The organism is Steroidobacter agaridevorans, from assembly GCF_009932555.1.
Classification (GTDB): domain Bacteria; phylum Pseudomonadota; class Gammaproteobacteria; order Steroidobacterales; family Steroidobacteraceae; genus Steroidobacter; species Steroidobacter agaridevorans.
The window spans coordinates 130,573-188,243 of sequence record NZ_BLJO01000001.1 but is presented as its reverse complement, the minus strand read 5'-3'; the positions used below and the strand labels follow the sequence as shown (position 1 = coordinate 188,243).

At 60.6% G+C, this 57,671-nt stretch carries 51 protein-coding genes (1 of these 51 running past the window's edge); 30 read left to right on the top strand and 21 right to left on the bottom strand.

All coding sequences use genetic code 11. The features are described from left to right. From GYH35_RS00845 to GYH35_RS35330, 3 genes are all read left to right on the top strand, one after another. Window positions 1–791 carry the 3' end of a LysM peptidoglycan-binding domain-containing protein gene (locus GYH35_RS00845; RefSeq protein WP_161814046.1) on the top strand. 1,840 nt of this gene lie to the left of the window's left edge, so only the last 791 of its 2,631 coding nucleotides appear in the window; the start codon falls outside the window, past its left edge; the stop codon is at window positions 789–791. A 334-nt stretch (window positions 792–1,125) separates the two neighbouring features. Further along, window positions 1,126–4,158 (top strand): apiosidase-like domain-containing protein, encoded by a 3,033-nt coding sequence (locus tag GYH35_RS00840; protein WP_161827418.1) that lies wholly within the window; start codon window positions 1,126–1,128, stop codon window positions 4,156–4,158. A gap of 133 nt (window positions 4,159–4,291) precedes the next feature. After that, window positions 4,292–4,711 (top strand): tyrosine-type recombinase/integrase, encoded by a 420-nt coding sequence (locus GYH35_RS35330; protein WP_161827417.1) that lies wholly within the window; start codon window positions 4,292–4,294, stop codon window positions 4,709–4,711. A gap of 439 nt (window positions 4,712–5,150) precedes the next feature. Here GYH35_RS35330 and GYH35_RS00830 read toward each other — a convergent pair whose 3' ends face one another. After that, a complete protein-coding gene (locus GYH35_RS00830) occupies window positions 5,151–5,525 on the bottom strand; it encodes a type II toxin-antitoxin system VapC family toxin (protein WP_161827416.1) in 375 nt (124 codons plus the stop codon). 2 nt (window positions 5,526–5,527) lie between these two features. Continuing rightward, window positions 5,528–5,767 (bottom strand): type II toxin-antitoxin system Phd/YefM family antitoxin, encoded by a 240-nt coding sequence (locus tag GYH35_RS00825; RefSeq protein WP_161827415.1) that lies wholly within the window; start codon window positions 5,765–5,767, stop codon window positions 5,528–5,530. A 1,764-nt stretch (window positions 5,768–7,531) separates the two neighbouring features. Between GYH35_RS00825 and GYH35_RS00820 the strand changes: the two genes are divergently transcribed. From GYH35_RS00820 to GYH35_RS00800, 5 genes are all read left to right on the top strand, one after another. Beyond that, window positions 7,532–8,569 (top strand): integrase domain-containing protein, encoded by a 1,038-nt coding sequence (locus GYH35_RS00820; RefSeq protein WP_161827414.1) that lies wholly within the window; start codon window positions 7,532–7,534, stop codon window positions 8,567–8,569. 371 nt (window positions 8,570–8,940) lie between these two features. Continuing rightward, the gene (locus tag GYH35_RS00815) at window positions 8,941–9,837 is read left to right on the top strand and encodes a hypothetical protein (protein ID WP_161827413.1); all 897 of its coding nucleotides are present in this window, start codon (window positions 8,941–8,943) and stop codon (window positions 9,835–9,837) included. A gap of 234 nt (window positions 9,838–10,071) precedes the next feature. Continuing rightward, entirely contained in the window at window positions 10,072–10,623 is a 552-nt protein-coding gene (locus tag GYH35_RS35325) for a cold shock domain-containing protein (RefSeq protein ID WP_407700183.1), read from the top strand. 157 nt (window positions 10,624–10,780) lie between these two features. Further along, window positions 10,781–11,206, top strand: a complete 426-nt coding sequence (locus GYH35_RS00805) for a helix-turn-helix domain-containing protein (protein WP_161827411.1) — start codon at window positions 10,781–10,783, stop codon at window positions 11,204–11,206. An 88-nt stretch (window positions 11,207–11,294) separates the two neighbouring features. Beyond that, window positions 11,295–12,377 carry an integrase core domain-containing protein gene (locus GYH35_RS00800; protein ID WP_161827410.1) on the top strand — a complete coding sequence of 361 codons (1,083 nt, stop codon included), beginning with the start codon at window positions 11,295–11,297 and terminating at the stop codon, window positions 12,375–12,377. Window positions 12,378–12,491: 114 nt separating this feature from the next. On the opposite strand, the gene GYH35_RS00795 is transcribed toward GYH35_RS00800, so the two are convergent. The 4 genes from GYH35_RS00795 to GYH35_RS00780 form a co-directional block, all read right to left on the bottom strand. Beyond that, window positions 12,492–12,710 carry a hypothetical protein gene (locus tag GYH35_RS00795; RefSeq protein WP_161827409.1) on the bottom strand — a complete coding sequence of 73 codons (219 nt, stop codon included), beginning with the start codon at window positions 12,708–12,710 and terminating at the stop codon, window positions 12,492–12,494. Between the two features lie 22 nt (window positions 12,711–12,732). Further along, window positions 12,733–13,008: an RNA recognition motif domain-containing protein gene (locus tag GYH35_RS00790; protein WP_161812324.1), complete on the bottom strand. Its 276-nt coding sequence runs from the start codon at window positions 13,006–13,008 to the stop codon at window positions 12,733–12,735. A gap of 236 nt (window positions 13,009–13,244) precedes the next feature. After that, entirely contained in the window at window positions 13,245–13,700 is a 456-nt protein-coding gene (locus GYH35_RS00785; RefSeq protein ID WP_161827408.1) for a hypothetical protein, read from the bottom strand. A gap of 11 nt (window positions 13,701–13,711) precedes the next feature. Next, entirely contained in the window at window positions 13,712–14,209 is a 498-nt protein-coding gene (locus GYH35_RS00780; RefSeq protein ID WP_161827407.1) for a hypothetical protein, read from the bottom strand. Window positions 14,210–14,634: 425 nt separating this feature from the next. On the opposite strand from GYH35_RS00780, the gene GYH35_RS00775 reads away from it, so the two are divergent. The 3 genes from GYH35_RS00775 to GYH35_RS00765 all read left to right on the top strand — a co-directional run bounded on the left by GYH35_RS00775 (window position 14,635) and on the right by GYH35_RS00765 (window position 16,128). Next, window positions 14,635–14,850, top strand: coding sequence for a CsbD family protein (locus GYH35_RS00775; RefSeq protein ID WP_161827406.1), 216 nt, complete (start codon window positions 14,635–14,637; stop codon window positions 14,848–14,850). Between the two features lie 85 nt (window positions 14,851–14,935). Beyond that, window positions 14,936–15,733: a hypothetical protein gene (locus tag GYH35_RS00770; protein WP_161827405.1), complete on the top strand. Its 798-nt coding sequence runs from the start codon at window positions 14,936–14,938 to the stop codon at window positions 15,731–15,733. Window positions 15,734–15,735: 2 nt separating this feature from the next. Next, window positions 15,736–16,128, top strand: coding sequence for a hypothetical protein (locus GYH35_RS00765; protein WP_161827404.1), 393 nt, complete (start codon window positions 15,736–15,738; stop codon window positions 16,126–16,128). Here GYH35_RS00765 and GYH35_RS00760 read toward each other — a convergent pair. From GYH35_RS00760 to GYH35_RS00750, 3 genes are read right to left on the bottom strand one after another with little or no spacing between them, the layout of a single operon-like run. Continuing rightward, window positions 16,086–17,549 (bottom strand): GAF domain-containing protein, encoded by a 1,464-nt coding sequence (locus GYH35_RS00760; RefSeq protein WP_161827403.1) that lies wholly within the window; start codon window positions 17,547–17,549, stop codon window positions 16,086–16,088. The genes GYH35_RS00765 and GYH35_RS00760 overlap by 43 nt on opposite strands. Continuing rightward, window positions 17,546–18,355 (bottom strand): OmpA family protein, encoded by an 810-nt coding sequence (locus GYH35_RS00755; protein WP_161827402.1) that lies wholly within the window; start codon window positions 18,353–18,355, stop codon window positions 17,546–17,548. The genes GYH35_RS00760 and GYH35_RS00755 overlap by 4 nt, the downstream gene beginning before the upstream one ends. A gap of 33 nt (window positions 18,356–18,388) precedes the next feature. Continuing rightward, entirely contained in the window at window positions 18,389–18,739 is a 351-nt protein-coding gene (locus tag GYH35_RS00750; protein WP_161827401.1) for a DUF4398 domain-containing protein, read from the bottom strand. A gap of 379 nt (window positions 18,740–19,118) precedes the next feature. Here GYH35_RS00750 and GYH35_RS00745 point away from each other — a divergent pair, with 379 nt between their 5' ends. Next, the gene (locus tag GYH35_RS00745) at window positions 19,119–19,850 is read left to right on the top strand and encodes a Crp/Fnr family transcriptional regulator (RefSeq protein WP_202624008.1); all 732 of its coding nucleotides are present in this window, start codon (window positions 19,119–19,121) and stop codon (window positions 19,848–19,850) included. On the opposite strand, the gene GYH35_RS00740 is transcribed toward GYH35_RS00745, so the two are convergent. Beyond that, complete coding sequence (locus GYH35_RS00740; RefSeq protein ID WP_161827399.1) at window positions 19,840–20,094, bottom strand: hypothetical protein; 255 nt, start codon at window positions 20,092–20,094, stop codon at window positions 19,840–19,842. The two genes, GYH35_RS00745 and GYH35_RS00740, sit on opposite strands and share 11 nt — an antisense overlap. Window positions 20,095–20,131: 37 nt before the next feature. Then, entirely contained in the window at window positions 20,132–20,722 is a 591-nt protein-coding gene (locus tag GYH35_RS00735) for an OmpA family protein (protein WP_161827398.1), read from the bottom strand. A gap of 679 nt (window positions 20,723–21,401) precedes the next feature. On the opposite strand from GYH35_RS00735, the gene GYH35_RS00730 reads away from it, so the two are divergent. Together GYH35_RS00730 and GYH35_RS00725 are read left to right on the top strand one after the other, a co-directional pair. Beyond that, window positions 21,402–21,995: a hypothetical protein gene (locus GYH35_RS00730; protein ID WP_161827397.1), complete on the top strand. Its 594-nt coding sequence runs from the start codon at window positions 21,402–21,404 to the stop codon at window positions 21,993–21,995. Window positions 21,996–22,370: 375 nt separating this feature from the next. Further along, entirely contained in the window at window positions 22,371–23,090 is a 720-nt protein-coding gene (locus GYH35_RS00725) for a Crp/Fnr family transcriptional regulator (RefSeq protein WP_161827396.1), read from the top strand. A 1-nt stretch (window position 23,091) separates the two neighbouring features. Here the strand turns inward: GYH35_RS00725 and GYH35_RS00720 are convergent, their stop codons facing one another. The 4 genes from GYH35_RS00720 to GYH35_RS00705 form a co-directional block, all read right to left on the bottom strand. Then, entirely contained in the window at window positions 23,092–24,210 is a 1,119-nt protein-coding gene (locus tag GYH35_RS00720; RefSeq protein WP_235936674.1) for a fatty acid desaturase, read from the bottom strand. Beyond that, window positions 24,210–24,470, bottom strand: coding sequence for a hypothetical protein (locus GYH35_RS00715; RefSeq protein WP_161827395.1), 261 nt, complete (start codon window positions 24,468–24,470; stop codon window positions 24,210–24,212). Before GYH35_RS00715 ends, GYH35_RS00720 begins: the two co-directional genes overlap by 1 nt. Window positions 24,471–24,640: 170 nt before the next feature. After that, a complete protein-coding gene (locus GYH35_RS00710) occupies window positions 24,641–25,447 on the bottom strand; it encodes a hypothetical protein (protein ID WP_161827394.1) in 807 nt (268 codons plus the stop codon). Between the two features lie 195 nt (window positions 25,448–25,642). Beyond that, window positions 25,643–27,421: an SLC13 family permease gene (locus tag GYH35_RS00705; protein ID WP_161827393.1), complete on the bottom strand. Its 1,779-nt coding sequence runs from the start codon at window positions 27,419–27,421 to the stop codon at window positions 25,643–25,645. A gap of 96 nt (window positions 27,422–27,517) precedes the next feature. On the opposite strand from GYH35_RS00705, the gene GYH35_RS00700 reads away from it, so the two are divergent. The 3 genes from GYH35_RS00700 (at window position 27,518) to GYH35_RS00690 (ending at window position 30,287) form a co-directional block, all read left to right on the top strand. Continuing rightward, a complete protein-coding gene (locus GYH35_RS00700; protein ID WP_308683771.1) occupies window positions 27,518–29,545 on the top strand; it encodes a sensor histidine kinase in 2,028 nt (675 codons plus the stop codon). Between the two features lie 14 nt (window positions 29,546–29,559). Further along, window positions 29,560–29,922, top strand: coding sequence for a response regulator (locus GYH35_RS00695; RefSeq protein ID WP_202624007.1), 363 nt, complete (start codon window positions 29,560–29,562; stop codon window positions 29,920–29,922). Window positions 29,923–30,038: 116 nt separating this feature from the next. Then, a complete protein-coding gene (locus GYH35_RS00690) occupies window positions 30,039–30,287 on the top strand; it encodes a BON domain-containing protein (protein ID WP_161827391.1) in 249 nt (82 codons plus the stop codon). Here the strand turns inward: GYH35_RS00690 and GYH35_RS00685 are convergent. Continuing rightward, the gene (locus GYH35_RS00685) at window positions 30,261–38,825 is read right to left on the bottom strand and encodes a GH36-type glycosyl hydrolase domain-containing protein (RefSeq protein WP_161827390.1); all 8,565 of its coding nucleotides are present in this window, start codon (window positions 38,823–38,825) and stop codon (window positions 30,261–30,263) included. The two genes, GYH35_RS00690 and GYH35_RS00685, sit on opposite strands and share 27 nt — an antisense overlap. Before the next feature lie 312 nt (window positions 38,826–39,137). Here GYH35_RS00685 and GYH35_RS00680 point away from each other — a divergent pair, with 312 nt between their 5' ends. Next, window positions 39,138–39,755: a hypothetical protein gene (locus tag GYH35_RS00680; RefSeq protein ID WP_161827389.1), complete on the top strand. Its 618-nt coding sequence runs from the start codon at window positions 39,138–39,140 to the stop codon at window positions 39,753–39,755. A 33-nt stretch (window positions 39,756–39,788) separates the two neighbouring features. Beyond that, window positions 39,789–39,911, top strand: coding sequence for a hypothetical protein (locus GYH35_RS35085; protein ID WP_268894908.1), 123 nt, complete (start codon window positions 39,789–39,791; stop codon window positions 39,909–39,911). A gap of 183 nt (window positions 39,912–40,094) precedes the next feature. Here GYH35_RS35085 and GYH35_RS00675 read toward each other — a convergent pair whose 3' ends face one another. From GYH35_RS00675 to GYH35_RS34495, 3 genes are all read right to left on the bottom strand, one after another. Next, complete coding sequence (locus tag GYH35_RS00675) at window positions 40,095–40,445, bottom strand: BON domain-containing protein (protein WP_161827388.1); 351 nt, start codon at window positions 40,443–40,445, stop codon at window positions 40,095–40,097. 487 nt (window positions 40,446–40,932) lie between these two features. Then, on the bottom strand, window positions 40,933–44,250 hold the full coding sequence (locus GYH35_RS00670) for a chemotaxis protein CheB (RefSeq protein WP_161827387.1): 3,318 nt from the start codon (window positions 44,248–44,250) through the stop codon (window positions 40,933–40,935). A gap of 332 nt (window positions 44,251–44,582) precedes the next feature. Beyond that, window positions 44,583–44,741, bottom strand: coding sequence for a hypothetical protein (locus GYH35_RS34495; protein WP_202624006.1), 159 nt, complete (start codon window positions 44,739–44,741; stop codon window positions 44,583–44,585). Window positions 44,742–44,885: 144 nt separating this feature from the next. Between GYH35_RS34495 and GYH35_RS00660 the strand changes: the two genes are divergently transcribed. The 9 genes from GYH35_RS00660 (at window position 44,886) to GYH35_RS00620 (ending at window position 53,847) form a co-directional block, all read left to right on the top strand. Next, window positions 44,886–45,146, top strand: a complete 261-nt coding sequence (locus tag GYH35_RS00660; RefSeq protein ID WP_161827386.1) for an alpha/beta hydrolase family protein — start codon at window positions 44,886–44,888, stop codon at window positions 45,144–45,146. A gap of 555 nt (window positions 45,147–45,701) precedes the next feature. Beyond that, the gene (locus GYH35_RS00655; RefSeq protein WP_161827385.1) at window positions 45,702–46,460 is read left to right on the top strand and encodes a transglycosylase SLT domain-containing protein; all 759 of its coding nucleotides are present in this window, start codon (window positions 45,702–45,704) and stop codon (window positions 46,458–46,460) included. Window positions 46,461–46,511: 51 nt separating this feature from the next. Next, window positions 46,512–47,579 carry a lipase family protein gene (locus GYH35_RS34490; RefSeq protein ID WP_202624005.1) on the top strand — a complete coding sequence of 356 codons (1,068 nt, stop codon included), beginning with the start codon at window positions 46,512–46,514 and terminating at the stop codon, window positions 47,577–47,579. Beyond that, window positions 47,579–49,561: a hypothetical protein gene (locus tag GYH35_RS00645; RefSeq protein WP_161827384.1), complete on the top strand. Its 1,983-nt coding sequence runs from the start codon at window positions 47,579–47,581 to the stop codon at window positions 49,559–49,561. The genes GYH35_RS34490 and GYH35_RS00645 overlap by 1 nt, the downstream gene beginning before the upstream one ends. A gap of 64 nt (window positions 49,562–49,625) precedes the next feature. Continuing rightward, the gene (locus GYH35_RS35320) at window positions 49,626–49,880 is read left to right on the top strand and encodes a group II intron maturase-specific domain-containing protein (protein WP_161827383.1); all 255 of its coding nucleotides are present in this window, start codon (window positions 49,626–49,628) and stop codon (window positions 49,878–49,880) included. Window positions 49,881–50,235: 355 nt separating this feature from the next. Further along, entirely contained in the window at window positions 50,236–51,363 is a 1,128-nt protein-coding gene (locus tag GYH35_RS00635; protein WP_161827382.1) for a BKACE family enzyme, read from the top strand. Window positions 51,364–51,437: 74 nt separating this feature from the next. Further along, the gene (locus tag GYH35_RS00630; protein ID WP_161827381.1) at window positions 51,438–52,574 is read left to right on the top strand and encodes a carboxymuconolactone decarboxylase family protein; all 1,137 of its coding nucleotides are present in this window, start codon (window positions 51,438–51,440) and stop codon (window positions 52,572–52,574) included. A gap of 57 nt (window positions 52,575–52,631) precedes the next feature. After that, entirely contained in the window at window positions 52,632–52,958 is a 327-nt protein-coding gene (locus GYH35_RS00625; RefSeq protein ID WP_161827380.1) for a hypothetical protein, read from the top strand. Between the two features lie 22 nt (window positions 52,959–52,980). Next, window positions 52,981–53,847: a bile acid:sodium symporter family protein gene (locus tag GYH35_RS00620; RefSeq protein WP_161827379.1), complete on the top strand. Its 867-nt coding sequence runs from the start codon at window positions 52,981–52,983 to the stop codon at window positions 53,845–53,847. 71 nt (window positions 53,848–53,918) lie between these two features. Here GYH35_RS00620 and GYH35_RS00615 read toward each other — a convergent pair whose 3' ends face one another. Both GYH35_RS00615 and GYH35_RS00610 read right to left on the bottom strand, forming a co-directional pair. Further along, complete coding sequence (locus tag GYH35_RS00615) at window positions 53,919–56,258, bottom strand: arylsulfatase (RefSeq protein WP_161827378.1); 2,340 nt, start codon at window positions 56,256–56,258, stop codon at window positions 53,919–53,921. Then, window positions 56,255–56,416, bottom strand: coding sequence for a hypothetical protein (locus GYH35_RS00610; protein WP_161827377.1), 162 nt, complete (start codon window positions 56,414–56,416; stop codon window positions 56,255–56,257). Before GYH35_RS00610 ends, GYH35_RS00615 begins: the two co-directional genes overlap by 4 nt. Window positions 56,417–56,509: 93 nt before the next feature. Here GYH35_RS00610 and GYH35_RS00605 point away from each other — a divergent pair, with 93 nt between their 5' ends. After that, entirely contained in the window at window positions 56,510–56,674 is a 165-nt protein-coding gene (locus tag GYH35_RS00605) for a hypothetical protein (RefSeq protein ID WP_161827376.1), read from the top strand. Between the two features lie 339 nt (window positions 56,675–57,013). After that, entirely contained in the window at window positions 57,014–57,178 is a 165-nt protein-coding gene (locus GYH35_RS00600) for a hypothetical protein (RefSeq protein ID WP_161827375.1), read from the top strand. Window positions 57,179–57,671 lie beyond the last annotated feature (493 nt).

Sequence of the window (57,671 nt, the reverse complement as noted above, 5' to 3'; positions counted from 1 at the left end):
GCCTGAAGCAGTTCGACAGCGCGTTGCGTGGCATCGAAGGCTTCAACCCGGATCAACCGGCTGGTATCACCTTCAGATCGATCGGTGTGGCAGCGGCGGGTCTGATCTTCGCCAAATCCACCAGCGAGCTGATCAGTGATCCGACCTGGGCCAATACGATCGCCGCATTCGGCGACGCCGCGGGTCTGCACAAGGACATCCGCGATCTGATGCATCGGCCCGGCAGCGTGCCGGTCGGTGCGGACACGCCGTTCACCGACACTCAGCGGGGGATCCGCGGCGAGGTGCGTTTCGAAAACTGGAATCGCGCGCTCGGCCTGATTTCAGCAACGGGCGATGTCGCCAAAATGGTCGATGCGTTGTTGTCCGATCGTCCGTACAAGGAAGTCGAGGCCGGCCTCCATGCGATCGGCGGCGTAGGAACGGTCGTGATGACCTTGTCCTCCGGTCCGGCCGGCGCGCTGACCGGTGCGGTAATGGTGGGCATCTCGGTGTTCGGCAACAGCGCCTTGGCCGGCCAGCGGGACGAGAACGCCAAGATCGAAGCGTCCTATCAGTTTCTGATCGATGCCGGCTTCACTCCCGAGGCCGCCAGGATCATCGGCGACCTGGGTCAAGACAAATATTACCAATCCATCCCGGTCGTGCCTCTGCTCATGGAGGAGGGCCGCCGTGGGGCCAAGACTTTGAGCCCCGATGGACGCCCCCTGACCCCCGCGGAGACGATGCAGGCGGTGAACAACATGCCGCCGGATAAACTGCAGGTCTACGTCAATAATTTGCGACTGTAGACGCTGCGCACGACGCTGGCTGTTACTCATAACGTCAGCGTCGCCGCGCCTGGAATTGCCCCCTCGTGGCGCGATCGTTCCAGTGATCGCCTTGCGCACGCGGCTTGGACTGCCGAACGTGAGTGCAACAGCGACGACGGTTAACGAGCGTAGCGAGGTTGCCCTAAGTAAGTCCTGACGATCCTCGATGACACGCCGGCCGCGCGCAATCGCAGACCGGTTGGATCTTTGCGCCATCCGCGCCAGCTAATCGCGTAGCTGCTGAAACACGCGCAACGGCCGCTCTTCCGTCAATGGCACGCGAAAAAATTTCGCACGTCCAATGGTGTCGTGAATGGCGGAAAGTGCGTTGATGTCCATCGTGGCGCTCTGGATACTCCTCGCGCAGCAAGCTTCCCAGACAACGTTCAAGGACCGATGGACCTATATGGCCAAGTCATTCCAGGTGACAACAGGACTGTCATCGTTAGCAGAGGGGGCCAGATACTTCGGCCTATTGCTGTGTGCGGCGCTGGCGCTTCTCGTCGTCAGTAACGATGTAGCAGCCGTGCCCTCGACTACGGATCTGGTGGCCCACTGGAGCTATGACCAGTCAAGCGGGACTGTGCTGAATGACGATAGCGGCAATGGTCACAATGGTACTTTTTCCGGAACGCCGACCTGGACAGCTGGCGTCGTTGGTAATGGCCTGGCCCTCAATGAGACCGACAATGTAGAGCTGGGCGATATTGCAGCGATCAATGGCGTAAACAAGCTGACATTGGCGACCTGGTTGAAGCGGTCGGTGACTGGAGGCATGGTGCTGGTGGGTAAGCAAACCACTAACCATGACGTGGCAATCGAGGCTTGGGAAGACGGCAGTCTGTACTTCCAGCTCAGCAATGGCTCGGATACATACGGGTACCTCACTCTCAGCGACACCGCTTGGCACCACGTGGCTCTGGTTTATGACGGTACGCTCAGCGGCAACGCGAACCGGCTGAAAGCATACGTCGACGGCGTTCAGAGGACGCTGACTTTCAATGGCACGGTTCCGGCCACGACGACTGTCAATACGACTCCGCTCAATATTGGAGGGATACAGGGGTCTTACTCGAATGGTCAGGTTGATGACACCTGGTTGTACGCCCGCGCCCTGAGTTTGGCTGAAGTCAATGAAATAAGGTTGAGTGGATCTGACAGCGTCTCGCCGAGCGTGCCGGATGGGTTCGGCGCAAGTGCGGTCTCGCATAACCAGATCAATTTGTCCTGGATAGCTTCCACCGACGACGTTGCTGTTGCCGGTTACCGCATCTTCCGCGATAGCGTGGAGCGCACGACAACCAGCGCAACGACTTTCCAAGATGCCGGTCTCACGCCGAACACGACATACACATATACGGTTCGTGCTTACGACGTCGCGGGTAACCAGAGCGCCCACAGCGTATCCAGCTCGGCTACCACGTTCTTGTCACCTGCAGCGCCGACCGCGGCGATTACGGCTATCCCGAGCGTCGTGGCCGGCGGCGGGTCTTCAACGCTCACTTGGAGCACCGTGAATGCGACCAACTGCAACGCTTCAGGCAGCTGGAGTGGAGGCAAGGCAACCAGCGGCTCAGAGGTCAAGAGTGGTATCGCGGCCAACTCCACCTACACCCTGACTTGCGTCGGACCTGGCGGCCAGGCGGTGGCTTCCGCCACAGTGACGGTGTTGCCGCAATGTAGCGATGGCGTGGACAACGACGGCGACTCGCGGGTCGACGCCGATGACCCAGGATGCAGCTCGCCCACAGACAACAGTGAGGCTGACCCGGACACCGTTGCTCCGAATGTGAGCATCTCGAGTCCGGCGCAAGGTGCGACGGTATCGGGCAGCGTGGTCGTGAGCGCCAATGCCAGCGACAACGTGGGTGTCGTAGGCGTGAGGTTTTATGCCAATGGTGCGCTGATCGCCAGCGAAGATGCCTCGGCGCCTTATAGCGTGACATGGAATTCGACGAGTGCTGAAAACGGTATCGTGCAGCTGACGGCGGTGGCTCGAGACGTTGCCGGCAACACCAATACGGCTGCGGTCAATGTGACGGTGGACAACGTCCAGACCCGGCGATACGTAACCGGTCTGTCCTCGAACTCTCGCTACTTCGTAGACCAGGTGGGCGATCCGATTCTGATCAAGGCCGATTCGCCTTGGTCGATGTTTTGTAACCTGTCGGCGGCTGACGTCGAGCTATGGGCGGCGAACCGCGAAAGCCTCGGCTTCAACACGGCGATCGTAGCTTTGATCGGCCATACGACTAACGGCTGCCCGGCTGCGAGCGGCGCGACCTATGATGGTGTTCTGCCGTTCAACGGAGGGGATGTTACTTCCTGGAACGAGGCGTACTGGACTCGGATCGATAGCTACATGACCATCCTCATGAACCATGGCATCACGGTCATTTTGTACCCGATGGATGGTTGGAACACGCTACCGGACGGCGTGTTCGCAGGTAAGTCCAACGCCAGCATTTACACGTACGGTCAGATGGTGGCGACGAGGTATGCTGGCTATCCAAACATCATCTGGAACGCCGGTGGCGACTATAACGGTTGGGACAACATCATCAATGGACAATTCCAGAACCTGTTGAACGGCATCCGTGCCGCGGGTGACACGCGGTTATTCAGCACCCAGTTGGGTAACGAGACAGTGACTACCGACATCGCCTTCTACGAACGGCTGGCGCAGTGGAACTTCGTCTACACCTACACCACGACTTACCAAAAAGTGCTGCGAGCTTACAATCGGGCGCCCGGAGTCCGAGACCCGCGTCCGGCGCTTTTTGGCGAGGGCAACTACGAACGAGAGGACTGGTACGGCAGTCTGCCCACCACGGACGAAACGCTTCGCCGCCAGCAACTCTGGGCGCTAACGAGTGGCAGCCCCGGTGAGATTCTCGGCACGGAAGATTGGCAGTTCCTGGACGCCTGGCAGACCCGTCTGGGCACAACGTGGATTTTGCAGGCGACGAAGAATCGTAATCTATTCTCGACGCTCAACTGGCACTTGTTAGTCCCGGATGAAGCCACGCCGCTCGTGATTGCCGGTCGCGGTACGAAGATTACGACCGACCAAAGCCTCGACGTGCGGGCTAACGACTATGTGACGGCGGCTCAGACGCCGGACAAGTCACAAGCCGTGATCTACGTGCCGACCAACACGGGCAACACAAACGCTCGCACGATTACGCTCGATCTGACGCTGCTGTTACCTGGTTACACGGCTACCTGGGTGGACCCGACCGACGCTACGGTGTCGCAGCCGGCGATCATCGACGGTTCGGGTAGAGTCACGACGCCTGGCTTACACGCCGACGGCACGCGCGACTGGTTGCTCGTCATTCGGTAGGCGTGACAAATCAATGGTGCTCCGCTTTCCAGGCAGCCTCGTATGTGTATCCCCAGGCGCCTTTTTGGCCCGATATCGTTCACGGCACGGCCGATACCACCGTTGCGATTAGCGCCGGGGCTTCTATCCAGCATTGGATCGGGCGGAAATTCGTCGAGTCCGCTTTCACGATCTCCGCCATTCCTGGGCGAGCAACCTGCTCGAAGCGGGCGAGAACATCGCGACCGTTTCCAGAGCGCTCGGACACGTCAATGCATACATCACGCTGAAGACTGACGCGCAGGCGATCCCGAAGCCACGCTGTCCTGCCGTTTTGTCGAACCCTGGAACCGCCAGGCTTCTCATAGTCCCTGCCGATTGCCCAAACGAAAAAGCCCCGCAAGGGGGCTTTTATGTTTTGGCGGAGAGACAGGGATTCGAACCCTGGAACACCTGTGAGGATGTTACTGGAATTCCAGTCTCAGCTGCGCAACAGCGAGTGTCAGCGAAGATGAGCCGGCGTAAGGTGTTACAGACAAAATCGAAGACACTTGGTTACGCCCGATCACGCTGACTTTTAACATGTTGGGTACAAAATGGGTACGGGCTCAACCACTGGGCTCCACTGTGCGCGTACCGAAAATTCTAGCTTCCAGTCGCTTCTGCCTGGTCTCTCGAGAGGATTGATTGTATACGAGCGAGGCTGGTGCGATGGTTCCACGTAGGCGATGCGATCTTGGTTGCCAAATCGCCGAGCATCCGGCCGTGCGCAAATCTCGTGGGTATCAGACCTGCGACGAATGTGTCAGAAGAAAAAGCAGCAATTGCGACAAACAAAAATTGACCGTTGCGTTTCAGCACAGCCACAACGCATGCGTTAACCAACGCGCACTTTCTCTGGATCGCGATGGCCCTGAGTCGCGCTCGTGATACGAGCGGGCGGCAGGGAATCACCGTGAAGCCGAAGGTTGAATATCTTAGCGAAGTCGGCTCACCCAGGTCTGCATCGTTCTTTAAGCGATGGTGACAAGCGAGCCGTAATCTCGAAGCGCATCATCGTTCGTTAGCAGAATCATGGGCTCTACGGACGCCTGCGCAACGAGTAGTCGATCGAACGGATCTTTGTGTATCGGCGGAAGCCTGGCGACCTTGGCCGCGTGATCGCCTGTGATCGGCAACAGCGAGAAACCGGCCGGCTCGACACCGGCCAGTAACTCGTCGGGGTCGGCATCGAGCTTGCCGATGCTCGATTTGATGCTGATTTCCCAGATCGACGCCGCGCTGATGAAGACTTCGGCGGCATCAATTTGCTTTCTGGCAGCAGCGGATAGCTTGGATGGAGCGCTTACCGCCCATAGAAATAAGTGCGTATCGAGCAGAATACGCACGCTCAATGCCCCTCAAAACCGGCGATGATTTCGGGCGGCAACGGCGCATTGAAGTCGTCCGGAACCTTCACCTTCCCCTTCAGCAATCCGAGTTTCTTTTTTTTCACCGAAGATGATACCGGGCTCAATTTGGCAAGCGGCTTGCCCGCCTTGGCGATAATCACTTCCGTGCCGGCCGCTACCTCATCCACGATTCGGGAGAGGTGGGTTTTCGCTTCGTGGATATTGATGACGGTGCTCATGTGGCGGGCGATCCAATATTGAACTAAGCTTAGTTTAGTCGAGGTCGACTCGTTCGACAAGTCCCGGTGCGCCCCTCGCAGCCCGGCAGCTGCGAGATTGTCTACGTCTCGCAGCAGGCGACACTCCATCTGTACGGCTGGGTCGAAGGTGACTTCCTACGGGGGTTCACAGATCGCAGATGGAGTGGTGTCCATTTCACCCAACGGGTTGGAACTGGTAACCATTTCAGAAGAGCACGCTCCAAGTGGTGCACATTTCGTAGCCAACGTACATGGAACGCGTCATTTCTGCACCGGCGCCGACGAGAGCATATCGAAGTGCGTTATTCCATTGAGCTCGCTGTCAATGCGTCGACTCGATACTGAGAAAACGCGTCATCCAATTGGCGATAGACAGGCAGTTAGCCGAATGAGTTCGGCTAACGTCGGTTGCTAAAGCTCCCAAGCAACGCGTCACTTTCACAAAGTGGTTACCAATAACGCGTCAATCTGAAGAAAGTGGTGCACAAGATCGCGTCGCTTTCCGCCCATCTCGCCGAACTGGCGACCATTTCGGTCGGATCGCACAAAGTGGTGCACATTGTCTCGGCTCCACTCTCAAAGCGGCTTCGCTCAACAGGCGCGAACCTGTGCCTCCAGCGCGCCAGTACGGGCGGCATGCCGCCAGAGTAAAACGCATACAAACGTTGGTGCGACAGGCACTGGCTGTTCGATGGCGGTGCGTTGTGCGAAGCGCGCGGCGACCAACGGCAATCGAACCAGCGTGTTCGCTGGTCGGCCGAGCGTTAGGCGAGGGGATGCCCGCCAACAGTCGCGCCAAGCCAAGCCAATCGATGGCTCATTTGAGCACGCTGGTCAACGCGAGTAGAGCCGTGACTTGGACAACCGTAAGGAGGACGGTTTGCCAGCCGCGAGTGCCAAGGCCGCAGTCGACCTTACAACGATTCGAAGTAATGGCCGACGGTCATCTCATCATCTTAGGACACGCAGCCCCCAGATTTAAAACCAGAGTGATCGGGCTGTGGACAACTCCGCCTCATTTTCTCACACATATCAATGCCGTATCGATCCGGTGCGTGAACGCGAAAACTATCGCACCCCAAAATGGAAAGTGCGCCGTGACTTCCTTGCGTACAGGGTACGAGCGCGTACTGGCGAGATCGACACGGAAAGCTACGAACGCCCTTGCAAATGCACCTGGCGTAGTGCAGGCTAATTCCGCATCTAACGTTCTCTAGGAACGACTGGGAAACCCCAGAGCAGCGCGAGCCGGCGCTCTACAAGTTGGCCAGAGCATGTCCTTCGTTCTCCTGCCCTGAACGTCGGACCCGGCGCGAAGCCGGTTTGTTTTAATCTGAAAGTTCGATCGTTGATCCTCCCGTTCTCAGTGCGTACGCGGAATCTCCGTGGCGTACTTCCGTTTTCCCTCCTGCTCATCCGATGCCATGGCGCGTCTGCTTAGACCGCGCTCGCGCATCACGGTGTTGTTCACGCGCAGCTAAGCGAGTTCTCACTCGGCGACGCACTGGTAGCTCCTATCGGAGCCTCCAGCGCACGCACGCGCGCACCCATCGCTCCGCCTTGGCCTGGCGGTGCTCCCCACGATGGTGAACAGCTCCTTCGAGGTTTGCTCGGCACATGCCGCCCAAACCAGTGCGTCCGCCCGTGCGCGGACATCTCGCGTTCAAGTGTTCGCCTGTGGGCATGCCCACAAATCTTTGGGGGTCGGTCGTTTCGTTCATCTAATTCTGTCGGAGTGTCAACGTGTCAAAGTCAGCCGAAACATTGATGAGACAGGCAGGGCGTGAGACCGCGACGCGCGGCTTTAAGATCTTCCGGGAGATCGAGTCTGAGTATTCGGGGGCTCTGCGCATGTCTGCGGACGCGTCTCGTTCGATATCAAATAGATCCCGCGCGGAACGTCGGCGCGTCATCAGATCATTCGTTTTCTGGTTGGTCGTGTACTTCGGGGTGCACAGCATTCGCCATCTCAAGGAGAAGCATCTATTGGCGTATTGCCAGCACATGGAGGCGAAGCCTCTCTCGGCGGCCTCGATTTGCTCGACGCTATCACATCTCGGAGTGCTGTGCGTCCACATAGGGAAGTCGGAACTGCTCCGGGATCACCAAAGATATTTCAGTGATCCCAGCGTCCTGGCGCGGAGCGGTGTTACCGAGGTCGAGAAGACACTCGAGAGCGCCGGTGTCGACTTCTTTGATCTCTACCATCGCACTCACGCCATCAGTCCGCGGGTCGCGTGCCAGTTTGCGCTCGCATATTTTTTCGGGATGCGCGCCAAGGAATCCTGGTGCTTCCGGGCGCACGAGGCGCTGTGTGACGGGCAGTTGCGAATCTATTGGGGGACGAAAGGTGGACGTCGCCGAGTCATCAATCGACCGCTGACTGAAATTCAAATCGCGTTGTTGGAATACGCCAAGTCCATGACGTGCAAGTCGGGCTCCATGGTCGATAGCCGAACGACGCTGCAAAAGTGGAAGAGCTTCTACTACTCGGTGGCTCGCCAAGTCGGTCTGACGAAAAAAGGGATTGGGATCACACCTCACGGTCTCCGCCACAGCTACGCCAATCGTGCCTACGAGACGATCTCGGGCCGCCTCAGTCCCGTTCAAGGCGGCGTGCTTTCGCAAACCGATCCCGACGTTGATCGCGCTGTTCGCAGTTTGGTGGCGGAGGAGCTCGGCCACTCACGACCAGCCATTGCTGCAGCATACATCGGCGGCGTTGGACCGACGGATGAGCCTCACGTCCCGCCCCGAAAGGATGAGCCCGATGACGAGTAAGAACGGTGTCCGCATAGCAAATGCACCATCCCTAGTTTCAATCAAAGGTAAGCCAAATGAGCGACAGCAAACTTCCCGACGAGTCAGGCTCGGAGTCCAGTCGGATCAGTAGTGACTACCTCAGAGAACTTCGCGATCGGATTGCACAGTCCCTCTTTGTCATGTCTATCCGCGAGTCCGACCGAAGAGATTCTGACGTGATCTTCGCCGGCTGCGTGCAAACAAGGTTCGGGTGGACGGACATAATCGCGATACGTGCATCCGTGGGCGCCGAAAGGCGGATCGGATCAGTGTACATACGAACCTTGTTTCCCACGAGGTCGACTCCCACAGATGAGTGGGTCGCACGGCTGCAAAGGTCTGCGGTGCTCATGCGCTACACGCGAGATGAGGGAGGAACCGGAATCGAGGCGCAGACTCGTCTGCCGATATTCGCGGACCGTGCGATCTCAGAATCGATTGTATCTGCTGTAGAGCCGATCATTCGGCTCCAGGGGTTCATGCTTGTCGGTTCGTATGGAGACCGGCTCAGGGCGCAGTATGCGATTTGGGCAATGGGGCCGCAGGCTCTCGCAGGCGAGCAGTTGCAAGTTGTCTTTGCGGCGCTTCGCCATGCACTTGCCCCGGCCGGGTTTCGTGTGGTCGAGACTAATACTGGCTGCGTCGTGATCGACGATGACTTAGACGTTCCGAGCCTGGAGGGCTGCCGAGTCGAGGTGTCAACGAACTTCCAGCATGAGCTTTCGAAAAGCCTGGTCTGCGCCGAACTTGTTGTGCCTTGGGGGCCGGATCGAGGCATCGGTGGCAGCGAGGCGGTGAGTCTCCTGAATCGCAGCGACGAAGCGAGCGAGGACGAGTCGCTGGGCGTTGGCGCTTGGTATCGCAATAGCGAGGATGGATCGTTGCGGTATCGAATACTGTTGCCGGTCACCGAGCAGTGGACTCCTTGCATCGACCTGTTTGTGTCCAGTCTCGTGATTCGTTGGATGGACCTTGAAAGCGTAGGCTTTGCAGCATGCCCGGAGTTCGGCCTGACAGACAGACTGCAAGCGCTTTTTTCATCCCTGCGGTCGGGCGACAAGAGCGAGCTGCGGACTGAGCAGTTCCAAGGCAAGCGGCTCTCGATGGACGACTACTACCGTGACATGGCGGCGCGAGAGCTTGTCGCGCAGATGGCCGGAATTTCCGTTACAACGGTCAATCGCTATATCGGGCCGCAACCCAGGCGACCGCGCGAGGGGCGAAAGTACAGGCGATCGAAGAAGTAAACATCGCTGCGAAGTGTTGTTCGGGAGCAGGAATACTGACCCTTGCTCATCGAGCGTGTCTACAACCTTCGATCGCAGGGTTCGGGTTGTGAGAGTAGATGGAAATTGCCGGTCCTCGCTCGGGCCTACATAAGTATTTTGCGCGGAAAGCGTTGTCGTGCTGAGCGATGGGTCACTCCCGGTCGGCGATTGTTTCAGCCTGTATCGGTGGGCCGCGCGGGTGCCGAAAGCCCGATGGCCGTCGGTGAAGGGGGGATCAAAGTGGATTTGACAGTCGCCGTGTCAGTTGTGTGCCGGGTTGGCGGCGGAACCTGTTGCAGGTTCGACGGTCGATGCTATTCCTTGACTGTGAGCACATCTTCAGTCGAGGCGCTTATGCGTGGCAAGGTAAAGTGGTTCTCTCGAGAGAAAGGTTACGGCTTCATCACCGACGAGCAGGCACGGGATCACTACTTCTCGGTGCAGGATGCTCGAGGGGCAAATCTGCCGGCATCCGGCGATCATGTTCAGTTTCAATCGCAAGATACGAGTCGTGGTCCACGTGCATCGGGCATTCAGCTGGTTGCCCGAAGCGAGGAGGGCCGTCGTGGTGACGATCGCGTGAGATGCGGCCATTGTGAAAGGAAGATGGTCCCGCGGATCATCAGCTATCAAGGGGTGGTAGAGCGGTCGGTGTGTCCGTTCTGTGCTGAGACGTATCGCGACTTCATGCTCCCTCCATCGACTCCGCTATGGCGGTGGGTTGCGCTCGTGGTCTTCGTCTTGGTCGTCTTCATCGGATGCTGAGAAACTCGAATTGGAGAATTGGGTGTTGACTCTCCCTTCCAGAAAGCAGGGCAGGCCGATGATGAATCTCTACCGGTCATACGCCGACTCGGCTCGGCAACGAGTATCGGGTTTACTCACCCTGAGTACTTCGAAAGGCGAAGAGGAGCAAGCGATAATGCATGACGTCGTTCGTAAGGTTGATGAAATGACTCCTGCGTGGAAGGAGCTTGAAGCTCGCGCGCCGGTCAAGCTGAGCGCGATCCGCAGCCAGCGTCACTACAAGGCGATGACAGAGTTCATGAATGAACTTCTGGACGAAATCGGCGATCGTGAGTCGCATCCGCTCGCCGGGCTGATCGACGTGGTCACTATGTTTGTCCGCGACTACGAAGAGCGCGAGGTTGAGATTCCCCAGGCGAGCCCAGCTGCAGTGCTGCGTTTCCTGATGGATCAACGCGGCCTGCGACAGGTCGATTTCGCCGATGTGTTTGGATCTCAGTCGAACGTGAGTGAAGTCCTGAACGGTAAACGTGAGATCAATGCGCGCCAAGCCAGGGCACTGGGGCAGCGTCTGGTGATTTCGCCGGCTGTGTTTATTTGATCGATGGCGAGAGCGGTCCTGTCCTCCGCAAAAATTCGATCTGGCCTTCTGAAATTGTCGGCGGGCACAACTGTGGCATGATCATGGCGTGCTGAGCGCGTTCTTCATCATCGTCCGACTGACCTGGGATCTAATCCTGTGGTGCGGGCTCTGGCTTCGGCCGCGCGAGTCGTTGGAGGCGGAGATACTTTTTCTGCGTCGGCAGCTGGCGCTGTATGGGGAGCGCGGGGTGAAACCTAAGCGGATCGATGCATCCACTCGAGTGGCGTTGACGTTTCTATCGCGTTGGTTCGACTGGCGGTCTGCTTTGGTTGTCGTACGGCCTGAGACGCTGATCGGCTGGCACAGAGCAGGCTTTCGGCTTTGGTGGCGATGGAAGTCGCGCCCTGGGCGGCCACCGATTCCGAAAGAGCTACGCGAACTGATCCGCCGAATGGCAGAAGAGAATCCCGTGTGGGGTCAGGAGCGCATCACGAACGAACTGCTGCTGAAGCTAGGTCTTCGAGTGTCGCCGCGCACGGTGGCGAAGTACATGCCGCAACCCGCGCCGGGTCGGCCGAGGGGAGGTCAGCGGTGGTCAACGTTCCTTCGCAACCACGCACGGGGTGTAGTCGCCTGTGATTTCCTTGTCGCTGTGACCAGCACATTCCGAGTGCTGTACGTGCTCGTTGTCATCGAACACCGCAGCCGTAGACTCATTCACCTCAACGTGACGGCGCACCCGACGGCGCAGTGGACGCGGCAGCAATTGAGAGAGGCGGTGGGATACGAGGAGCGATATGAGTACCTGCTGCATGATCGCGACGCCATCTTCTCGGCGGAGTTGGATGAGTCTATCCGGCGGCTGGGGCTACGCGTGCTGAAAAGCCCCCCGCGCAGTCCCAAAGCGAATTCCCTCTGCGAACGCGTCATCGGGACGATTCGCAGAGAATGTTTGGACTGGTTCATTCCGCTCTCGGAAGCGCATCTGCGTCAGACGCTCAAGGCTTGGGTGACGCATTACAACCGCGGACGCCCGCACTCAGCGCTAGGCCCAGGCGTTCCTGATCCTCCCGCGAGTTCGACCGTGCCGTTGTCGCCTTCTCGGCATCGGCTCGACGACTTTCGCTTGGTTCAGGCCAAAGCAATACTCGGTGGGTTGCACCACGAGTATTCGTTGGCGCGTTCGTGACGGAAATAGACTCAGCCAAGACCGGTCAGACGAGATTATTGCGGACGACAGCTGCCCCATGAAGTTACAACCGCGGCAGGACAGCGTCAGTTCATTGCAATCGATTCATCTGGGTCACTTGCCCATGCGGCGCTGATTCAAACGCTCCACCATCGCTTCGACTTGCGAGAGTACGTCCACTTGCTTACCCGCTCGCAGGCCGTCGATGGTGTTCGTACCCTGAGAGATCACATAGCGATGCCACAGTGAATCGCTGCCATCGGGCGCGGGTGCGCGAACGATCTCTTCGATGCGGAAAGGCTGCTCGAACGAGAGTGTTCCGAACTTCAGCATGGGTCAGTAACCGGATGCCGAATCACCGGCGCCATTGACCGCCGCCACCGCCACGAGGCTTGTCCTGCGCCTCGTTGACCTTGAGCGCCCGACCGCCCATGTCCTGACCGTTCAGGCTCTGAATGGCTCGTGCCGCGTCGGCGCGAGGCATTTCGACGAAACCAAATCCACGAGGTTGACCGGTCTCGCGATCGTTGATCAATGCAACCGAGTCGACCGAGCCATGCTGCGCAAACAGCGCGCGTAAGCTGTCTTCGGTGACGGAAAAGGGCAGATTGCCCACGTAGATCTTGCTCATATCGTAACTCTCTTTAAAGAACGCGTCCGGTCGAATCGAAAGAACGCAAGTACACCGACAGCGCCAATGTCGCTGTCTCCAAGGTTCGAGAACGATTCGGTTTAGGTTGAGTGGCCGAGAGGCGCCGGACGGCGGTGGTGGCCAGACTAAGATAAAGAGAAAGGTTACGAGCCGAAATCACTATACAGCTTCGTCGCTGGCGATGCTCGGCTTTCTCTCGGCTGTGCGCTACGTGCTTACCGGGTGCTCTGAAGCGCGATTGTGAATGCCCCGCGACGAGCAAACTCAATAAAGCTCTGCAATTGTGAGCACAGCGAGGACTCGGCGCTCGGGCGGTTCCCATCCCGCAGTTGGGCATGCTTTCGAAGCATCCCCAGAATGAACGGCGAGCGTTTGGCTCTGTCCACCGCTGCCGCCCAGTGTGCGGAGTCATCGGCTTCGACACGCTTACGATCCTGACTGTCGCCTGGCTGATAATCGTGTTTGATCGGGTTGTGTCGCGCTCGCTGGCCTTGCTGCGGCAGATAGGTGGTGCCGGTCGGATGCCAGCCGAACGTCAGGCCGAGATCGCGGATGAAATTCCAATCCGACAAAGTGCAGGTGAACTGATCGTCGCCGCTCGCTCCGGACAGCTCTACGACGGGACCCGATTGCCGGGTCGCTGGTTGATTCGTGCGCTGTTGTGAGTTCACGGACGTTATCACTACGCCATCAGGGCGAGACTTGCCGTTCCTGGTAGTCGTGTTCGTAACGGCCGGGAGAGGTATTGAGCGGGGGCGCGCACCGAGCGAGTCACGTGCGAATATCCCAGCAATTCGCCGTCCCCCAGCAGGATGCTCTGCATGACCGTCACTCCCCAGAATATTTCTCCGATCGGTCGGCGTCGCCAACCACGCTGCGTGTCCACGCCGTACTCGGCTGCGATCGACAAATGGCGGGCAGGAACATGGAGCGCGATATCGTCCGGCAGATAGAACTGCGACATGTGGTGACTCAGGACGCCGGGATCGTAGGGCCGGGCGCGCGGCATGTGGTCGTGCCACGCAATCACGATGCCCTTTGCGTCGAGAATCGCTATAGCGCAGCGATCGTTACGTTCCACGCTTGCGATGTTGATTTGTCGGCCTCGCGCCGCCAGCAGACGTCGTCGCCACTCTGCGCAGTCATGCGAATCGAGGTCGGCGTTTGAGACGGTGGGCATGGTCCAGTGAGGTGAGCAAATCGCACTGCTTTCGAGCTGAACTCGTTCATGGGTTGCGGACGTTCGTCGATGAGCCGTATTTCTCACTCGAGCCAGCGCGCGACTGACGCGCCGATGCAATCTATATATGTTCATGAAGCTCTCCGCAGTGCGGTGAAGGAATGACGCGCGGATAGGGGAGGTGGGCTCTACTGCACGTCGAGCGATAAGAATGACTGCGCGGGTGCTGGCCGCGCATCCCTTCGCCACTGAGCTGAGTGCGGACGACTCCACAATCTGTTGGCAGTGTGCGCTCTATCATCGGGGATAGATACATAAATCGCCGCGTAGGCCGCCAGCTACGCCGATCCGCCTGGACGACACCCAAGCGCGCTGCCACGAACAGGAGTAGGCTGCGCGCCCCTTCTTTGGACTGCGATGACATCATGAATTGGACTTTGGCGGAGAATAACTGGGCGCAGTTCCAAGGCACGGTGAAGGCGCGCTGGCTGAAGCTCGATGCGGAGCAATTGCGAGCGATCGCCGGTAAGCGAGCCTCGCTGCTGAGCGCGATTCAAGAGGTTTACGGCATCAACCGCGGCGAGGCGGAACGAGAGATCCGCGCATTCGAGGAGCGCAACAGGAATTATCAGCCGAAGTAGCGATCTGACCCTTGGATCGCTGCACGCACGGCGTTAGAAATATATATATTTAGCTATCTAAAGGTGACCGAAGCGCGCAGACTGGGTGTCGGTTCGCATCCTGGAGAAGGTCTTGCGCTTTTGGGAAATTGCTCGGCTCGTTGCTGGATGTTCGGCGCTATTGCTCGCAGCGGTCACAGCCAGCGCTCAGGCGCAACGCTCTCTCTCCGCGATCCCGGAGAATGCCCGTCCGGTAAGTTATGGCGGCGGTTGGGAGTGTGTGCGCGGCTATCGGCAGATGGAGGGACGTTGTGTCGTGGTGGTCGTTCCGGCGAACGCATATTTGGATGTGCGGGGGACGTCCTGGCGCTGCAATCGCGGATTCCTCGATGACAATGGGCAATGTACGGCCGTGCGAGTGCCGCAGAATGGTTATGCAGTGGACTCCGGCTACGATCGGGGATGGCGCTGCCATCGCGGATACCGCGCGGACGGCGAATCCTGTGTGAAGGTCGAGCTGCCGGCACATGCCTACTTGCTCGACTCGATTCACGGCTTCGCATGGCTATGCGATCGAGGTTTCAGACAAACGAAGGATCGATGTGTCGCGATCGACGTTCCTGCTAACGCATATCTCGTTCGCGCCGGCGATGATTGGAAGTGCGAGCGCGGCTTTCAGCGGACCGACAACCAGTGCTCACCCATAGTCGTCCCGACGAACGCATATCTCGATGACCGCGGCAGTGAATGGCGCTGCGAGCGTGGCTTTCGCAAGCAAGGCGTGGACTGTGTCGCCGTGCGCGTCCCAGCCAATGCGTTCATCGGTTACGCGGGAGACGACTGGTCGTGTGACGCGGGATTTCGCAAGCAAGAGGCAGCGTGCATTGCCGTGCCCGGGAGTTGACCGTGCCTGAGGATATGAAACATCTGGATCGGTTGGCGGCGCTGCATGCCGCGCTTCGATTCGTGATCACGAGCGAGCTGCCGTCGGAACACAAGGCCACTTTGATCGAAGTGTTGACCCAGGCTATCCGTGACGACGAGGCGGCTGAGCTGCATCGCCAGTCTGTTGCCCGGTCGCAAGGGGAATGGCGGGAGCACGAGCTCGAGGAGCTGAAATCCTTCTTGCACGGCCAGACGGCCAGAAGCTGGCAACATGCGGACGAGTGTGTGATGCAGCTGGCGACGCGGTTGCATCGGGATCCTGGCGCCGTTCGGCACAAGGCAACGGAGCTCGGCCTCGGCCCGGCGGTTGACTATCGATTCGTCAGGACATTCAAGCTGAGCCGCGACGAGTGATCGTCAGCGTTCTCCGAGTCCACCGACGGAACCGGGGCGGCGAGGGTAAGCGTGACCCGCGTGCCCATGCCGATGTCTCTACCGCCCACATCGAGCGTTCCGCGCAATTGAGCTGCCAAAGTACGGATCAGCTTCAACCCCGTGCCCTCGGCGCCGTTGGGCGAGGCAAATCCATTGCCAGTGTCTTCGATGCGAAGTAATAAGGCGTTCTCGCGCGTGCGCTGGAGCGCCACAGTGATCAGGCCGGCGGATTCGTTCGCAAATGCATGCTTGTAGGCGTTGGTTACAGCCTCATTCGCGAGCAGCACCAAAGCTACCGCGTCCTGGGCGGGCAGTTCCATCTGATCGCATTCGATCTCCAACGCCACATGCGGGTGCGTGCGGCCAAGCGATTGCCCTAGCGCGCTCCCCAGTGACTGCAATAACTGCGGCATGAAAACGCTCTGCGTGCTGTTGGCATTCGCGCACAGCAGTTCGTGAACCCGGGCCATGATATGCAGGCGGGCAGCGTTATCCAGCAAAGCATCGCGCACTTGCGCCAATGAGCTTGCTTGCGCTTGCAGGGCCAACAGATTCGAGGCTATCTGCAGCGTATTCTTGGTGCGGTGATGCGCTTCGACGATCAGCGCGTCTTTGAACCTGAGTGCTTGCTGATTTTCGATCTCCGCCTGTTCGAACAGCGCGCGCTCTTCGTACTGATGATAAGTCAGCAGATTTTGCTGCGCCCGTTGGTGCGACTCGAACAAGGCCAGCGCGCGAGCGTGGTCGCGTGCTTGTTCCTGCAGCTTCAGCGCCAGCGCCAGTTGTGCCGCCAGTTGTTCCGCGATACGCACGTCGTCGCTGTCGAAGTGCGCCTGGCTGTCGTGATGCGCCACCCAGAGCGTGCCCAGCGGCTTTCGCCCGCCGTCGTACAGTGGAATGGTCAGGATCTCGGCGATGGACGGTAGTTTATCGGCCACTTGGTCGAACACGCGCTCGGGCCGTGAGATAAGAATGGCGATCCCGATATCTAAACAGAGGCCGCAAGGACTACTGTCGCGACGCATGTCGGTAGCCTCGTGCGCGGACAGGGCTCCCTGAACGGCTTCCCAGCGCATGGTTGCTGCACCGGTTTGATCCAGATGCACGAGGCTCAGCCCGGCGCTGCCCGCGCCGCAAAGATCCTGCGCGATGTCGAGCACGTAGCGCACGGTTGCGCTTGGGTTTTCAGCAAGGGACTTCGTTAGCTCACAGATCGCCGCTGACTCGGCGCGCAGATTCGGAGGAAACACCCGCGGCGGTAATGTATGTGCTGAAACGTAGCAGTCGGAATATCGACTGCGTCGCTCCGCGATGGTCGAGTTGGTCATGGATCGTGCTCCGTAGTGCGAACAGTCCATTGCGTATGAGGCAGCGTCGCCTCCAGCCAGCAGGGCGGTCATCCGGATCCCGCCCCGACATGCGCGGCGCTGTCGGTGAAGATCAGTTCGACGCGACGGTTCGACTGGCGGCCCGCGGCGCTGTCATTGCTCGCGATGGGGAAGTTTTCACCTTTGCCCACCGCGGTGATCTGACTGCGATCCACGCCGCGCTGAATCAGGCCTGTCTGTACGGACTGGGCCCGACGTTCCGACAAGTCCATGTTGTTCTGGTCCGAGCCCACGTTGTCGGTATGGCCTTCGATGAGCACTTTGCGGTCGGGTTGCTCTTTCAAGGCCGTGGCTAGCCGATCGAGCGGCGCATCCGCGCCCGCTCCGAACGTCGCTTGCGAGGTGTCGAACAGCACGTCGCCAAGAGTCAGGACCAGACCTCTCTCGGTCTTCTGCAGCTTCATATCCGCCAGTTCCGCCTCGAGAGACCTGGCATGAGTGGCACTGCGCTGGACGTCCCGTTCGCGCGCCTGAAGCAGAACCGTCTGGCGCTGAGCCGTGCCAGCGGCGACTTGCTCGTTTGCCTGCGCGGTCAGAATTTTCTCGTTGGCGATCTGCGCGCTGAGTACTGCGTTCGTCGCTTCGAATTCAATGTCGGTTTTCCTGCTCCTGGATTCGGCGAGACGATTTGCCGCGTCCAGTGCTGTGCGCGCGTTGGCGATATCGGCTGCTGCTATACCCGCGCGCGGCGATTGTTCCATTTCCGGCACCAGGATTCGCGCTCGTTCCAGCGTTTCGTTGCGCTCTGGAGGGGTATTGCACGCGCTGAGTATCGCGGCTACCGCCACGCTCAGCACGATGCGCTTGTTGAATTTCATGTCCATGACCTCATGCGTATGATTGGGAATACATCAGTGTTGCGTCGGCGATGTGCGCTCGGCTTCAGTGCGCAATATCTCGAGGCTGGCAAGTACTTCTTCAGCGGCCTTGCGCGCACTGGCAGTCTGCGATTTCGCTATCGCAAGCTCGGCGTACAAGTGCGCCTGCGCAGCCGAGCGCTCCGCTTCCTGCGGTTGCTCGTTGTCGAGCGCAACCTTGGCCGCGCTCAGTTTGTCTTTGGCCTGCTGCAGCTCTATCGCGCCGGCTTCCGATCGCCCGACGGCCTGTTGTGCCTGCTGAACCGATGTGTCGCTTTGGGCGACTCGCTCCTTCGTGAGCGCCGACGTGTTGGCGCACGCACCGAGCGTCGCGAGGAGGCTCACGCCAATGGCCAGCGCTGTACCTTTTCGGTGGACAGGTGTTGCAACAATCAACCGCGAGTAAACATTTGCGAGAGCAGCCGAGGAGGAACGCATTGTAAGTATCTCCGGTGGGTGGAGGCCTGCCGGGTCGGCAGCTTTGTACGGTCGGTGAGATTGCGCTGCCGCGCTGGGGATCTCGGTGCGTTGGCGCACATAGGGGGGCGCGATGCGGCATCGCCGACCAAGCTTGGAATATTCATTCGGGTGTGCGCCAACGTACATCGAGATGACGTCGGCGGGGGTACCCTCGACGCGAGGCTGAAACATCTTCCGGCCGTAGCGCGAGAACTCATTGCGTTCGTTCAAACAAAGTGCGGGCGAGAACCGTCTGCTGGCGACATTGGCCGGGCCGGATCGGCAGCGCTTGTTTGCTGACTTCGAGCGGGTCGAGCTGTGTTCCGCGGAGCTTATCTGCGGGTCGGGCGAGCGGATGAGGCACGTGTATTTCCCGACCGACGGCATCATATCCTTGGTAACCACGCTGCACGACGGATCGCGTCTGGAGGTCGGCAGCATCGGTCACGAGGGCATGCTGGGTTCGTCGATCATCCTGGGCGTCAACACATCGGCGCAGCATGCGATAGTCCAGCGGTCGGGTACGGCGTGGCGGCTCGGTGCCGCCGTGTTTCAGCGGCATTTGCGCAAGAACATCGTTCTGTGCCGGCTGCTGAACTGTTACATGTATGTGCTGATGGGACAATTGGCCCAGACGACGGCTTGTTCGCACTATCACCAAGTGCGGGCGCGTCTGGCGCGGCGGCTGCTCATGAACCGCGATCAGGTGCGCGGCAATCAGTTTCATGTCACCCAGGAATTTCTGGCACACATGCTCGGCGTGCGGCGGGTGGGGGTCACGAACGCCGCGAACTCGTTGCGAGAAGAAGGTTTGATCGATTACCGACGTGGTGCCATCACTATCCTGGACGGGCCTGCGCTCGAGGAGGCATCGTGCGCATGTTATCGAGGAGCGAACGACATGTATGAGCGTGCTTTGGGCTCATTGTCCTCGCCGAGGCCTCGTCGCACCCACCAGGCATCGACGCGGCGGACGGCGCACAAGCTCAGTGACTGAGCGTGCGATCCGGATTGGCGCCGAGGCTGCCGCCTTCATTTTCCCAAATCCTTACAGCAGCTCTTTGCTGCCGGTCGTCCGGCCCAGGCTGGTCGGCGAGCTTGCGGTCGGAACACGCACCGTCGGTTTCGTTTCGAACGTGCAAGGCGTTGCACATGGCATTGATCCATGGGTTCTGCCGCCAGCCGCCTGCGTAGCGCCGGCCCGGTGTATTCCAGCGGCTTCCGATTGTAGTGCGACGCATGAGTGGGTGCTCCTGTGAAGAGGGTGGTGATGTAGTGCTACGTCCCTGGCGCTGTCGCATCGAGCTGCGGCGCCAGGGTCAACGGATCTTCGATGATCACCTCGACGCGACGCTGCCGTGGCGCAAAGTCGTCATCGTCCTGCGGTAAGTCGGCGCCGCGCGCGGTCAGCCGATTTGCAGCGATGCCGCGTCTCAGCAGATACGTCCTGACAGCATCGGCGCGGCGGGTCGACAAGGCTTGGTCGTATCGATAGTTGCCCGCGCCTGCATAACCATCGACTGCCACGTTGCGTTCCGGATGCTGCTCGAGAAACTCGGCCAAGGCCTCGACCCGACGATGACCAGGGATGCTCAATCTAACGGCGTTCGTGGTGAACAGCGCATCGTCCAGCGTCAGCAGCAGGCCACGGTCGATAGCTTCGGCCTGCAACTCGTTCATTTCACGTCGCAGTTCCGTGGCGTTATCGCGCGCTTGGGCGTTCACATCGCGCAGATGTTCCAACTTTTGTCTTTGTTCATTGGCTTCGGTCTGCGAGTCTGCGACGCTGACCGGCCCGCAGACCGCGAGCAATACCGCGCCTGCTAGAGCGAGGGCGGCTACAGGCAAATGACGATCGGGCGAGGGCAAGGACGGTGCTCCTGTTCGAAAGCGCAACTGTGCACCGGGACTCCGCTGCCGTCGGTGCGGTACCCAACTCAGCGCTCCCGGCTCGGCACTATTCGCCACCACCGCGCAGACACAGGATTGCATCGGGTTCCATCTGCATCCAAGATGGCCCGGATTCGCAACAGCCTCGTCAGCCACAGATACATCCCGCATCGCGCGTCGGCGCGTGCCCAGTGAGCATGAACGAAAGCCGGCTCACCTCGGACCTAGCCAGGTTGCCGCCAGAGCCTGTGGATCGGCTGACTCATCCGTTCGGCAGGTTCCTGCGCATTGAGACGCTCGGCGGCTTGGTGTTGTTGGTTGCCGCGCTCATTGCGTTCGTGCCTTCCAACTCTCCCTGGGCGCACAGCTTCGCTGGCCTTTGAGAGTCGCCGGTCGGGCTCAAACGCGAGCTGGTGCTGGGCGAGTTGAGCAATGACGATCTTCTTCGCGTTCGTCGTCGGCAAGCCAGCGGGAATACTGACCTTTTGCTGGCTGGCCGTGTGCACGGGAATCGCTGTGGCATGGGTGTCGCGCAGTGATTCGCGATGCTAAGCGGGCGTGTAACGCAATCGGGCCCTCGCTATGCAATGTTCGCTAGCGCACTGATCGACAGATGCCGCCAGCGCACAGTACGGGCTGGTCTCATAGGGAGTAGCACATGAATTCCAAGCGGGCAATGCCAGGGGAGGACCGGCAGAACGTTGTTGCGATCTCTACCGACAGCAATCCCCAGCCGATGTCGGAAGCCGCGCGGCAGGGCTCCGATTCCAAGCTCGAAGGCGCCAGCGACTCGCCGCCAGGTTGGTCATCGCTCTCCATATCGAAGTGGGATCAAGACAGTCATGCCGACAGCCGTTCCGACAAGATTCGCTTATGGCGGCGGCGAGCGTTGTCGAAGCGCGGGGCACGACTGCACACGAAGATGACTGCGGCTGGGCAGTCGAGTTCGCTGGCCATGCTGGACGAGACGGGAGTCGTGGTTTGCTGGTACGGCAGTCCGGATGGGCGTGATTACGCCTCCGAGGAAGTCGTGGACCGTCATTTGTCACAGTTCTATGTCTCCGAGGAAGTTGGAAAGCGACAGCCGTATCGTGATTTGCGTGCAGCGGTTATCGATGGTCGCATCACACGGCGAGCGTGGCGGCGCCGGCGGGACGGAAGCGCGTTCTTGGGCTCTTTCGACATCGAACCGGTGGTGCTTCGAGACGGGCGAGTGCAGGGGTTCAGCTACGTGGCGAGCCCGCCAACGTGAATTGCGCGCGCACCGATCTGTCAGCAAAGCTCGTGACCCTCGATCAGGTCGCTGACGCAGCGCTGACGGGCCCAGGGCAAGCTCGCTACACGGCGTACCGAGATGCACTCATCGCGGATGGGCAGGACGGTGAGCAGGTCGTGCAGACACTCTGGCTGTTTCTGTGGAATTTGTCGGAGGGTCGTTCCGTAAATGGGGTGCATTAGGCGCTGCGCCCCATGCTCGAGGCGCCGTTGTCGGCCTCGCGCACCACACAATCGTTGTAAAGCTTCACCTTACGCCGCGCCTCGCAATTGCTGCTGCGACGACGTGAAGTGTGTACGATATCGGACATAAGTGGGTGGCGCGGAACTCAACTATGCTCGGGCCCTCTCGATGACGGCAGCTCACGACCTTCGTCAGAACCAACTCCTGGCCGCGTTGCCTTCGGAGGATCTGGAGCGAGTGAGCAAAAATCTGAAACTCGTGGAGCTGCCGCTCGGCGAGGCCCTGTATGAATCCGGCAGTCGTCAGCGGGCAGTGTACTTTCCGACCAGCGCGATCGTTTCGCTTCTTTATACGTTGGCGGACGGCTCTTCTGTGGAAATTGCCGTGGTCGGCAACGAAGGGATCATCGGCGTGTCGCTCTTCATGGGCGGCGAAACTACGCCGAGCCGCGCGGTGGTGCAGAGCGCTGGCTACGCGTATCGATGGTCCGGGAAATTTCTCAAGGAAGAATTTACGCTCGGCGGACCCATGCAGCATCTGCTCCTGAGGTACACGCAGGCGCTCTTGACGCAGATGGCGCAGACTGCGGTGTGTAATCGGCATCATTCGGTGGACCAGCAACTGTGCCGCTGGCTGTTGCTGAGTCTGGATCGCCTGGTGGGCAACGAGCTGGTGATGACGCAGGAATTGATCGCCAATATGTTGGGCGTGCGTCGTGAAGGCGTGACGGAGGCGGCAGGCAATCTGCAAAGCGCCGGACTGATCAGATACAGTCGCGGACGCATCACGGTGCTCGATCGTCCGGGCCTGGAGGCACGGACCTGCGAATGCTACGCCGTGGTCAAGAAGGAATTCGATCGGCTGCTGCCGGCCATGACTCAGTATTGATTCAAGCGACTGGACGTGCGGAGCCCGAGCGGCGGTCCGCACGCCGGCCCGCTTCGAGCTTGCGAATGTGCGCATAGCCGACGAGTTCCCGGGTCTGCTCGTCCCAAAAGCGGAACTTGAGCGATTGCAGGCTCGACAGCAGCGACAGCGACGTGACCTCTGCGAATCGCGGGTCGCTGTCGTGGCACTTCTGCAAGTTGTAATTGGGAATGCGCGGGCTGAGATGGTGGATATGATGAAAGCCGATGTTCCCGGAGAGCCATTGCAGCACTTTAGGCAGCTTGTAGTAGGAACTGCCGCGCAGCGCGGCTGCCGTGTAGTCCCACTTGTCGTTGCGTTCCCAGTAGACACCTTGGAACTGATGCTGGACATAGAAGAGCCACAGGCCGGTCGCGCCAGCCACAGTCATAGCGATCGATTGAATGAGCAGGTAAGGGGCCAGGCCGAATAGCGAGCTCAGCAGCGTCGTGCTGATCAGCAGCGTCAGGTTCAACCACCACACTGAGTGGCGTTGTCGCCGTTGCGCGTTCGCGGCCGCAAAGCGCTGCTTGATCACGAAGACGAACAGCGGCGCGAGCACGAACAGTACCAGTGGATTGCGCGCCAGCCGGTACAGAAAACGTTGCTGGCGCGACGCGCTCAGATATTCCTCGACGGTCATGGTCCATACGTCGCCGGTTCCGCGTCGGTCGAGATTTCCGGAACTGCCGTGATGAATCGCGTGCTCCCAGCGCCAGTGCTGGTACGGACTGAACGTCAAGGCGCCAGCGATGAAGCCGACAATGTCGTTCGCGCGCCGAGAACGGAAGTAGGACCCGTGCGTGCAATCATGGAAGATGATGAAAATGCGCACCAGCAACGCGCCCGAGAGAGCTGCAAGCGGCAGGGTGAGCCACAGCGACACCTCCAGTGCCCAGTACATCGCCAACCACAGCAGAAGGTACGGCAGGAAGGTGTTTGCGAGCTGCCATAGCGCGCGCTTCGTGGAAGCGTTCTGATGCGCCAAGAGGACATCTTTCAACTCGGCCGGATGCGACCGCTCGCTTTCGCTGATGTGACTTGCGACTGCTCCGGACGCATGCACGCTTGCAGGACGCTCCAATGCGGCAGGAGTGGACACTAGCGGCTCTCGGAGAGATCCCGCACGAACAGAGTCAGCGTAGAGAGGATGGCTGCTTCGTCCTGTTCGCGAGCGAGCAGCACTTCTTTGTACGCCTGATAGCGGGCCAGCGCCTCGCTCGAGAGCGTGGCGACGGCAAGCGCGTCGATGTGAGCAAGCGGCGAAGGAGTGCTTGCCGCATCTTCCGTGTCGGGAGCGGCGCCATGCGTTGGCGATGAGTCGGACCGGTCATCGGGTCCATTCCTTTCTTCGCAGTTCATGCCCTTGCGCTCGCCATGTCTCACTGAACGTGGCTATTGAGAATGCGCCAGCGCCGCGGCGCCCTCGGTGCGGTGGCGCACATATGCCGCATCGGTCAAGCGCTGACGCTGAAATGCCTCTTGGTGCGGTGTGCTTTGAAAATGGAGCGCGGCAGCCGTCCAGATTGCGATCAAAACGATACGCTATAGAAGATCATCGGCCCTTGGTATGACCAGTCCATGGTGCCCTTGAAGTTGTTGCCGTCCACATCGAGGTCGACGGCGAAGCGATCGTAGCCGACGCCAATGCCCAGCCAGCTCTTCGGCTGCCAGTTAAACAGTGCGCGATAGTCTTGTATGTTGCCGTCGTAATCGCCGTAGCTCAGGGAGAAGAACTGACCGGATACATCGATCGAGACTGTTTGCGACAGCATCCAGGTCCCGCGCAAGCCAAAGACCGGCAACGGAGCGCCGACACTGCCAGTCCGCTCGATGCGCTCCTCCGCGGTCCCGGCAGTGCCCGTGGCTGTCGCGTTCCCCGCCAGCCTTGCTTCGAAGTCGAGGTAATGCAGACCGATCGAAGCTGCGAGCTCGTAACTCTCGCGACGAATGAACGCATACTCGTACGCGAGCTCGTAGATCGAGAATTTGATCTTGCCCTCGATCGTGCCGTTGGCCGGGAAGGTGTCACCGCCCCATTCCAGATTCTCATCGAATGTCCTGGAGGCGCTGCGCGAAGAGCTGAACACCAGTGCTCGCAGCTTGTGCCGATCGGCGAAGCGCCAAAAGCCGTCGAAGCGGAAACGGTTCACGTCGCCGTCGCCGAAATTCCTTTCCCAATCGATGGGTACGCCTTGCTGGCCAGCGTTCCCGTCGAGACGCAGCGTGGTGTCAGTGTCGACGATGAACGTTCCGACCGCGATATAAAACGCGTCGCCTAATGCGCCACGCGCGTCGTCGCACAATGCGGGGACGGGAAGCAGGGCAAGTGCGGCCACTGCCGTTCGCCACAATCGACTCCATCGGATGTGGCGAAACCGCGGGTGTGAGTGACTGCCATGGAGCGACGCAAGCATCCCGGCCTCCCGATAGAACGGGAACGATGTGGCGATTCCAGCGCCGGGAACAGTCGTAGCAAGGGCAGGATCGCGGGGCTGCAATGTTCGCTACCGCACGGACAGGCCGTGGAACGGTCATCGCGTCAAGGGCCATGTCATCATGATGAGCGGCACGCCCAGCACGATGACAAGTAAAGACAGCGGTGCACCCAGGCGCGCGTAGTCACTAAACTTATATCCGCCTGGCCCCATCACGAGCGTGTTGCTCTGATGCCCGATCGGCGTGAGGAAGTCACAAGCGGCTCCCACAGCAACGGCCATGAGGAATGCATCGGGCTGAAAACCAAGACGGCTGGCGAAGCTCACCGCGATCGGCGCCATTACCAACACGGTCGCGGCATTGTTCAAGAACGGTGTCAGCGCCATGGCTGCCGCCATGATCAAGGCGAGCGCTGCGTAGGGCGGCAGTGAATGAGCGATGTTGGAGAGCCAGGTCGCAATGAGATCCGCGCCCCCCGTCGTGCGAATCGCCTCACTCACCGGAATCAGAGCGCCGAGCATGACGAGCAACGGCCATTGCACCGTTGCATAAGCCTCACGCAACGAGAGCGAGCCAAATAACACCACGAGCAATGCAGCGCCGAAGAACGCCAGCCCGACCGGCAATAGACCCGTGCCCGCCAGCAACATGGCGCCCGCCAGAATTGCAATCGGGATCACACCGCGACGGACACTGCCGAGCCTGATCTCGCGGGTTGCCAGCGGCAGGCAGCCCAGATCGCGCAAGAGCGCGGGCATGTCGCCGAGCGAGCCCTGCAGTACGATGATATCTCCGGCTCGAAGCTGGATGTCGCGCAATCGATCGGCGAAGCGCTGGCCACTGCGACTCACGGCGAGCAGATTTACATTGAACCGCGCATGCAGAGCCAGATCTCCGGCAGCCTGGCCGATGAGCAGCGAGTCTGGAGCGATCACCGCTTCGACACCGCCGATCTCCTCATTGGCCTTGTCGCTCCTCATGCTGCGATCCTCGCCTTCCAGTTCGAGGCCCACCCGCGCGACCGCTTGCTGTAGAGCCGCCGGCTCACCTTGCAGCAGCACGATATCGTTCTCTCGCATCACCATATCGGGCAGCGGCGAAGTTTTCTGGCCGTCGCGAACGACTGCTGTCACGACGACCTCCGGACCTGCGGATCCACGCAGGTCGGCCATTGTCTTGCCGGCGATCGCTGACGCGGCCCGTACCCGGCCCTCGGTGAGATAGTCATGAATATCCATGGCCTCGGCCAACGTCGGTGCTCCTGCGCGATCGAGCGGCAGCAGACGGTACGCGATTGCGAGAAATGCGATCCCGGCGGCGGCGAGCCCGACACCGACGGGTGCGAAGTCGAACATCGCGAACGGCGCGCCCGTGATTTCGGCACGCAAGTGCGAAACGATGATGTTCGGCGAGGTGCCGATCAGCGTTGTGAGTCCGCCGAGCAGCGAGCCGAATGCCATGGGCATCAGAAACATCGATGGCGGGGTTTTGGAGCGCTTGGCCATCTGGAAAGCGACCGGAAGCATCATCGCAAGTGCACCGATGTTTTTTACGAATGCAGACAGGACGGTCACGGTGGTGACCAGCAGCACGAGTTGCGTACGCGTTGATGTGATCTTCGGTGCGAGTGGATGCAGGACCGCCTCGATGATGCCGGAGCGGGCCACTGCCGCACTGACCAGCAAGGCGCTGCCCACGATGATGACGATATCGTCGCCGAAGCCGCTGAAAGCGGCTTCGTAGGGCACCACACCGACGAGTACGGCAGCGAGCAGCGCGAGACCGGCGACCAGGTCATACCTGAGCCGTCCCCACACGAACAGCACCATCATGCCGGCGAGGATCGCGAAGGCCTGGGTCTGAGCCATCGTCATGATTCTGTTCCGCGAGGATGCAAGGCACGTGAGTACCTCGGCTGCAGCAGGGAACAGCGAGTCAATTGCCTACTTGCGATAAAGTTCCTGGCGGCAATGATCTGCTTGCAGTCTTCACGGACTCGATCGATCTCGAAGTGCTCGACCCGTTCGCCTGGCATCCGCATTCCAACGGATGATCGTGCCCTCGAAGGTATGGTTGATGATGGCGTCCTGCGCAGACTCGACGATCGCGGCGAGCTGCGCGCTCCTGGACGCTTGAAGGATTTTCAGCGGTCCCGGAACTCGCGTCCCCACGGCGCATTGATGTTGATTCAGGGCTCATTGCGGGCCCCAAGCGGGTCCATGAGCACTCCTACGACAATCGCCACGAAATCAGCGCAGGCCCTTTCGATCAGCGACATCATCTTCGATCAACTGCCAACGCCGGCTTACGTGTGCGATGACGAAGGGCGCATCGTCCGCTGCAACCGGCAAGCAATCGAATTGTGGGGGCGTCGGCCTCGCATGCGGGACGACGCGGATCGGTTTTGTGGTTCGCATCGGCTGCATTGGCCGCACGGACCACGCATGAGCCACTCCGAGTCACCCATGGCGGCGGCGCTGCTGAGCGGTGGGGTGGCAGCCGATCAGGAGATCGTCATCGAGCGGCCGAACGGTGAACGCGTCGCGGCGATGGTGAGGATCAACCTCCTGCACGAAGCGGCGGGCGGCCTGGTCGGTGCGGCCGGTTGCTTCCAAGTCATCGGGGAGCGCCCAGAGCCCGATGAGCAGTTGCAATTCAGCCAGCGAGACCTCGAAGATTTTTTCGAGAATGGTGTCGTTGCGCTTCATTGGGTAGGGCCGGACGGGCGCATTTTGCGCGCCAACCAGGCGGAGCTCGATCTGCTGGGTTATGAAAGCGAGGAGTACGTCGGTCAGCACATTGCCGAGTTTCATGTCGACCGCGACGTCATCGACGATATCCTCGCCCGCTTGTCGTGCCACGAGAAACTCGAACGGTACCCTGCCCGGTTACGCACCAAGAGCGGTGAAATCCGCCATGTGCTCATCAGCTCGAACGTTTATTCGCGAGACGGGGAATTCGTCCACACGCGCTGCCTTACCCTGGATGTGACCGAGCGACACCTGGCGCAGCTCGACTTGCAAGAGAGCGAACGGCGCTCACGAGAGTTGCTGGAAGCGCTGCCTGCCGCCATCTATACGACGGACACTAACGGGGCACTCACTTTCTATAACGAGGCGGCGGCCGAACTATGGGGGGTACGGCCCGACCTGGGCACGAGCTACTGGTGCGGATCGTGGCGGCTGTTCTGGCCCGACGGTACGCCTGTGCCGCACGACGAGTGTCCGATGGCGATCGCGCTCAAGGAGAATCGTGTGGTGCGCAACGTCGAAGCGATTGCCGAACGGCCCGACGGGACACGCGTGCCCTTCATGCCGTACCCGACGCCGCTGCACGATGCGGACTATCGTCTGGTCGGGGCGGTCAACATGCTCATCGACCTGACGCACCTGAAGCAGGCTCACCGCCGCCAGCAATTGCTCATCAACGAGCTCAATCATCGCGTCAAGAACACGCTGGCCACCATCCAATCGATAGCGCACCAGACTTTCAGGGGCAAGACGGATGAGGATTTGAAACAGCGGTTCGAGAAGCGGCTCATTGCGCTGGCAAAGACTCACGACATCCTGACGCGGGAGGACTGGCGCGGCGCCGACCTGCGCGAGCTCATCTCACGGTTGATCGAATTCGCTTGCGATGCCGGAGAACGCGCGACCGTCGACGGTCCAAGCGTGTTGCTTCCGCAACGAGCGGTCGTGCCCTTGGCGATGGCCATTCACGAGCTTTGCACCAATGCATCCAAGTACGGTGCACTGACGGACCCGGCGGGTTGCATCGTCATCGAGTGGCGATTGCTGGCAGGCGGTACCCGGTTGCAGCTGCGTTGGGTCGAGTCGGGCGGGCCGCCGGTGCAGGCACCCGCTCGTCGGGGATTCGGGACGCGGTTGCTCGAGCAAGGACTGAGGCATGAGCTGCGTGCCGATTGCAAGCTGACCTTCGAGCCGTCGGGGATGGCTTTCGAAATGGATATGCCGCTATCCGCGGCGCCTGCCACTTGATGCAGAGCTGCCGTATGGTGCGTGTGTTGATCGTGGAGGATGAAGCGCTGATCGCCATGCTGTTCGAAGATCTGGTCCAGGAGCTCGGCTTCGACGGGCACGCTTACGGGACCAGCAACGATGCCCTGGCCGCGCTCGAGACACTGTCGTTCGATGTGGCGATTCTCGATGTGAACCTCGGAACCTCGCTCTCCTATCCGGTTGCCGACGCTCTCGCGGCGCGGGGCGTTCCGTTCGCTTTCGCGACCGGCTACGGCAGTGGCGGTGTCGATCCCAAGTACCGAGGCGTGACGGTGATGCGCAAGCCGATCGAGCGCGGAGCGCTGAAGGCGGTGCTCGAACAGCTCGGCCCGTCACCGCAACACAATCCTGAATAGCATGCCCGATGGGAATGACCGGCGCGTTCCGATGCTTTGTCGGCTGTTGAACCCTGGCATTCTCGCCGCGGCAGGCGCATAAGGGTGGACGGTGGGAAGCGACAGCGGAGAATGCCATGAGCACGCAACAGTCGACGCGCGAGGCGATCACGGATGGGGTCATCACGGCGAAAGTGCGTGCGGCGCTGGGAGAGGATTCGATCACCGCCAGCTATGACATTCGCGTGGAGACGCTGGCCGGCGTTGTCGAGCTGAGCGGCTTTGTCGGCACCGACATCGTCCGTATCGAAGCACTGCACGTCACTGAGCACGTGCATGGCGTCCTCCGGGTCCAGGATCTATTGGACGTGCGCAGCCGCGACTGAACCCAGGATCAGCTCGACGCGATGGACGGCCTCATCGTCGAGTAACTGTATGCGGGTCTCGCCTGAGGGCAGTGCCAGTCCATCGAGGGTGATCGAAGCCACGCCGCCACTTACGCCGTTCGGGTTCACGACGGCAATTTCATAGCGCGCCGATCGATATCGGAAGGTCACGTCGAAGCGCGGCCATTCTTTCGGAATGCAAGGCGTGAGCAGTAGCTGCGTTCCCTGGACGTGCAGACCGAGAATGGCTTCGATGCCGGCTCGATACAGCCATCCTGCGGAGCCGGTGTACCACGTCCAGCCGCCGCGTCCGACGTGAGGCGCCACTGAGTAAACATCGGCGGCGACGACATAGGGTTCCACCTTGTAGCGGCGCACCGCAGTCCGGGTGCTCGTGCGATTGATCGGGTTCAGCAGCGCAAACAATGCGGCTGCTTCGTTTCCCTGGCCCAGTCGTGCAAAGGCGATGACGGACCACGCAGCGGCGTGAGTGTATTGTCCGCCATTCTCGCGGATGCCGGGTGGATAACCTTTGACGTAGCCAGGATCGAGCGGCGTGCGATCGAACGGTGGTGTGAACAGCAACGCGAGACTGTCGTCCGGTCGGATGAGTTGTTCATGGACCGCTGCCATGGCTCGAGCGGCGCGCGTGGCATCGGCCGCACCCGAGATGACACTCCAGGACTGTGCAATGGAGTCGATGCGACACTCGTCGCTGACGGCCGAGCCCAGGGGCGTGCCGTCGTCATAGTATCCCCGTCGATACCAGTTGCCGTCCCATGCTTCGCGTTCGAGCGATTCCCGTAGTGTCGCGGCGTGCGCCAACCAGCGCTGGGCACGCGCGTTCTCGTGCCGGGCGATGGCGACAGGTGCGAAGGCACAAAGCGTCGTGTGCAGAAACCATCCGAGCCAGACGCTTTCGCCGCGGCCCTGATCGCCGACGCGATTCATGCCATCGTTCCAGTCGCCAGTTCCTATCAAGGGCAAGCCGTGCGCGCCGAGGGCGAGGCTATCGTCCAGTGCGCGAGCGCAATGCTCGAAGAACGTCGCGGCGCTATCGGAAACATTCGGTTGGAAGTATGCATCGTGTTGCCCCGGTTCCAGCGCGACGCCTTCGAGATAGGCGATGGTTTCGTCCAGGATCGCGGTATCGCCGGTTCTGGTGAGGTAGTGCACGGCCGCGTACGCGAGCCACACGCGATCGTCACTGATGCGCGTACGAACGCCTTGCCCAGCCGGCGGCAGCCACCAGTGCTGTACATCGCCCTCTGGAAATTGACGACCGGCTGCACGCAGCAGATGTTCACGAGTGAGCGCGGGCTGCGATGTCACGATTGCCATCCCGTCCTGCAACTGGTCGCGGAATCCGTAGGCGCCGCTGGCTTGGTAGAACGCCGAACGCGCCCAGATGCGGCAAACCAACGTTTGATACAGCAGCCAGCCATTCAACATCAGATCCATGGAGCGATCCGGCGTTTTGACTCGAATTGCGCCGAGCGTTTCGTCCCAGAAATCCTTGACGCGGGTGAGCACGGCATCCAGATCGGTGTTGCGATAGTGTTGCAGCAGTAACCGTGCCTCGGTCACGCTTGCGGCTTCACCGAGCAGGAAGACGAGCTCGATGCATTCGTTCGGCTCGACGGTGATCGATGTCTGCAGCGCGCAGCAGGGATCGAGCCCAGCTCCGACGCGCCCGGAGAGTTGGGGGACGACGCCCAGCGCAGCGGGTTGCTCGAGCGTGCCATGCCGCCCGAGGAACTCGCAGCGGTCGCCGGTCCACTGCGTTTGCCGACCAGCGAGATCTGCAAATGCGACGCGTGCGGCGAACTGCGAGTTCCATGGATTGCGAGCGAACATCGCACCGGTCAACGCATCCATTTCCGTCACCACGAAGGGCGCGGATGCGGCGCGTGACGTGCCCAGAACCCATTCGACATAGGCAGTCACGGAGAGGTGTCGTTTTCGCGTCGAGGTATTACGGATTCGCAAGCGGGATATCTTGATGGAGTCTTCGAGTGGCACATACAACAGCAGATCGAGTGCGATTTCGTGCGCGTGATGTTCGAAGACGCTGTAGCCCCGACCGTGACGAACGTGATAGGGCGCGCTTGCATCGCATGCCGGCGCGAGCGTCGCGGTCCATAGCGCTCCGGTATCCTCATCGCGCACGAACAGCACTTCACCGGGCCGGTCGATCACCGGATCGTTGGACCATTGCGTCAGCTGATTCTCGCGACTGTTCACCGACCAGGTATAACCGCCGCCATCTGCTGAGATTTGAAAGCCGAAGTGTGGATTGGCAATCACGTTGATCCAGGGCGCGGGCGTCGTCTGTCCGGCATCGAGTGTGATCGCGTACTCGCGCCCGTCATCCGCGAAGCCGCCCATGCCGTTGAAGAATTCCAGTCGTGGCGTCGGTGCGCCGGTGCGAGCGTTGTTATTCAGTCTCGGCCGCCGCATTCCTGCCGGAACATCCGCAGGGTCCGCGCGACGGTGGAGTTGATCTGCAAGGGCGCCTCGCGCACCGATGAATACAGCTCGCGCAACGGACGACAACGTCGCACGGGTCTCGGCGGACACCAGATCGGTGCGCAACACGAAGACCGACCCCTTGGTGCTGTCGACATGAAGCTGTGGTTGCGATTGGCGCGTGCGGACCAATCCTTCGAGGGCAATTTGCAGATCCCGCACATAAGAAGCGGCGCGCTCGTTCAGAATCACCAGATCCACGGCGAGCTGCTTCAGGCGCCAGTATTCGTGTGCCTGCAGCAGCTGCCGGGCGATTGCCATATCCTCCATGTGCTCGATCCGTAACAGCACGATCGGCACATCGCCCGAGATGCCGTGCGCCCAAAGGGCAGGTCGAGTGCAACCGCCTCGCTGAATCGCCGCCGAGGAGGGCCTCAGGGAGGCATCGGCGAACAGGACATGGCCGGCGACACGTTGAAACAAGTGTGCTTCTTCCGCCGTGATGCCCAGGTGATGTAGTTGTACTTGCGCTTGTGTCCATGCCAGCGTCGCGGCACGGCTGAAGGCGTTAGCGTCGCGATGTTTGTCGAACAGGTCGAGCACGCTGGCGCGTGTGGCTGAAACGCAAGTCCAGAATGAGAGCCGCGCCATCGCGCCTGGCTGGACGCGAACGCGCTGTCTCAGCGCGAACACCGGATCGAGAACGGTACCGACGGTGTTCGACAGCGGCCGGCCATCCATGACTGCAACCGGCTCATGCACCTCGCGGCCTCGCCCCAGAAAACGGGCACGATCGGTTTCGTATTCCAGCGTCCCCAGGATCGCGCCTTCGACGGCCACGTGATGTGCCGCCCAGAGTTCCGGTTCGGTGGAGGAGCGCCGTCGCCTCGTTGCCAGCAGGACGCCGAGATGGGTCACGAACTCGGTCTGGACGAACAGCTTCGAGAATGCGGGATGAGCCGAGTCGGCTGCCGGTGGCGCAAGCGCGAGCTCGCTGTATGAGGTGACATCGAGATCGATCGCGCTACTGCCCGTATTCGCAATCGAGACACGTCGGACCTCGGCATCGTCCTCCGGGGATACGACGACCTCGAGGGTCGTGATGACTGTCGCGTCGACGCGAACGAATTCCGCCCGGTCCTCGCTGAAGGTAACTTGATAGCTGTCGGGTTCGACGCCGCACGGCTGAAAGCCGGCCGACCACGCCGCGCCGCTGGCGGCGTTGCGCACGAACAGGTAGCTACCCGAATCATCGCGTGTGGCATCTTCTTGCAGACGCGTGATGCCGATGTCGCCCCACCTGCTGTAACCAGATCCGGCGGCGCTCAGCATCACGGCATAGCGCCCGTTCGAGAGAATATGTGTCTGGGGAGCGGCGGAGTGCGCAGTGTACACTCGTCGCAACGTAGGCAGCTGTTGATCGTCGCTGCGCGCGACGGCTTTCACTTCTTCGGCTCTTGGATGGGCAACGGACACATCTCGCGGCGTCCGTTCGTGCAACAGCAGCTCGGCAGCCTGCACCATGGCGTCGGCGTGGAATCGCGCACGCATCCTTCCGTCGAACAAAACGTTGGCGACAGCTGCGATGGTCATTCCCTGATGATGTGCCATGAAGGCATTTACGATGACGACATCGGTTCCCTCCGGCAGTCGGGTACGTGTGTAGTCGAGTGCTTCATAGAATCCGTACGTGCCTAGTGCACCTACACTGGCAAGGTGCGCGTAGTTCTGCATCGCCGCCTTCGGATCGACCATGGCTGCAAGGCCGGTTGCGTAGGGAGCGATGACGAGATTGTCACTCAGGCCGCGTTTGAGCCCGAGGCCCGGCACGCCGAAGTTGGAATACTGATAAGTGAGCTCCAGATCGCGCGCGCCATACGCCGATTCGGAAACTCCCCACGGAATGTCCAGCGAAGCACCGTAGCCCATCTGCCGGCGCACGATGAGGCGGCTCGTTTGTTCGAGCAGGCTCCCTGCGGGCGCGCGCATGACGAGCGAGGGCATGAGGTACTCGAACATCGAACCTGACCAGGAGATGAGCGCCGCACCCTGTCCCACCGGCGTGACTTCCCGACCGAGCCGGAACCAATGGCTTGCCGGCACATCGTTTTTCGCGATGGAGAAGAAGCTCGCCAGACGCGCTTCGGATGCCAGCAAGTCGTAGCAACTCTCATCGAGCGCCCCTTCCGAGACACGATACCCAATGGCCAGCAGCTTGCGTTCGGGGTCGAGGAGGAAGCCGAATTCCATGGCGAGGGCCAGTGCGCGTGCGCTGGCTGCGAGCGCCAGCAGCCGTCGCGGTATGTTCTGGTCACCGTTTTCCGCTGCCTGGACGTCGCGTTGCCAGCTTTTGATAGAGCGCTGCGTCGCCTCCGCCCAGAACAGCAGATCCTGATACGCCGATGCAGGGTGCTCGCTCGCCAGGGCTCGAGCGCCATCGCTCAGGATGGTCGCGTGCACGTCGGCGTGGACAAGGGCAGTCGTGATATCCGTTGGCGGAGTTTTGCGATCGATCGCTTTGGATAGTTCCGACAAGGACTCTGTGAGCTGGTGGCGCGTGAGCGCCTGAGTGCGATGTTCGTCGGGAAGTTTCAGCAGGGCATCGCGGGCCAGATGAGCAGCATCCGCGACGCCGTCGAAGTGGGCTGCGGTGTCGAGTGGGAGGCGGGTCCACTCGTGACATGCATTGGCGACTGTGATCAGGTGTGCCGCCAGATTGCCGCTGTCGACCGAGGATACATACGGCGGTTCGAGCGGTCGCAGGTCGCGCGTGTCATACCAGTTGTAGAAGTGGCCGCGAAATCGTTGCAGGCGCTGCATGGTCGCCAGCGTCGTTTCCAGTCGCTCGATGCTTTCCAGCGTTCCGGTCCAGCCGAAGTCGCGAGCACTGACGGCGCACAGCAGATACAGGCCCATATTGGTCGGCGAGGTGCGATGTGCCACGACGGGCCGCGGATCCTCCTGAAAGTTGTCCGGCGGCAGCATGCGGTCAGCGGCGCTGACGAACGTTTCGAAATATCGCCAGGTTCGACGCGCGACCAGGCGCAACCCCCGCCGGTCGGCATCGGAGACCGGCACGCGACCGGCGACCAGCGGCGATTCGCTGATCCGTCGTGCGATCGCAGGCGCCGCGGTCCACAGCATTACGAACGGCAGTGCCACCCAGATTGCCTCGAACTTTCCGAAGGCAATCAGGGCCACGGCGCTCAGCGCAGCGAGCACGCTTGCGCTCATGCGTCGGTAGATGCCAGCCAGGCCCGGTTGCGAGGCGAGCTGCGATTGCGCCGCTGTGACCCACTCGAGCAAGTTGCGTCGGCTGATGGCCAGCCGGTACAGCGTGCGGCTGATGGCATCGATCATGAGCCAGGCCTGATGCGGGAGAAATGTGATGATCAATCCGATCTGCGCGCAGGCGAGCGCTATGTCCTGGCTCCAGGCAGTCAGATGGCTGCGGGCGATGACGCCGCGTCGAGGCACTGCCGCTGCCAACGCCGGCAGGAGCGCCGGGAGTGCAATCGCCGTCAGCACGAACGCAGTCCATATCGAGGCCGCGTGCAGCGGCAGCAACCAGCCTGTCAGCAGAGCGAGCAGAGCGGTCGGCGCGGACAGACTGCGGCGCAGATTGTCGAGCATCTTCCATTGGCCGAGCAGCGGCAACGAGCCGGTGCCGCGTCGAGACGCATGGGGACGACCGAACAGCCACGGTAGCAACTGCCAGTCGCCACGTACCCAACGATGACTGCGTGCCGCCGCGACGTCGTATCGCGCAGGAAACTCTTCGATGACCTCGACGTCCGAAGCGAGCGCGGCGCGTGCGAAGGTGCCTTCGAACAGATCATGGCTGAGCAGCGAGCCGGTCGGCACCCGCTCGGCCAGCGCCGCCTCGAACGCGTCGATATCGTAGATACCTTTGCCGGCGTACGAACCTTCGCCGAACAGATCCTGGTACACGTCGGAGACGGCCGCGCCATACGGGTCGATGCCGGTCATGCTGGAGAAGGTGCGTTGGAACAGCGAGCCTTCGCGACCGATCGGCAGCGATGGCGTCACCCGTGGCTGGAGTACGCCATAGCCTTCGACGACTCGGCCCGCGGTCGCATCGAATCGGGCGTGATTGAGCGGATGCGCCAGCTTACCGACCAGGCGTCGCACGGCTTCTCGCGGCAAGCGTGTGTCTGCGTCCAGCGTGATGACGTAGCGAACATCGGGTGGCAGCGCCGGCATCCGGGTGTCGGGGGCAATGAACGTCGTGTCGACGGCGCCACGCAGCAGCTGATTCAACTCATGCAATTTGCCTCGCTTGCGCTCCCATCCCATCCAGTGTTGCTGGCTGTCGCTCCAGATGCGACGGCGATGCAGTGCATAGAAGCGCGTGCCCTGCGAAGGAGCCTCATGGAGGCGGTTGAGACGAGCGATGCCGTCAGCTGCGATCTGCAACAGAGCTGCGTCGTCGGCGGTGTGCTCGGTCGCCGCGTCGGTCCAGTCCAGCAGCAGCGCGAGATGCAGCTCGCCGTGAGAGGAGGCGAGGTAGTGAACTTCGAGTCGTTCGAGCAGTGCTTCGATAGCTTCGCGCGTGGTCAGCAGCGCCGGCACTACGATCATGGTTCTCATGCTTGCCGGAATGCCCTTGCGCAGCGACAACCCAGGCAACATCGTTGCGCCGAACCCGCGCGTAACTGCACGATTCACCAGGGCGACCGAGAGGTCGATGGCGGGAATCATTCCCAGAAGTGCGCACACCAACAGATGCGCCAGCGCGATCCCCTGGGCCGCCAGTGCGGCCAGCGGTATCGAGATGATGAGCGCAGCTAACAGCAGCACCGAAAGAATGAAGCCCATGGGTCCGACTGAGTCACTCAGGGCTCGCGGCCAATGGCTCAGCGGTGCGCGATAGCCAACGACCTCTTCGAAGGAGCGTCGCCCGCGACCCAAGAGATGATAACCAGGGTCCCGCTTGCGAGGCTCATCGGGGTCGGAGGCGGCGACCGATTGAGTGGCGGCGATCAGGGCATGCGTTATTTCCAACTCGCTGCACGCGGACCGACGGGACAAGGTCTCGATGGCGCTGCGATACAAGTTGCGGGTGGCGAAATCCATTTGCGCCAGATCGGTCTCCCTGCACAGAGCCGCCTCGACCAGGCTCACCGCTTCGAAGAATTCCGCCCAGTTCACGTCGGAGATCAGGCGCATGCTGGTGATGATGTTGCGCACGGTGACGTTCGTCGCGCCCTGGCGCTGATGCTCGTCGTGGACCATCTGGTCGGAAGTGGTTCCCTGCGCGATGAGCTGCTCTTCCAGCCACTGCAGCGCCGGCGTTACGCGTGGGTCCTGATCGCGCAAGCGCTTCACCACCTGCACCACGAACGATGCGGGGAGCTCGCCGTGCTTCTGGAAGTATCGGAACAGCGCCTGTCGATCGATCGTGAGCCCGTTCACTCCGAGCAGCCGATCGGCAACCCGATCAGCCTGCTCGCGCTCGGCTCGGCCGCTCACGATTCGTTCGGCGGCGCGGCGCAGGTTCTCTACCAGCACGATGCGCAGCGTGATCGCCATCGCCCACAACTCGCCGATCGTCAGCGGTTGCACCACCTGATACGCACGCACGAAGCGAATCAACGCGTCCAGATCGAAGCGGCTGTCGCTGTGCGCGACGCACGCCCACGCCATGCCAAAGACACGCGGATAGCCGGTGAAGGGGCCGTCAGCGAGCTTCGGCAGCTGTCGATAGAAGCTCGGCGGCAGGTCGCTGTGGATCTTGCGAATTTGTTGTTCGATCACATGATAGTTGTCGACCAGCCATTCTCCCGCGGGTGTGATGTTGCCACCCTTGCTCGCCGCCAAAGTAATCGTGCGATAAGCCCCGAGCAGCACCTCTTCGTTATTGCTGAGACGCGCATTGAGCGAGCGCCTGCGTTGCGGTCGCGTCGTAACGGGTTGCGACTGCGCTAGGCTTTCAGCGTGCTGTTCGAGTCGCGTGATGCTGAACAGCTCCTCACGAATGATCGCGGAGCTATTCCAAGGCGGTGTGGGCTGCTGCCACCCAGGCAGGCGAGACAGGAACGATTTCAAGGAAGGTCTGCTCCATGGCGTACTTCTGTTGGTGCGCGTGGAGGCGTGAGGTCGATCGCGCGCGTCACTCCAGCGAAGGATTCAAACGGCGACTTTGCACTCGAGCCGCCCAACCGTCGGTGCGGTAGCGAACTTAGAGAGAGGCATCGGCGACGACCCAGTCGGGGCTATGTTCGTTAGCGCACCGACGCCGGATCGCACCGACCGCACACTGCGGGCTGCTGTCAGGAGCATTGAATGGCTTTCAAGCTGCTTTCGGGGATTTCAGTGAGTTCAACACGCACGGCCGGAGGTTTGCTTGCGGTGCTGTTTATGGCACTCACGACGTTCGTTTCCTCATCCTCGGCGGAAGCGCCGGACATCCTGCCGGATAACGCAATGACAACTCGCGCTGGGTTTGGCTGGGAATGCATGACCGGCTTCGAGAGGATCGCCAATCGCTGTTTGCGCATTGCCGTACCGGCGAACGCGTACCTGGATGCATCGGGGGATCAATGGCGCTGCAACCGGGGCTACCTGAGAACGAACGATGCATGTACGGCAGTCAAAGTGCCGCAGAATGCCTATCTCGATGATTCATTCGGTAGCGGCTGGCGATGCGAGCGCGGCTATCGCGAGGCGCAAGGCCAATGCGTGGCCATCGAGGTTCCCAGCAACGCGCACTCGGTCGACTCGTCATACGGTCCAGGTTGGGAGTGCGATCGTGGTTTCCAGTCCTCGCAGGCGGCCTGCATTCCCATCGAGCTGCCGGCGAATGCATTCCTGTCGCGCGCTGGAAGCAGTTGGGAATGCGACCGGGGCTTCCGTCGAGAGGGCGCCGCATGCGTTGCGGTACGAGTCCCCGCGAATGCTCATCTGGACTACTCCGGCGACGCCTGGAGATGCGACAAGGGCTTTCATCTCCACGGCGCGGCCTGCGTCAATGATTGATATCCACTGTGCTGACGATCAACGGGGTGACTTATGAGCAAGGGCCAGGATCGCAAGAAAGACCAGAAGAAAAAGCCGACCAGGACACTCGACGAGAAGCGTGCGGCGAAGAAAATCAAACGGGCGGAACGAGCCGCGTCACGCAGCTTCATCTAGGGGCCGCGGGAGCGGAAGTCTCCTCTGTTTGTTGTAGCTGAATGCTCGGTGCGCTAGCGAACGTTACGGACTTCGGCGCAAGTCTATGTACGGTTGCGCACCGACGTCACTTGTGTGCCAGCGCATGCTCGTACTCCTGGTGGATGGCCGGCAGAACCGTGACGTCGCGACCAGTGCCTTCATTCAGGTGGCAGCTTCGGCTCCGCGAGCAACGGAAATTTCGTTGCGCACCTGCTTGCCCGTCGCTACTTTCACCGCCGGCGCTTCGACGCGCGTCTTCTCGTCAACGCTCTCAACCGGGCCACCCAGTGTTACGACATCTCCATCGGTAACGATCTTGATGTTGTGCGCTGACGTTGAGAGCGACTTGTCGTCCAGCACGGCTCTGCGAATGCCGGCGGCAACTTCAATCGCGTCCTTATCGTTCGATTGATCGACCGGGGTCTTCGCATCCGTGTTCCGGTCCGTGGCGTTCGCCTTGGTGTTGTCGGCAGCTTCGCGCTCGGTGGCCGACTCGGTTGTCTGTGCATTCACCGCGGTGACTGTAAGGAGTCCGGCAAGTAGCGCGGTCGAAAATGAAAATGGTGTGAGCTTGGAGAGGTCCTCGCGGATGGCTGAGATCGAGATGACCGCATGGAGAACCTACCGTGTGCCGGACTAACGGCCGGCAGGGGCTGAAGTTCCTGCTGCGCACTCGACCCGGCGGGCGGAGGGCAGATGTCTGTTCCTCGAGTAATTGCGTCAGCGGCTCATTTTGTTTCATTGTAGTAATCCGCTGTCGGCTTGGCTGAGCAGGTCTGCCAGAAGCTCACGGTGCATGCGCGGATCGAAGAGGAGAGGAGGTGGCAACCGTGATCGCTGCCAGATCAGCGTCGAAATCCAAGAACAGTTCGCGCAAGCTCGTGTAAACGCCGTCCTTGAACGGTACGGCAACCCGGTGGTGGAGAGCTGTGCGCTGACACATGAACGCGCGCGATCGGATACGGGCCCGCGGCGAAAGGGCAGAGCAGTTGCCCCTGTATCAAGCTTGCTCGACGAGCGCTGGCATCGCAAGCCAGAATGTTGCTCCAAGCTCTGGATTGTTCTCCGCCCACAGTCTGCCGTTGTGCGCTTCTATGATAGTGCGAGAAATAGCCAGTCCCATCCCCATCCCGGAGGGCTTGGTCGTGAAGAAGGGCTCGAAGATCTTTTTCATCGCTTCGTGCGGAATTCCGGAGCCAGCGTCTGCTACGCCAATCTCGATCCACCCTTCAGCGTTGGTACGAGCATGCAAGACGACACGTCGGCGCGCTTGTTCGAGACCGTCGACTGCGTCCATCGCGTTGATGACCAGGTTGATCAGAACCTGGGACAAATGCACTCTGTCGCCCTGGACGAACATACCGCGGTAGCCGAGGTTCGTCTGCAGCGATATTCCTCGCCTGACGATGTCGCCGTGGACCAGCGAGGTGACATCTTTCAGCAAGTCCTCTACGGACATTCGTACAAGCACCATCGGCTGACGCTTCAGCATCTTGCCCAAGCGGTCGATCACTCCGGCCGCACGCTGCGAATCGCGGACGATTTCGGCGAGAATCTCTGGCAACTCAACCAGATCGGGATCTGGAGCACGCAGCAGCATCTGCGCGGCCTGCGCATCGGTCAGGATCGCGGTCAGGGGCTGGCGAAGCTCGTGAGCCAGGCCGGACGCGAGTTCGCCAAGCGCCGTGACTCGACCGGCATGAGCGAGGTTGCTTCGCAACTCCACCAGTTCCTCGCGTACCATTTCGATTCGCGCGCTCTTCTCCGTGACATCTTCGATCGCGAGCAGGATCAGTTCGACGCGGTCAACGTCTGCCGCGATCTTCCGTGCGCTGAATGACAGGATGCGACGGCCCTCCCGACTGTGCGGCATAACGACCTCGAAGTCGGTGAAGGTCGGTCCGTCAGTGAGAATGGCGGACAGGCGCTGGTTCAGCGTCTCATCCCCCAGCGCGACGCCGACTACATCGAGCGACCTGCCTTTCATATCCTCAACCGGCACGCCGAATTGCGTGGTGAAGGCTCTGTTGGTGCGCAGAACATTCAGGTTGTGGTCGAGCACGACGAGCGGCTCTCGGACCGTCTCCACGATTGCCTCTGCCAATGCGTGCGCCCGGTCGGACAGCTGCTGTGCATTTTCGAGCTGCATGTTGAGCACTGCAAGCTCGCGATTGCGCTCGCGCAGCTCATCGTTGGTCGTGATCAGCTCTTCGTTCGCGGATTGCAGTTCCTCTTTCGACGTTTCCAGCTCTTCGTTGGTGCTCTGAAATTCCTCGTTCGCTGACAGCACTTCCTCATGCGCCGACTTCAATTCCTCCTTGGCGGCCTCGTGCTGCTCCATCGTTGCCTGCAGGAACTCTCGAAGCTCCAGGTTCTCGCGCTCGAGGTAGGCGAGGTGCTGGTCCTGCTCCGATTCCGAAAGCGAGGTCGTGCTGATCAGCCGCTCTCGCCGGCCAATCGTCCGGAATGATTCGCTTTCCAGCAGGATCAGATAGGCGACATCGCCTGCTTGCCGCAGGGGAATCACCTCAAGATCCACCTTTCCGACACCGTCTATGGTCAAACCCGTTCGGCGGGCGACCTTGCCGCTCGCGCGAGCCTCCTCTATCGCGGGCGGAACGGTCAGCAGCAGTTCGGGGCGCGCGATTCTCAACAGGTTCAGGCTCGGTGGTCCGCTTGCCGGCGCGAGGAAAGGCGCGGTTTCGCCGCGGAATTGCAGAATGTTGAGTGCATCGTCGACGACGATGCCGGCGGGCGAGTAGCGAGCGAGCAGGAGGCGGTCGGCATGGCGCACAGCCGACTCCGTCTCCATGGGCGGCTCTGCTGCGCGCTGCGGCGCGGAGATCGAACCGTGAACGCCAGGAAGCGCGCGATCGGCGGCCGCGGAACTCATTGTCGGCCTCGGCTTGTAGAGCCGATGCAGCTTGTCGATGGACTCGAATAGCTCTGCCCCCTGCCCGACACTCTCCGACGGACCGAGCAGAAGAAAGCCGCTGGGCTGCAGGGCATATCGAAAGGTCTGCATGATGCGGCCCTGGGCGGCGGCCCCGATATAGATCAGCACATTGCGGCAGCTCACCAGATCGAGTCGTGAGAACGGCGGGTCTCGCGCAATGTCCTGCCGGGCAAACACACACAAATCACGGACGAATCGCGCGATGACATAGTGAGAGTTCTGCCGAACGAAATAGCGACGGAGTCGGTCTGCGGAAACATCCTGCGCGATGGAGTCGGAGTACGTGCCCGCGCGACATTTTTCGATCGCGGCTTCACTGATGTCGGTGCCGAAGATCTGAATCCCTGCGGGCGGCAGCATATCGCCCAGATACTCCAGCAAGGCGATGGCAATCGAATAGACCTCCTCACCGGTGGCGCAACCCGGCACCCAGATCCGGATCGGCGCTTTTGGCGAACGCCCGCTGATGAGGCGTGGGAATACGTGCTCGATCAGCGCGCTGAAGGTGGCTGGATCGCGGAAGAACGAGGTCACGCGGATCAAGAAATCTTGGTAGAGCGCCGCGGCCTCTTTGGAATCGTTCTCCAGGAACGCTGTGTATTCCGTCAGCGTCCCGATGCGCTGCACGGCCATGCGTCGTGCCAGCCTGCGGCGCAAGGTGCTGGCCTTGTACGCACTAAAATCGACTCCGTGAGTGAGCCGCAGCCGACGGAAGATACGGCGAAATAGCTCTCCCACGGTCGCGCCGTCGCTGTCTGTATCAGCGACCACAGCCTCGGGAATGTCAGCAGACCTGAGATATGAGTGTGCGCAGAGACGCACCAGCTCAGGGGCAATCTCTCCAGCTGGGAGGACGAAGTCGACACATCCGGTTTCGATGGCGGACTGAGGCATCCCAGACACCCGGGCGGTGTTGGGGTCCTGCGCGAGGGTGATGCCGCCCGCGTGTTTTATGGCCTGCATGCCCGCCGATCCATCGGAGTCGGCGCCAGAGAGAACGATGCCGACCGCGGCCTCTCCGCAGTCGTCTGCAAGCGAACGAAACAGCGCATCGATCGGCAGGTGTATTCCAGTGGCCGCGCGAGGCGAGAGTCGCAGCACACGCCCGTCAACGGTCAGAGTGGCATTGGGTGGAATGACGTACACATGATCGGATGCGATAGGCAGACCGTCCCGGGCTTCGATGACGGGCAGGTTTGTGCGCCGTCGCAGAATCTCTGACAGCAGACTGTCCCGCGCGCGGTCCAGATGCTGGACGACGATGATTGCCACGCCCGGATGTGAGGGTAGGCCGCCGAGAATCTCGGAAATTGCCTCCAACCCGCCCGCGGAGGCGCCGATGCCGACGATAGCTGATTTCATCGCGCCCTCGGTCTGGTCGTGGAGGCTGACGCCAAGAACTTTGACCACTGGTGTTCCCGGGTGAGATCGACCGTCTTGAAATCGTCTAATCGTTCACTGGTCGGGAACGGAGTTTAGCGCAATGCGCGTCCGCGACTGTGAATTGCACGCGGATCCAGCTGCGCGACCCATCCTCATCCGCGAAAGCGGAGCGCCTCCACGAGTAAAGCAAAGACCTGGCGTGAAGGTCCGAGCCAGCGGACGACTTCACCTTCGAGCGGCTCCGAGACGGCCGCATGTGTCATGGTGCTGGATCGTAGTGGCGCCATGCCAATGTTGACTCCTGGCGCGATCTAAACCCATACATCCCCGAGCAAAACGTTGTCAGCATAGTCAGCGAGTGCGGGCGCGATCGCCTGCATGTTCTTGGGAGCCACAGAGGGACGCTCCTGCGCCTCAATCGGCGCACCGGCGGCGAGGGTCGACAGAGCGGCGACGGTCTTGATCTTCAATAGTGGGAACTCCCGTTGCAACGATCGCAATTCGCCTTCCAACAGGGCTCGTTTTGAAGCCCGGAGCATTTTTGATCACTGACTCCTCGCACTCGGTTTGGTCACGCGCGCTGGCGAGGAGTGCCTGCGGCTCGGATAGTCGATATGAATCGCGGGCTGCCGACGCCGACGATCAAGGTGATCTCCGACCTTGCGAGTCAGCTGAAGGGTGGGGGAATTGATGGGGCACTCGCAGTCCGGTCATTTCCGCTCGCAGCGGCGCTCCTCAGTCTCAAGGTAACGAAGGGCCTCGTGCTCGACGAGCCTGACACGTGTCCGGCGAGCCATACGGACGTCCAGATCGACGCGCTGGCATCGGTGCCTCTGCTGATCTCATCTTGCCGTGGCGATGCATGTGCCTACTGATTACATCGCCGCTGGACGAGCTACAATCTGCTGCCTGATGACAACACCCCGTTCACTGTTTCATGGAAGTGTTGATGAACTGTTTGAGCGCGGCGTTCTGCTGGTGCGCACCAGGCGGCGGCGGTGTCTCTGGATCCGCATGCAGCCGCCGTATCGCTACATCTAGTGTGGAGCGATGTTCGGGCTGATCGGTCGCCAACCACTCTTGCCAATATATCCTGCGTTCGGCTCTGTTGCCTCTCGCTACTTGGGCAATGTCGCCAGGCGGCTCCGAGCGCGTCGCCGAACCTTCGGCGGTTGCGCGAGGTGCGTTGACAACCAGCGGCGACTCGCGTTGCTATGTGCATCACAATGGGCCACAGGTACGTTCATATCCTCGATGTACGGTGCCCGCTGGACACAACGCGCGCAATTGCCGGTTCCTAGTGCACCTAGCCCGCATGCAGCGCCGACGGGTCGAATGCTAGGTTGCTGGGGCATCGGTTGCAGTCCGCGGTGTGCGCCGCCATGTGTCCTCTCAAATCCTACCTGGCTGCCGTGGTAGCAACATACTGCGTGCATTCAGCTGTTGCGCAGCCCGCCGAGCCGCGACCCACCATGCCGCGCGAGATCGAGGCGGTCTTCGAGCACCGCTCGCCAGCCAAGGTGTCCTGGAAGGGCGACTTGTCGGAAATGCGTGAGCGGCGGCTCATCCGCGTGCTCGTACCAAACAACCGAACCTTGTTCTTCTACGACGGCCCGCAGCCGCGCGGGCTCGCATACGAGTGCATGACCGAGTTAGTCAACACGCTCAGGCCGGGAAAATCGACCAATGCCCGGGTCCACGCGTTGTTTCTGCCATCCTCGCGGGACCGATTCATCCCGGATATCGTGAAAGGTTATGGCGACGTCGAAATTGCGGGCCTCACCGTCACCGCATCACGCGAGACGCAAGTCGACTTCATTTCATACGACCTCACGATGAACGAGATCGTCGTAACGGGAGCGAACGCGCCTGCGCTGGGCCCGGTGGAGGATCTGGCTGGCCGCCGTCGATCGAGCAGCTACTATGAGAGTCTCACGGCGCTCAACAACCGGTGGAAGGTGCGCGGTAAGCCGCCGGTGCGGATCAAGATTGCCGGCGAACATCTCGAAGACGAGGAAGTCCTCGAGCTCACACACGCCGGTGTCGTGCCGATTTCCCTCGTCGATGCCTATATCGCGGAAACCGTCGACTATATGCTCAATATTCTCAAGTACTGGGTGGCGTATCACCTGACGCTCGACCCGAACGAGGATGTGCAGCCACTGGCGGCACCCGACAAGCAAACATAAAGTCAGCACTGCATTCCCGGCAGACCAGGACAGCAACGATCCGTGAGGAAGATGAAAAAAATCACGATCGCAGTGTGTCTGGTAGTCGCGGCTTGCGGAAAGCCGCTCGTCCCTTATTCGACGAACTCCCCGCCACTCGTGCTCGTGCCTGCTACTCAAGCTGGCGTCATCGATCAGCGCGGACGCTTTCGCGAAATCTACTGTGCCGTGCTCGAAGCCAGACACGGCTTACCGGACTATCGCCCCTGCGAGCAAGCATTGACGCGGGTGGGGGAGGAGCCAGTCGGGACTGCACAACCGGTCGAACTGGGCCGTTCGAACCGGCGGCTCGTTGCAGCCGTCGTGCTCGGCCTCGGATTCGATTGCATCGAGGAATGGCTGGAACCGATAGGAAGCGTCGCGGAGCATTTGCGGCGTTATGGCTACGACCTGGTGCTGATCAAGGTCGGCGCTTTATCCAGCACGGCGAACAACGCGCGCCAGATCCGGGATGCGCTGCTCGCGATGCCGGCCGAGTCAGGTCCGGCGCGTCTGGTGTTGATCGGCTACTCGAAAGGAGCACCAGACATCCTCGACGCGCTGGTCACGTATCCAGAGATCCACAGTCGCATCGCCGCCGTAGTGAGCGCGGCAGGGGCGGTTGGCGGCTCGCCGCTCGCCAACGACGCGAAGGAATATCAAGCAAACGTGTTGCGTTACTTCCCCGGCGCCAAATGCGAGGCTGGCGAGGGCACGGCGGTGGCGAGCCTGCGGCCAGCCACGCGCAGTGCCTGGCTTGCCGCGAATCCATTGCCGACAGGCGTCCGTTACTACTCGTTGGTCACATTCCCGCAGCCGGAACGCATTTCGTCGGTGATGAAATCGAGCTATCGCAAGCTTGCCCGCGTCGACGCGCGCAACGATGGCCAGCTCATCTTCTACGACCAGGTTATCCCCGGCAGTCATTTGATGGCGTACGTCAACGCCGATCATTGGGCGCTTGCTGTGCCGATCGCAAGGACGCATGCGACGATCGGCGCCGTGTTCGTCACCGAAAATGCTTATCCGCGTGAAGCCCTGGTCGAGGCTTTGCTGCGATTCGTGGAGGAAGATCTCTCGATCAGCGGGCGGGGCCACTAATGGCGATCAGCCGCATACTGGTTGCCTTGGGACTGACGTGCGCTACTCATCCGTCATTCGCATGGGTCTACCCCGAGCACCGTGACATCGCCGTGCTCAGCATCGAAAGCCTCGACCCGGAACGCAAAGCACTGTTCGACCAGCTCTGGGCCGAGGCGCGCACCGGTCATGAGAAGCGCCTGTGCGAGCAGGGCGCCGACACTGCGCAGGGGGTGACGCCCGAGTGCATCGACTGGGCCGCGATGTCCGCCATCGGTGGCGACCATTCTTGTTCGAGCCAGCAGTTACTCGACACCGTGATCAGCTCGAAATGGATCCTCGCCGTTGCCGAAGTCGCGGCACGACTCAAAGTCGATCTGATGCAGATCTCGAAAACGTTGCCTGTGACACCCCAGCAGGAGAGCGGCCGGCTCATCAGCGAACTGCGGCAGCAGCTGGAAAGTGAAGCGATCAGGGCCGATCGCAGCAATGCGCTGCGCATTGCCGACATGCGTATACAGCGAGCCGACTCCGAGTATGCGATACGCGCGGGCAGCAACAATGCCCACTTTTTGCTCGCCCGCCCCCGAGTGGACTTCACGGCACAGGAATACATCGACACGACGCTCAGGTCCGGATCCGAGATCAGTGCGGTAGGTGTGTGGGGGCGGTTCCACCTGAGCGCTTTGCAGAAGGCAACGAGGTTGGCGCAGGAGAACCTGTCCCCTGACGAGCGTTCCACGCTCGCGCGCGCCACACTCGCTGATGAAGCGTTTGCGCTTCATTTCTTGCAAGACGTCTTTGCAGCGGGACACGTGGCCGGAACTTGGGGCGACGTGTCACAACGCAGGGGCACTCACGACCACTACAACGAGAGCGGATTGGAAGTTCGTACCTGGCAGGCAGGCGCGACCACGGCCGTGTTAATGGGCGATGCGCACATGCGACCCGAGGATGCGATGCGAGCGGCCGAGGCAGTGCGCCTGAGTCTAGAGCAGGTACTCGACACGGCAGCTGGCCGTCAGCGAACGACCAATCTTCCGTACACACCGACGGCTCCGAACGAACCCGAGACATTCGATGTGTGCGAGAACACCCAGCTCGAGCCAATGTCGCAAGGACGAGAGCCAACACCCGAGGCTTTGCAGTTGGGCGTGGAGGTTCTGATGCTGACTCCAGTGCCAAGTTTGGGTGAAGGACTTGGGGCAATGCCGCGTTTTCGGGCAGAGCTGGGGCCCTTCCTCGGCGTCGCTGGCGCGTTCAACGTGCGTGCTGTGGATGGTGGTTTCACAGGGTTGGAAGATGGCAGCGGCTTCGTTGGCGGGGCGGACTTGTCGCTGCGAGTCGGGTATGGACTCGACGGCGTGATTGGTGAATCGGGAGACGGACTGATCTATTTTTCAGTGGGCTATAGCGGCGATACGCCCTCCACCAATGAATTCACCGAGACCGCACCGGCACAGGAAGGCGGTAGCCTGACGGCAGCGATTCCGGCACGCACGGGCTTTACGGCCCGAATACGCATGCCGTTCTATCTGATCCCCGGCGACCTGCTGCTCCTGTCGCCGTTGTATCTCGTATCGCCCAAGACTTATCAGGGGATGGCGGTCACCTCGGTCAATGGTGGACTGATCCCATGGCAGCTCGGTTGGGCAACTCGCTTCGGCCGATTTCAGTTCGTGCTCGGGCGCGAAGTCGGCGTGACCTTCTACGGCCTCGGGTCAGAGGATCTATCGCTGCTGGCGCCGGGCGAGCCGCCGGGTTCAGGGCCGAGGGTGGTCGAGTTCAAATCGACGTATCTCGAATTTCCCATCCTCGAGTATCGACCCTATCGCTCATTCGATACGACCCAGAGCTCAGCGCTGGTCGTGAAACTCTTCGGCGCCGTGGACATTCCCAACAAGGGGCAGACTGTCTTCCCACCTGGCGCACCGGGCGCAGACCTGGATAGCGTGTACTCGATCGGCGTGCGAATCGCATTCGACTGGCGACGTTACTTCTGAGCCACGCCGGGTTGTTCGGCGACGAAGAAACCATCTATCCCTTGTCATTCAGGGCGTGCAGCGAATGCATCAGAGCATTCGCGAGTGGCATATCCCAAGACAAACCTCCGTCCCTCTGCACGAGTTGGCGGCGGACTACAGCGCCACATTGAGAGGATGGCTGAATTATTACGGGTGCTTCTATCGCAGCGCCGAGCCTGGCGCACGTCTCGCGCTGTACAACAATTTGACGTCCACAAGCCGAGGCCTTTCGATTCGGCGCGCGACCGACTGCGACATCTCGCAACACACACACTGGCACCATTACTCGCGGGCCTGACACGCTGATCGCATTGCCATCGGTTCACGGCGTCGAGCGGAAGGTGCGCTGGGGGTTGCCCGCGCTGCGTATCGCACGCCTTGATGTGCGCTCTCAAGGTTCATCGGTAGAAACGCAAGTTCCTATTGTCGACGCTCACACCTGAGCGAATTCATCGCCATGCGTCACCCCGGCACACGTGTTAGCGGGCTCCGAATCCACTTCTATTCGAATCACTTCCTCAAGCGACTCATGGCGTGGAGTCGAATCGTAAATCACGGATTTTGGCGCCGAGCGTGCCCACTCAAGAGCAATCACCAGTGGCGGAGGTCGAACCAGAAGACCCCGCGACTAAATCAGATCGAAGGTACGAATCATGTACTACACCGACGACTCACTGCTTCCCGAGAACATGCCGCCGTTAATGATCACCGGAGCACCCTATGGCCCCGTGTGGATGCCGGAGGATTGCACACCGGAAAACAAACTCCCTGTCACTTGGGAGGAGCAGACCCAGGCCGCGGTGGATTGTTTTAACGCCGGGGCCACGATCCTGCACATCCACGTCTGCGACCCCAAGACCGGCCACATCTCCAAGAACTTCAAGGAGTACAGCGAACAGATCGCACGCCTGCGCGAGGCCGTGCCTAAGATGATCCTGCAGATCGGCGGGTCCATATCGTTTGCACCAGAGCCGGGAGAAAAGGCAGAGTTCGGGAGCTACGACGCACGTCACAAGCTGTGCGAGATCGAACCCAAGCCGGACCAGATCACCGTCTCCTGTGGCACCACGCTGTACGATCACACAGCGATCAACCGCCTGGACGACGCCTGGGCTGGGACACGCTATACCAATCCGGCGATGGCCGCGGCCATGTCCAACCTGGTGGCGGACGCGACGCCTGAGTTCTATCTCGAGAACATCAAGCGCTGCGTTCAGCATGGCATCCAGCCGTACTTCGCGCTCGCGCACATCCACGCATTGGAACTCGTGGAGCGGCTGATCCGCAGGGGGTACTACAAGGGGCCGGTGAACGGCTTCTTCAGCATGGGTGTTGGCGGTGCGTGCGGGGTGAATCCGTTCGACATGATGGAGTTGGTCCGGCGCACGCCGCAGGGTTCCAATTTCACCTACCAGAGCACGTTCCGTCATACCTATCCGGTTTCCATGATGATGATCGCGCTCGGGCAGCACACCCGTGCCGGCATTGAGGACAACCTCTGGGGCCCGAAGAAGGGAGAGCGCTTCAGCACGCTTCAGATGATCGAAAAACAGGTCAAGATGGCCGAGCTCATCGGTCGTCCGATCGCCACGGCCGCGCAAACGCGCGCCATGCTGAAGATCGGCGTGACTTACAAGACCACGGAGGAAACGCTCAGCAACCTCGGGCTACCGCCCAACCGCGAGGACGGCAACGCGGGGTTCCATGTGCATGTGACCGACGGAAAACTTCCGAGCAAGCGGATGGTTGGTTCGGACGGTCACATGGTTGCTGTGGAGTAGGTCAGCGCCTCCGCACAAACGGCCGTGAGCGGCACACTACGCTCGCATCAGTGGATCAAGTGACAGAGACAGACATGACCGAGTTCAAGAAGGTAACAACGGTTGAAGAGTTGTCGCCGGGCCGGTGCATGACCGCTGTCATAAATGAGCGGTATATCGCCGTCTTCAATGTTGACGGTGCGTTTCACGCACTGGACGGAGTTTGCCCGCATCAGGGCGGCCTGCTGGGAAACGGCATTTTGAATGGATGCATCGTGAAGTGTCCGGAGCACGGACTGCGCATCGATGTCGCCACCGGCGCCGTGCCCGGCGGCGGCTTGAGCGTGAAGAAGTTTGCGGTAAGGGTCGAAGGCAGCGAGGTGCTCGTGGCGATGGAATCAGCACCAAAGAGGGGCAGGGCCATGCGCACACTAACCACCAATAAGCCATCGGAGATGACAGTACCCGACAACGCAGAAGCACCGTCTGCCATCGAGCGGTCAATAGGAGGCATTTCAACGGGTCCGTGGGACAGCGCTGCGCTAACGCGGCTTCGCGAATGGGACCCGATCGGGACCGGTCAATGCCTCGAGATGTCCGACGATCCGTGGACCGGCGGCATACTGCCGTGTAAACACGTTGAGCTGATCAGCATCGCGGTGAATGCTGCTTGTACGAACCTGAGCGCTGGCGGAACCCGCCGCCACATTCGCGCCGCACTTGAAGCTGGTGCCACGCGCGAAGAGATCCTGATGATCCTCAAGATGGCGTCTCTTCTATCGATACACACGTGCAGCTTGGGCGCACCCATTCTGTTGGAAGAAGCAAAGCCAGCTGGCGTGAAGCCACGATCCAAAGAGGCGGCGGCGACACCGGTGTGCGACGGGATGAAAGTGGCAGGCCAATGGAATACAGCATGGGACGCGTTCTTTGAGATTGACCCGGAATGGACGGAAGCCTTCATTGCCGCGAGCCGCCCGGTTTACGCGAGCGGTATCCTCTCGCCGAAGCTGGCGGAACTCCTGAGCATTGCGGTTGATGCCTCGATCACTCACATGTACGCGCCCGGCACGCGCCGGCACATCCGGTTGGCGCTCAGTCTCGGCGCGACGATTGAGGAGATCATGGAAGTACTCAAGATCTGTGTCGCTCAGGGTATCGAGGCAAGCAATCTCGGCGTCCCGATTCTTGCCGAGGAGCTGGAACGCCTGGAGCAATCGCCAACATCATGACGAATGGTTGGAACGGGAGTGAAGTCTTGTTGATCGCGGACAGGTGGATCGATTGTGATGAGCAGGTTCAATCAGAGACGACGGGGGAATGCGCCGGGTGGCGTGCCGATCAACGTCGACATCGACACAATCCTGGACCATCTCGAGATGGCCGGGCAGGGGGCGTTCGGTCAGGAGCACAAGTGGGTGATTCCCTATTACCTCGATGTCGGCACGGGCGACTCGGACACGACCTGGCAGGCATCGCTGGGGCTTGGCTACGCGTTCGGCTGGGGCGATGTGACTGTGGCGTGGCGGTATCTCGATTACGAGCTCAAATCAGGCGCGCCCATCGCAGACTTGAGCCTCAACGGACCGGCCGTGGGAGTCACTTTCCGCTGGTGACGTTTCGGGAGCAACACGCGCCATGGACCTGAAGCAGTTCGTCGTAATCGCCTTGCAGGTGAGCGTGTTCTGCATGGTCTTTGGCTTCGGCCTCAAGACGACGACACAAGATCTGTCGTATCTCATTCGCCGCCCCAGTCTGCTGGTGCGCTCGCTCCTGGCTGTGTTCGTGGTGATGCCAATCGTCGCCGTTCTGCTCGCAGTGCTGTTCGACTTCGAACGGACGGTGGAGAGAACCTTGATCGCACTCGCCGTCTCTCCCGTGCCGCCGTTGTTGCCACGAAAGGAAAGCAAAGCGGGCGGTGACGAACACTACGCGCTCGGGCTGATGGCGATCCTTGCGCTGCTGGCGATTGTAGTGACACCGCTCGAAATCATGATCCTGCAGAGCGTTGCCGGACGGCCATTGGAGCTGGCGGCAGGGACTGTGGTGCGCGTGGTTCTGATTTCAACGCTGCTGCCACTGGCTGCCGGCATGTCGGTGCGCGCATTCATCCCCGGACTGGTTACCCGAATCGACCGGCCGATCGCACTGATCGCGAAAGTGTTATTACCCGTGGCGGTGGTCGTACTGCTGGTCGCTGCGGCGCCCGCGATGCTCGCGCTCATTGGACACGGCGGGGTCCTCATCGCCATGTTCATTTTTCTGGCTGTCGGACTCGCTGTCGGCCATGCGCTCGGCCGGCCCGATCGCAATCACTCTGTGGTGCTCGCGTTGTCAACAGCCTGCCGTCATCCTGCAATTGCTCTGTCAATCGCAGCTGCGAATTTTCCGAAGGAGCGCTTCGGCGCCATCATCCTCCTCTATGTGCTCCTTGGCGCTATCGTAGCTGTGCCGTATCTCGCCTGGCATCGACGGCAATCGCGAACGGCACTGGGGCCGGCGTGAGCCGAGCACGACTATGAGCAATCATCACGTCCGACTATCGCGTTGGCTCTTCGTCGTATCGGGCACCTGTGTCATCCGACGCCATTCCATTCGAGGGGCGGATCGAAGGCTTCGTCCACCGGCCCCACGCCGATTACGATCTTGCGGATGGTACCGGTGAATTTGTTGTCGTAGGCAACATAGTCGCGCGTCACGGGCGTCAGGTCGTCCATGCCGACGTCCGCAGGCTCGGTGCCGGTGAAAAACGGGATAGTGCGATCGATACGGCCCGAGGTCACCTGTTCGCCATCGATGAACATGTCGCCCCGGCCGCCAGCCCCGGGCTTTTTCCCACCGTCGTAGATGAACTCCCAACGCAGCGTGACTGGGCCGGTCGGCAACGGCGTGGGAGCGGCCACTTCATAGATCTCACGACCGAACCAGTTGTACACGAATTTCGCGTGGCCCTTTTTCACATACAGACTCCATCCACCGGTGTGTCCGCCGTGTGCGATGATCACGCCCTCGGCGCCGCCTTTAGGAATATCGAGCTCAGCAGTAATGGTGTACGAACGGTTCTTCATATTGATGAATGCATTTTCCGACAGCCCGATCATTCCTTCATAGAGAGTCAATGAGGTTCGCGGGCCCATGAGGTCAGGCCGCCCGGCGACGGCGGCATTGAAGCGTTCGAGAACACGATCGTCGAGCGGCAGGACTTGGTATTTCACCGCTTCTGTCAGGAAGAGCGCTTTGAGAGCCTCAAGCTTTTCCGGATGCTTGGCGGCGAGATCGTTTGTCAGGCTGAAATCTTCTTCGGCGTTGTACAGCTCCCAGGTGTCATTTTCGAAAGCTGCCCGGGGCGCCGCTTCCCAGAATGCCTTGTGTAGCGTCGTCGCATACCAACCATCCTGGTAGATCGCGCGGTTGCCGCCGTACTCGAAATATTGAATGGCATGGCGCGATTTCGCCTTGGCATCATCAAACGTGTTGAGCAGGCTGCGACCTTCGATGGGTCGCTGAGCGATGCCGTTTACCACCGTCGGCTCCGGCAATCCTGCCGCCTCCAACACCGTCGGGGCTAGGTCGATGACATGCTGAAACTGGGAGCGAAGCTCACCTTGCGCCTTGATCCCCTTGGGCCAGTGGATCACGGTGGCGTTGCGCGTCGAGGAGAAAGTCGCGTGACCCTGCCCGCCGACCATAGGTGTACAGCTCGCCTGGCCCCATGGCATGGCATAGTGCCCGCTCGCGTGCGGTCCGCCGAGATCATCGATGTGCCTGAGGAGATTCTCCATCGTCTCCGGCACGCCGTTGAACGAGGCCAACTGATTGAACGACCCGATCGGACCACCGAAGGGCGACCCGCCGTTGTCGCCGGCGATCCAGACGATCAGTGTGTTGTCGAGTTCGCCGAGGTCCTCAATGGCCTGCACCAATCGACCGATCTCGTAGTCGGTGTGCTCGGCCATACCGGCATAAACTTCCATCTCCCGTGCCAGGACTCGCTGCTCCTCCGGCTTGAAGGAGTTCCACGGTTTCACGACTTCGGGCATAGGCGCGAGCCTGGTATTCGGCGGTACTGTGCCCAACTTGATCTGCCGAGCCAGTGTTTCCTCGCGCAGCTTGTCCCAACCCTGGTCGAACTTGCCCTTGTATTTGTCGATCCATTGTTTGGGCACATGATGCGGATCGTGCGTGCCCGCTGCCGCGTAATAGATGAAGAATGGCTTGTCCGGCGTGAGCGACTGCTGGGTGCGAACCCAGCGAATGGCCTGGTCAGTGATATCCGTGCTGACGTGGTAATCTGGAGTGCGAGGAGTCGGGATCCGGGTCACGCCATCGTACAGCGCCGGAGAGTAGAGGTCGGACTCGCCCTGAAGAAACCCGTAGAATTTGTCGAACCCAGAGTGCGCCGGCCAACGGTCCATCGGCCCGGAGACACTCAATTCCCACGGCGGCAGTTCGTGGGATTTGCCGAACATGGCGGTGCCGTAGCCGTTGAGTCGCAGTACTTCGGCCAGTGGTGTGATGGCGTTGGGACGTACGCAGTTCATCCCTGGAAACGCAGTACCCATCTCGGCCACGCCACCCATGTTCGCGCTGTGCGAATTGCGGCCGGTGAGTAGTGCCACCCGCGTCGGCGAGCAGACAGGCGCGGTGTGCATGTTGTTATAGCGCAAGCCGCCTCTGGCGAGGCGACCGAAGGCCGGCATGTCAATCGGTCCGCCGAAGCAGCCGGGGTCGCCGAATCCCATGTTGTCAATCAAGATGAAGACAACGTTAGGTGCGCCCGCGTCTTTCGGTGGTTTCAACTCAAAGCGCGCCGGCGCCTTGGCTTTGCGTGCATCGATTTCGGTGATGGGCGGATGCTGTGGCTCTGGAAGCGGCAGAATCGTGCGGTGTGGAGCGGTATCGCGCGTGTTACTCATCGATCGGTCCTCCACTTGAGTTCGTCGCGATCGCCAGTGCCCACAGCCAGAATCTGAGCCAGCGTTCGCTTGCCATCGATGGCATCGAGCAGCCGGTTCTCGAAGGCATCCACGGTGAGCACGAGATCAGTGAACGAATGCGCGCGGTTGATCAACACGGCCACGCTCCCCGGAGGCACACGTTCTCGAACACACGCTGTCCATGGCACGATGATAGGAACGAACGTGCGCCAGCGTGGTCGACGAAGTCAATGGACGAGGTCAATGCGTTGGTTTGCGCTGGATCGATCGTCGCGGTACGCGATGAGGTTGTGTCCGAACATCGCGCCGCGCAGCAACTCCACCGCTGCGTGCTGTTACGGCCCGGGCAGCGCGGCGAGGCGTTCGGCATGGGGTTCGCGACCATCCCGCATTGAGCTAGGTAGGGAGCCTGCTCGACCCAGCGGTCGAAGGCCATGCGGCAGCGATCGAGCGAAGGATAGAGTTGCCGCACTGGCGGAGTCGATCCGTGCAGAGGGCACTCGTTTTGCTTCGAGCCGAACGACGATGTGCGTGCAGCTTCATTGCGAGGACTGGAACGATCTGCCACTGTCGATCACGTTGCATGATGCAACGGGTGCGTTGCTGACCACTACGCTTCCTTCGATTCAATCAGACGAAAATGGAGATAGCGGACGTATCCGCCTTCTTGCAATTTGGCTCGAGAGTAGGCTATCGACCATCTGCGCAATGCACTCAGGTACTGGGACGAAGTCGTGGCGATCACACGGCCCTTGTGTCGCGATATGAAGCTCACGCACTACAACCACAACTTTTTCGTGCCGAACGACGACAATTTGTTCCATTGGGCACTGATCCGCGATGAGGTGGCGAGAGACGTGGAAATCGCCACCACCGGCAAGCCGCAGGAGTCGCACTGATCGGGGACGACCTGTTGCATCGGCTTCAGTGACCCGGCCGAAATCAGCGTGTGCAACCTTGGTTGCAATATGGAGCGACGGAACACGATCGTGCCAAACTTGGCCGATAGGTCTGACATCAGAATTTGCAGGTAGTCTGTTGAAGCGGCGGCAGTGGAATGCGTTCCTAAGAGAAAACCGCGCCGCTGGTCCATCGCTTGCGGAGGCGAGTTGGTACACGAGTGTGTTGTGCCAATTCTGTACCAGCTACGATGAGATTTACTCCTCGACTTCCCACCGAAGTCGCTGCAGTGGATACTCGGAGTTCTCTAAAATTCAATGAGTTCCAATCCACGGGGACGCCTTGAGTTTGATTGTCGGTCCGGCCTCGAATACACCGACAGCCGCGAAAAAGTGATTTGTAATGAATAAGTTAGACCGCCGCGTTTCCGTAGCCCCCCATGATGGACTACACCGACAGATTGGATCCGGGCTGACAATTCAAACATTTACA

Bases quoted from the DNA above. Each gene is read 5' to 3' on its own strand.
- GYH35_RS00690 (WP_161827391.1), top strand. From the start codon at position 30,039: ATGAGCACGCAACAGTCGACGCGCGAGGCGATCACGGATGGGGTCATC.
- GYH35_RS00795 (WP_161827409.1), bottom strand. From the start codon at position 12,710: ATGCTGAAGTTCGGAACACTCTCGTTCGAGCAGCCTTTCCGCATCGAA.
- GYH35_RS35325 (WP_407700183.1), top strand. From the start codon at position 10,072: ATGGCCGTCGGTGAAGGGGGGATCAAAGTGGATTTGACAGTCGCCGTG.
- GYH35_RS00620 (WP_161827379.1), top strand. From the start codon at position 52,981: ATGGACCTGAAGCAGTTCGTCGTAATCGCCTTGCAGGTGAGCGTGTTC.
- GYH35_RS00755 (WP_161827402.1), bottom strand. From the start codon at position 18,355: ATGAAATTCAACAAGCGCATCGTGCTGAGCGTGGCGGTAGCCGCGATA.
- GYH35_RS00615 (WP_161827378.1), bottom strand. From the start codon at position 56,258: ATGAGTAACACGCGCGATACCGCTCCACACCGCACGATTCTGCCGCTT.
- GYH35_RS00700 (WP_308683771.1), top strand. From the start codon at position 27,518: ATGATCTGCTTGCAGTCTTCACGGACTCGATCGATCTCGAAGTGCTCG.
- GYH35_RS00695 (WP_202624007.1), top strand. From the start codon at position 29,560: ATGGTGCGTGTGTTGATCGTGGAGGATGAAGCGCTGATCGCCATGCTG.
- GYH35_RS00605 (WP_161827376.1), top strand. From the start codon at position 56,510: ATGGACGAGGTCAATGCGTTGGTTTGCGCTGGATCGATCGTCGCGGTA.
- GYH35_RS00715 (WP_161827395.1), bottom strand. From the start codon at position 24,470: ATGAACTGCGAAGAAAGGAATGGACCCGATGACCGGTCCGACTCATCG.
- GYH35_RS00705 (WP_161827393.1), bottom strand. From the start codon at position 27,421: ATGACGATGGCTCAGACCCAGGCCTTCGCGATCCTCGCCGGCATGATG.
- GYH35_RS00775 (WP_161827406.1), top strand. From the start codon at position 14,635: ATGAATTGGACTTTGGCGGAGAATAACTGGGCGCAGTTCCAAGGCACG.
- GYH35_RS00780 (WP_161827407.1), bottom strand. From the start codon at position 14,209: ATGCCCACCGTCTCAAACGCCGACCTCGATTCGCATGACTGCGCAGAG.
- GYH35_RS00840 (WP_161827418.1), top strand. From the start codon at position 1,126: ATGGCGGAAAGTGCGTTGATGTCCATCGTGGCGCTCTGGATACTCCTC.
- GYH35_RS00825 (WP_161827415.1), bottom strand. From the start codon at position 5,767: ATGAGCACCGTCATCAATATCCACGAAGCGAAAACCCACCTCTCCCGA.
- GYH35_RS00680 (WP_161827389.1), top strand. From the start codon at position 39,138: ATGGCACTCACGACGTTCGTTTCCTCATCCTCGGCGGAAGCGCCGGAC.
- GYH35_RS00670 (WP_161827387.1), bottom strand. From the start codon at position 44,250: ATGAAATCAGCTATCGTCGGCATCGGCGCCTCCGCGGGCGGGTTGGAG.
- GYH35_RS34490 (WP_202624005.1), top strand. From the start codon at position 46,512: ATGAAAAAAATCACGATCGCAGTGTGTCTGGTAGTCGCGGCTTGCGGA.
- GYH35_RS00645 (WP_161827384.1), top strand. From the start codon at position 47,579: ATGGCGATCAGCCGCATACTGGTTGCCTTGGGACTGACGTGCGCTACT.
- GYH35_RS00815 (WP_161827413.1), top strand. From the start codon at position 8,941: ATGCGCTACACGCGAGATGAGGGAGGAACCGGAATCGAGGCGCAGACT.
- GYH35_RS00790 (WP_161812324.1), bottom strand. From the start codon at position 13,008: ATGAGCAAGATCTACGTGGGCAATCTGCCCTTTTCCGTCACCGAAGAC.
- GYH35_RS00740 (WP_161827399.1), bottom strand. From the start codon at position 20,094: ATGCGTCGCACTACAATCGGAAGCCGCTGGAATACACCGGGCCGGCGC.
- GYH35_RS00635 (WP_161827382.1), top strand. From the start codon at position 50,236: ATGTACTACACCGACGACTCACTGCTTCCCGAGAACATGCCGCCGTTA.
- GYH35_RS00760 (WP_161827403.1), bottom strand. From the start codon at position 17,549: ATGACCGCCCTGCTGGCTGGAGGCGACGCTGCCTCATACGCAATGGAC.
- GYH35_RS35085 (WP_268894908.1), top strand. From the start codon at position 39,789: ATGAGCAAGGGCCAGGATCGCAAGAAAGACCAGAAGAAAAAGCCGACC.
- GYH35_RS00660 (WP_161827386.1), top strand. From the start codon at position 44,886: ATGAATCGCGGGCTGCCGACGCCGACGATCAAGGTGATCTCCGACCTT.
- GYH35_RS00730 (WP_161827397.1), top strand. From the start codon at position 21,402: ATGAATTCCAAGCGGGCAATGCCAGGGGAGGACCGGCAGAACGTTGTT.
- GYH35_RS00630 (WP_161827381.1), top strand. From the start codon at position 51,438: ATGACCGAGTTCAAGAAGGTAACAACGGTTGAAGAGTTGTCGCCGGGC.
- GYH35_RS35320 (WP_161827383.1), top strand. From the start codon at position 49,626: ATGCATCAGAGCATTCGCGAGTGGCATATCCCAAGACAAACCTCCGTC.
- GYH35_RS00625 (WP_161827380.1), top strand. From the start codon at position 52,632: ATGAGCAGGTTCAATCAGAGACGACGGGGGAATGCGCCGGGTGGCGTG.
- GYH35_RS00725 (WP_161827396.1), top strand. From the start codon at position 22,371: ATGACGGCAGCTCACGACCTTCGTCAGAACCAACTCCTGGCCGCGTTG.
- GYH35_RS00805 (WP_161827411.1), top strand. From the start codon at position 10,781: ATGCATGACGTCGTTCGTAAGGTTGATGAAATGACTCCTGCGTGGAAG.